56 protein-coding genes and 1 pseudogene (2 of these 57 cut by a window edge) are annotated in these 55909 nt (G+C 65.0%); 36 read left to right on the forward strand and 21 right to left on the reverse strand.

Annotated elements, in window-relative coordinates; all coding sequences use genetic code 11:
• The 7 genes from AAHS21_RS09360 to AAHS21_RS09390 all read left to right on the forward strand — a co-directional run.
• A protein-coding gene (locus tag AAHS21_RS09360) for a cytochrome P450 (RefSeq protein ID WP_342927391.1) crosses the window boundary here: on the forward strand, positions 1-1011 show its 3' portion. Its footprint begins 240 nt before the window's first position; the window shows 1011 of its 1251 coding nt (coding positions 241-1251); its start codon lies off the left edge, out of view; it ends in the stop codon at positions 1009-1011.
• Positions 1011-2024 carry an acyl-CoA dehydrogenase family protein gene (locus AAHS21_RS09365; protein WP_342927392.1) on the forward strand — a complete coding sequence of 338 codons (1014 nt, stop codon included), beginning with the start codon at positions 1011-1013 and terminating at the stop codon, positions 2022-2024. The genes AAHS21_RS09360 and AAHS21_RS09365 overlap by 1 nt, the downstream gene beginning before the upstream one ends.
• Positions 2015-3178 (forward strand): acyl-CoA dehydrogenase FadE29, encoded by a 1164-nt coding sequence (gene fadE29, locus AAHS21_RS09370; protein WP_342927393.1) that lies wholly within the window; start codon positions 2015-2017, stop codon positions 3176-3178. Before AAHS21_RS09365 ends, fadE29 begins: the two co-directional genes overlap by 10 nt.
• Positions 3175-4131: a bifunctional MaoC family dehydratase N-terminal/OB-fold nucleic acid binding domain-containing protein gene (locus AAHS21_RS09375; RefSeq protein WP_342927394.1), complete on the forward strand. Its 957-nt coding sequence runs from the start codon at positions 3175-3177 to the stop codon at positions 4129-4131. Before fadE29 ends, AAHS21_RS09375 begins: the two co-directional genes overlap by 4 nt.
• Positions 4128-4529: a MaoC family dehydratase gene (locus AAHS21_RS09380; RefSeq protein ID WP_342927395.1), complete on the forward strand. Its 402-nt coding sequence runs from the start codon at positions 4128-4130 to the stop codon at positions 4527-4529. The genes AAHS21_RS09375 and AAHS21_RS09380 overlap by 4 nt, the downstream gene beginning before the upstream one ends.
• Positions 4529-5698 (forward strand): lipid-transfer protein, encoded by a 1170-nt coding sequence (locus tag AAHS21_RS09385; protein WP_096290285.1) that lies wholly within the window; start codon positions 4529-4531, stop codon positions 5696-5698. The genes AAHS21_RS09380 and AAHS21_RS09385 overlap by 1 nt, the downstream gene beginning before the upstream one ends.
• 110 nt (positions 5699-5808) lie before the next feature.
• A complete protein-coding gene (locus AAHS21_RS09390) occupies positions 5809-6648 on the forward strand; it encodes a hypothetical protein (RefSeq protein ID WP_342927396.1) in 840 nt (279 codons plus the stop codon).
• A gap of 74 nt (positions 6649-6722) precedes the next feature.
• On the opposite strand, the gene AAHS21_RS09395 is transcribed toward AAHS21_RS09390, so the two are convergent.
• Positions 6723-7583: a MaoC/PaaZ C-terminal domain-containing protein gene (locus tag AAHS21_RS09395; RefSeq protein WP_342927397.1), complete on the reverse strand. Its 861-nt coding sequence runs from the start codon at positions 7581-7583 to the stop codon at positions 6723-6725.
• Position 7584: 1 nt separating this feature from the next.
• Positions 7585-9267, reverse strand: coding sequence for a 3-oxosteroid 1-dehydrogenase (gene kstD, locus AAHS21_RS09400; RefSeq protein ID WP_342927398.1), 1683 nt, complete (start codon positions 9265-9267; stop codon positions 7585-7587).
• A gap of 72 nt (positions 9268-9339) precedes the next feature.
• Between kstD and AAHS21_RS09405 the strand changes: the two genes are divergently transcribed.
• The 7 genes from AAHS21_RS09405 to AAHS21_RS09435 all read left to right on the forward strand — a co-directional run bounded on the left by AAHS21_RS09405 (position 9340) and on the right by AAHS21_RS09435 (position 15733).
• On the forward strand, positions 9340-10125 hold the full coding sequence (locus AAHS21_RS09405; RefSeq protein WP_342927399.1) for a 2-keto-4-pentenoate hydratase: 786 nt from the start codon (positions 9340-9342) through the stop codon (positions 10123-10125).
• 60 nt (positions 10126-10185) lie between these two features.
• Positions 10186-11100 carry an acetaldehyde dehydrogenase (acetylating) gene (locus AAHS21_RS09410; protein ID WP_342927400.1) on the forward strand — a complete coding sequence of 305 codons (915 nt, stop codon included), beginning with the start codon at positions 10186-10188 and terminating at the stop codon, positions 11098-11100.
• 51 nt (positions 11101-11151) lie between these two features.
• Complete coding sequence (gene dmpG, locus AAHS21_RS09415) at positions 11152-12207, forward strand: 4-hydroxy-2-oxovalerate aldolase (RefSeq protein WP_342927401.1); 1056 nt, start codon at positions 11152-11154, stop codon at positions 12205-12207.
• A gap of 67 nt (positions 12208-12274) precedes the next feature.
• Positions 12275-12574 (forward strand): hypothetical protein, encoded by a 300-nt coding sequence (locus AAHS21_RS09420; RefSeq protein ID WP_342927402.1) that lies wholly within the window; start codon positions 12275-12277, stop codon positions 12572-12574.
• 101 nt (positions 12575-12675) lie between these two features.
• Positions 12676-13803 carry a hypothetical protein gene (locus AAHS21_RS09425; protein ID WP_342927403.1) on the forward strand — a complete coding sequence of 376 codons (1128 nt, stop codon included), beginning with the start codon at positions 12676-12678 and terminating at the stop codon, positions 13801-13803.
• Positions 13804-13805: 2 nt separating this feature from the next.
• A complete protein-coding gene (locus tag AAHS21_RS09430; RefSeq protein WP_096290277.1) occupies positions 13806-14588 on the forward strand; it encodes an SDR family oxidoreductase in 783 nt (260 codons plus the stop codon).
• Positions 14588-15733 carry a sulfotransferase gene (locus tag AAHS21_RS09435; protein ID WP_342927404.1) on the forward strand — a complete coding sequence of 382 codons (1146 nt, stop codon included), beginning with the start codon at positions 14588-14590 and terminating at the stop codon, positions 15731-15733. The genes AAHS21_RS09430 and AAHS21_RS09435 overlap by 1 nt, the downstream gene beginning before the upstream one ends.
• Positions 15734-15795: 62 nt before the next feature.
• On the opposite strand, the gene AAHS21_RS09440 is transcribed toward AAHS21_RS09435, so the two are convergent.
• Together AAHS21_RS09440 and AAHS21_RS09445 are read right to left on the reverse strand one after the other, a co-directional pair.
• A complete protein-coding gene (locus AAHS21_RS09440; protein ID WP_342927405.1) occupies positions 15796-16242 on the reverse strand; it encodes a hypothetical protein in 447 nt (148 codons plus the stop codon).
• A gap of 4 nt (positions 16243-16246) precedes the next feature.
• Positions 16247-17419, reverse strand: coding sequence for a Rieske 2Fe-2S domain-containing protein (locus tag AAHS21_RS09445; RefSeq protein WP_342927406.1), 1173 nt, complete (start codon positions 17417-17419; stop codon positions 16247-16249).
• A gap of 126 nt (positions 17420-17545) precedes the next feature.
• Between AAHS21_RS09445 and AAHS21_RS09450 the strand changes: the two genes are divergently transcribed.
• Entirely contained in the window at positions 17546-18070 is a 525-nt protein-coding gene (locus AAHS21_RS09450) for a gamma carbonic anhydrase family protein (protein ID WP_096290274.1), read from the forward strand.
• 10 nt (positions 18071-18080) lie between these two features.
• On the opposite strand, the gene AAHS21_RS09455 is transcribed toward AAHS21_RS09450, so the two are convergent.
• The 6 genes from AAHS21_RS09455 to AAHS21_RS09480 all read right to left on the reverse strand — a co-directional run bounded on the left by AAHS21_RS09455 (position 18081) and on the right by AAHS21_RS09480 (position 23857).
• On the reverse strand, positions 18081-19055 hold the full coding sequence (locus tag AAHS21_RS09455; protein ID WP_342927407.1) for an NHL repeat-containing protein: 975 nt from the start codon (positions 19053-19055) through the stop codon (positions 18081-18083).
• Between the two features lie 107 nt (positions 19056-19162).
• A complete protein-coding gene (locus AAHS21_RS09460) occupies positions 19163-20116 on the reverse strand; it encodes an NHL repeat-containing protein (protein ID WP_342927408.1) in 954 nt (317 codons plus the stop codon).
• Between the two features lie 74 nt (positions 20117-20190).
• The gene (locus AAHS21_RS09465; RefSeq protein WP_342927409.1) at positions 20191-20598 is read right to left on the reverse strand and encodes a nuclear transport factor 2 family protein; all 408 of its coding nucleotides are present in this window, start codon (positions 20596-20598) and stop codon (positions 20191-20193) included.
• Positions 20595-21788 carry a thiolase domain-containing protein gene (locus tag AAHS21_RS09470; RefSeq protein WP_342927410.1) on the reverse strand — a complete coding sequence of 398 codons (1194 nt, stop codon included), beginning with the start codon at positions 21786-21788 and terminating at the stop codon, positions 20595-20597. Before AAHS21_RS09470 ends, AAHS21_RS09465 begins: the two co-directional genes overlap by 4 nt.
• Positions 21788-22852 (reverse strand): thiolase domain-containing protein, encoded by a 1065-nt coding sequence (locus tag AAHS21_RS09475; RefSeq protein WP_342927411.1) that lies wholly within the window; start codon positions 22850-22852, stop codon positions 21788-21790. The genes AAHS21_RS09470 and AAHS21_RS09475 overlap by 1 nt, the downstream gene beginning before the upstream one ends.
• A 15-nt stretch (positions 22853-22867) precedes the next feature.
• The gene (locus tag AAHS21_RS09480; protein ID WP_342927412.1) at positions 22868-23857 is read right to left on the reverse strand and encodes an OB-fold domain-containing protein; all 990 of its coding nucleotides are present in this window, start codon (positions 23855-23857) and stop codon (positions 22868-22870) included.
• Between the two features lie 70 nt (positions 23858-23927).
• On the opposite strand from AAHS21_RS09480, the gene AAHS21_RS09485 reads away from it, so the two are divergent.
• Genes AAHS21_RS09485 through AAHS21_RS09495 form a run of 3 tightly spaced genes read left to right on the forward strand, consistent with a single transcriptional unit; the run spans position 23928 to position 26927 of the window.
• A complete protein-coding gene (locus tag AAHS21_RS09485) occupies positions 23928-24959 on the forward strand; it encodes an LLM class F420-dependent oxidoreductase (RefSeq protein WP_342927413.1) in 1032 nt (343 codons plus the stop codon).
• A 43-nt stretch (positions 24960-25002) separates the two neighbouring features.
• Complete coding sequence (locus tag AAHS21_RS09490) at positions 25003-25719, forward strand: acetoacetate decarboxylase family protein (RefSeq protein WP_342927414.1); 717 nt, start codon at positions 25003-25005, stop codon at positions 25717-25719.
• A complete protein-coding gene (locus AAHS21_RS09495) occupies positions 25716-26927 on the forward strand; it encodes a cytochrome P450 (RefSeq protein ID WP_342927415.1) in 1212 nt (403 codons plus the stop codon). Before AAHS21_RS09490 ends, AAHS21_RS09495 begins: the two co-directional genes overlap by 4 nt.
• A gap of 58 nt (positions 26928-26985) precedes the next feature.
• Here the strand turns inward: AAHS21_RS09495 and AAHS21_RS09500 are convergent, their stop codons facing one another.
• Together AAHS21_RS09500 and AAHS21_RS09505 are read right to left on the reverse strand one after the other, a co-directional pair.
• The gene (locus AAHS21_RS09500) at positions 26986-27828 is read right to left on the reverse strand and encodes a hypothetical protein (RefSeq protein WP_342927416.1); all 843 of its coding nucleotides are present in this window, start codon (positions 27826-27828) and stop codon (positions 26986-26988) included.
• Between the two features lie 114 nt (positions 27829-27942).
• Positions 27943-28767 (reverse strand): crotonase/enoyl-CoA hydratase family protein, encoded by an 825-nt coding sequence (locus tag AAHS21_RS09505; RefSeq protein WP_342927417.1) that lies wholly within the window; start codon positions 28765-28767, stop codon positions 27943-27945.
• Positions 28768-28831: 64 nt separating this feature from the next.
• Here AAHS21_RS09505 and AAHS21_RS09510 point away from each other — a divergent pair, with 64 nt between their 5' ends.
• Together AAHS21_RS09510 and AAHS21_RS09515 are read left to right on the forward strand one after the other, a co-directional pair.
• Positions 28832-30475, forward strand: a complete 1644-nt coding sequence (locus AAHS21_RS09510; RefSeq protein ID WP_342927418.1) for an acyl-CoA synthetase — start codon at positions 28832-28834, stop codon at positions 30473-30475.
• Positions 30476-30479: 4 nt separating this feature from the next.
• Positions 30480-31247: a fructosamine kinase family protein gene (locus tag AAHS21_RS09515; RefSeq protein ID WP_342927513.1), complete on the forward strand. Its 768-nt coding sequence runs from the start codon at positions 30480-30482 to the stop codon at positions 31245-31247.
• An 11-nt stretch (positions 31248-31258) separates the two neighbouring features.
• On the opposite strand, the gene pstS is transcribed toward AAHS21_RS09515, so the two are convergent.
• Positions 31259-32389: a phosphate ABC transporter substrate-binding protein PstS gene (gene pstS, locus AAHS21_RS09520; protein WP_342927419.1), complete on the reverse strand. Its 1131-nt coding sequence runs from the start codon at positions 32387-32389 to the stop codon at positions 31259-31261.
• 158 nt (positions 32390-32547) lie between these two features.
• Between pstS and AAHS21_RS09525 the strand changes: the two genes are divergently transcribed.
• Both AAHS21_RS09525 and AAHS21_RS09530 read left to right on the forward strand, forming a co-directional pair.
• Positions 32548-33372, forward strand: a complete 825-nt coding sequence (locus tag AAHS21_RS09525; RefSeq protein ID WP_342927420.1) for an amidohydrolase family protein — start codon at positions 32548-32550, stop codon at positions 33370-33372.
• A complete protein-coding gene (locus tag AAHS21_RS09530; protein ID WP_342927421.1) occupies positions 33369-34919 on the forward strand; it encodes an acetolactate synthase large subunit in 1551 nt (516 codons plus the stop codon). The genes AAHS21_RS09525 and AAHS21_RS09530 overlap by 4 nt, the downstream gene beginning before the upstream one ends.
• Before the next feature lie 23 nt (positions 34920-34942).
• On the opposite strand, the gene AAHS21_RS09535 is transcribed toward AAHS21_RS09530, so the two are convergent.
• Genes AAHS21_RS09535 through AAHS21_RS09550 form a run of 4 tightly spaced genes read right to left on the reverse strand, consistent with a single transcriptional unit; the run spans position 34943 to position 39473 of the window.
• Positions 34943-35656, reverse strand: a complete 714-nt coding sequence (locus AAHS21_RS09535; protein WP_342927422.1) for a hypothetical protein — start codon at positions 35654-35656, stop codon at positions 34943-34945.
• A gap of 4 nt (positions 35657-35660) precedes the next feature.
• Positions 35661-37169 (reverse strand): long-chain-fatty-acid--CoA ligase FadD17, encoded by a 1509-nt coding sequence (fadD17, locus tag AAHS21_RS09540; protein WP_342927423.1) that lies wholly within the window; start codon positions 37167-37169, stop codon positions 35661-35663.
• Positions 37170-37173: 4 nt separating this feature from the next.
• Positions 37174-38271 carry an acyl-CoA dehydrogenase family protein gene (locus AAHS21_RS09545; protein WP_342927424.1) on the reverse strand — a complete coding sequence of 366 codons (1098 nt, stop codon included), beginning with the start codon at positions 38269-38271 and terminating at the stop codon, positions 37174-37176.
• A 23-nt stretch (positions 38272-38294) separates the two neighbouring features.
• Positions 38295-39473: an acyl-CoA dehydrogenase gene (locus AAHS21_RS09550; RefSeq protein WP_036471729.1), complete on the reverse strand. Its 1179-nt coding sequence runs from the start codon at positions 39471-39473 to the stop codon at positions 38295-38297.
• Positions 39474-39664: 191 nt separating this feature from the next.
• Between AAHS21_RS09550 and AAHS21_RS09555 the strand changes: the two genes are divergently transcribed.
• The 12 genes and pseudogenes from AAHS21_RS09555 (at position 39665) to AAHS21_RS09610 (ending at position 51474) form a co-directional block, all read left to right on the forward strand.
• Complete coding sequence (locus AAHS21_RS09555; protein ID WP_342927425.1) at positions 39665-39856, forward strand: ferredoxin; 192 nt, start codon at positions 39665-39667, stop codon at positions 39854-39856.
• 35 nt (positions 39857-39891) lie between these two features.
• A complete protein-coding gene (locus AAHS21_RS09560; protein ID WP_342927426.1) occupies positions 39892-40806 on the forward strand; it encodes a 3-oxoacyl-ACP reductase in 915 nt (304 codons plus the stop codon).
• Between the two features lie 237 nt (positions 40807-41043).
• Positions 41044-41808 (forward strand): ABC transporter permease, encoded by a 765-nt coding sequence (locus AAHS21_RS09565; RefSeq protein ID WP_036471724.1) that lies wholly within the window; start codon positions 41044-41046, stop codon positions 41806-41808.
• A 19-nt stretch (positions 41809-41827) separates the two neighbouring features.
• A complete protein-coding gene (locus AAHS21_RS09570; protein WP_096290256.1) occupies positions 41828-42670 on the forward strand; it encodes an ABC transporter permease in 843 nt (280 codons plus the stop codon).
• A gap of 17 nt (positions 42671-42687) precedes the next feature.
• Complete coding sequence (locus AAHS21_RS09575; RefSeq protein WP_342927427.1) at positions 42688-43890, forward strand: MCE family protein; 1203 nt, start codon at positions 42688-42690, stop codon at positions 43888-43890.
• Positions 43890-44945, forward strand: coding sequence for an MCE family protein (locus tag AAHS21_RS09580; protein WP_342927428.1), 1056 nt, complete (start codon positions 43890-43892; stop codon positions 44943-44945). Before AAHS21_RS09575 ends, AAHS21_RS09580 begins: the two co-directional genes overlap by 1 nt.
• Positions 44908-45989 (forward strand): annotated as a pseudogene (locus AAHS21_RS09585) (virulence factor Mce family protein). The gene AAHS21_RS09580 and the pseudogene AAHS21_RS09585 overlap by 38 nt, the downstream one beginning before the upstream one ends.
• The gene (locus tag AAHS21_RS09590; RefSeq protein ID WP_342927429.1) at positions 45986-47416 is read left to right on the forward strand and encodes a virulence factor Mce family protein; all 1431 of its coding nucleotides are present in this window, start codon (positions 45986-45988) and stop codon (positions 47414-47416) included. Before AAHS21_RS09585 ends, AAHS21_RS09590 begins: the two are co-directional and overlap by 4 nt.
• Entirely contained in the window at positions 47413-48570 is a 1158-nt protein-coding gene (locus AAHS21_RS09595) for a virulence factor Mce family protein (RefSeq protein WP_342927430.1), read from the forward strand. Before AAHS21_RS09590 ends, AAHS21_RS09595 begins: the two co-directional genes overlap by 4 nt.
• A 10-nt stretch (positions 48571-48580) precedes the next feature.
• Positions 48581-50269 (forward strand): virulence factor Mce family protein, encoded by a 1689-nt coding sequence (locus AAHS21_RS09600; RefSeq protein WP_342927431.1) that lies wholly within the window; start codon positions 48581-48583, stop codon positions 50267-50269.
• The gene (locus AAHS21_RS09605; RefSeq protein WP_342927432.1) at positions 50270-50983 is read left to right on the forward strand and encodes a mammalian cell entry protein; all 714 of its coding nucleotides are present in this window, start codon (positions 50270-50272) and stop codon (positions 50981-50983) included.
• The gene (locus AAHS21_RS09610) at positions 50983-51474 is read left to right on the forward strand and encodes a mammalian cell entry protein (protein WP_096290248.1); all 492 of its coding nucleotides are present in this window, start codon (positions 50983-50985) and stop codon (positions 51472-51474) included. The genes AAHS21_RS09605 and AAHS21_RS09610 overlap by 1 nt, the downstream gene beginning before the upstream one ends.
• 10 nt (positions 51475-51484) lie before the next feature.
• On the opposite strand, the gene AAHS21_RS09615 is transcribed toward AAHS21_RS09610, so the two are convergent.
• The 4 genes from AAHS21_RS09615 to AAHS21_RS09630 all read right to left on the reverse strand — a co-directional run bounded on the left by AAHS21_RS09615 (position 51485) and on the right by AAHS21_RS09630 (position 54993).
• Positions 51485-52063: a hypothetical protein gene (locus AAHS21_RS09615; RefSeq protein WP_342927433.1), complete on the reverse strand. Its 579-nt coding sequence runs from the start codon at positions 52061-52063 to the stop codon at positions 51485-51487.
• 78 nt (positions 52064-52141) lie between these two features.
• Positions 52142-53623 carry a trehalose-6-phosphate synthase gene (locus AAHS21_RS09620; protein WP_342927434.1) on the reverse strand — a complete coding sequence of 494 codons (1482 nt, stop codon included), beginning with the start codon at positions 53621-53623 and terminating at the stop codon, positions 52142-52144.
• Complete coding sequence (locus tag AAHS21_RS09625) at positions 53624-53788, reverse strand: hypothetical protein (RefSeq protein WP_090607062.1); 165 nt, start codon at positions 53786-53788, stop codon at positions 53624-53626.
• A 509-nt stretch (positions 53789-54297) separates the two neighbouring features.
• Positions 54298-54993, reverse strand: a complete 696-nt coding sequence (locus tag AAHS21_RS09630; RefSeq protein ID WP_342927435.1) for a hypothetical protein — start codon at positions 54991-54993, stop codon at positions 54298-54300.
• 3 nt (positions 54994-54996) lie between these two features.
• Between AAHS21_RS09630 and AAHS21_RS09635 the strand changes: the two genes are divergently transcribed.
• Positions 54997-55350 (forward strand): hypothetical protein, encoded by a 354-nt coding sequence (locus AAHS21_RS09635; RefSeq protein ID WP_342927436.1) that lies wholly within the window; start codon positions 54997-54999, stop codon positions 55348-55350.
• Positions 55351-55457: 107 nt separating this feature from the next.
• Positions 55458-55909, forward strand: partial view of an enoyl-CoA hydratase gene (locus tag AAHS21_RS09640; RefSeq protein WP_342927437.1) — the beginning only. Its footprint extends 484 nt past the window's final position; the window shows 452 of its 936 coding nt (coding positions 1-452); it begins with the start codon at positions 55458-55460; its stop codon lies off the right edge, out of view.

The following is a 55909-nucleotide window of genomic DNA, read 5'->3' on the forward strand; positions in this document are numbered from 1 at the left end:
CCGACGTGGCCGCCGGAGATGAAGCGTGAGCAGGTGGAGCTGCAGCGCAGCGTCATGCTGAACATGGACGCGCCGCACCACACCCGGCTGCGCAAGATCATTTCCCGCGGGTTCACCCCCCGGGCGATCGGACGGCTGGAAGCCGAGCTCGCCCAGCGCGCGGAGAACATCGCCAAGACCGCCGCCGCGGAGGGCAGCGGCGACTTCGTCGAACAGGTCTCGTGTGAGCTGCCGCTGCAGGCCATTGCAGGCCTGCTCGGCGTTCCGCAGGAGGACCGCGACAAGCTGTTCCGCTGGTCCAACGAGATGACCGGTGGAACGGATCCCGAGTACGCGACGGTCGACCCGGCGCAGTCCTCGATGGAACTGATCACGTACGCGATGGCGATGGCGGCCGAGCGCAACGAGAACCCCACCGACGACATCGTTACGACGCTGGTCCAGGCCGACATCGACGGCGAGAAGCTCTCCGACGACGAGTTCGGTTTCTTCGTGGTGATGCTCGCGGTGGCGGGCAATGAGACCACTCGTAACTCGATCACGCACGGCATGATCGCGATGGCCAACAACCCGGATCAGTGGGAGCTGTTCAAGAAGGAGCGCCCGTCGACCACCGCCGACGAGATCATCCGGTGGGCCACCCCGGTGTCGGCCTTCCAGCGCACCGCCAACGAGGACGTCGAGCTGGGTGGTGTGCTGATCAAGAAGGGGCAGCGAGCGGTGATGTCCTACCGCTCGGCCAACTTCGACGAAGACGTGTTCGACGACCCGCACTCGTTCAACATCCTGCGCGACCCGAATCCGCACGTCGGCTTTGGTGGCACCGGCGCGCACTACTGCATCGGCGCGAACCTGGCCCGGATGACCATCAACCTGATCTTCAACGCGGTCGCCGACCACATGCCGGACCTGAAGCCGCTTTCGGAACCCGAGCGGCTACGGTCGGGTTGGCTCAACGGCATCAAGCACTGGCAGGTCGACTACACCGGAAAGAGCGCGGTTGCCAACTGATGGACTTCGATCTCACTGCAACGCAGCAGGCTGTCGCCGACGTGGCTACGTCGGTCCTTCAAAAAGATTTGGGCTGGGACGCTTTGGTGCGCGGTGGTGTGACGGCGCTGCCGGTGCCGGAGCGGCTGGGCGGTGACGGCGTAGGTCTGGCCGAGGTCGCCACGGTGCTGACCGAGGTCGGCCGGCACGGCGCCATCACGCCGGCATTGGCCACGCTGGGCTTTGGCGTGGTGCCGCTGGTGGATCTGGCCTCCGAAGCACAGCAGGAACGGTTCCTGGCCGGTGTCGCCAGGGGAGCAGTGCTGACCGCGGCGCTCAACGAGCCGGGCTCGGCGCTGCCCGACCGGCCCGCCACCACATTCGCCGACGGGCGGTTGTCGGGCACCAAAGTCGCTGTGGCATATGCCCAACAAGCGGATTGGATTATCGTGACCGCCGACAGTGCGGTGGTCGTGGTGTCGCCGAAGGCCGACGGGGTGGAGCTGGTTCGTACCCCGACGTCAAATGGTTCCGACGAGTACACGGTGACCTTCGCCGCAGTCGCGATTCCCGACACCGACGTTCTCGACGGCGCCACCGCGCGCCGGATCAACGAGCTGGCGCTCGCGGCGATCGGCGCCTTCACCGACGGCCTGGTGGCCGGTGCACTGCGGCTGACCGCCGACTACGTGGCCGGGCGCAAGCAGTTCGGCAAGCCGCTGTCGACCTTCCAAACCGTGGCCGCGCAGTTGGCCCAGGTCTACATCGCTTCGCGCACCATTGGTTTGGCCGCGAAGTCGGTGGTGTGGCGGCTGTCCGAAGGCCGTGATGCCGACGACGATCTCGATGTGCTCGGGTACTGGATCGCGTCGCAGGCTCCGCCGGTGATGCAGACCTGCCATCATCTGCATGGGGGCATGGGGATGGACATCACTTATCCGATGCACCGGTACTACTCCACGATCAAAGACCTGACCCGCCTGCTGGGCGGGCCATCTCATCGCCTCGATCTGGTGGGAGCGCAATGTTCATAGACCTGACTCCCGAGCAGCGTGCGCTGCAAGCGGAGCTCCGCGAATACTTCTCGAATCTGATTACGCCCGAAGAGGCGAAGGCGATGGAGTCCGACCGGCACAACGAGGCCTATCGCGCGGTGATCCGGCGGATGGGCCAGGACGGCAAGCTCGGGGTCGGTTGGCCAAAAGAGTTCGGCGGCTTGGGCTTCGGCCCGATCGAGCAGTCGATCTTCGTCAACGAGGCGCATCGCGCCGACGTGCCGCTGCCCGCGGTGACGCTGCAGACGGTCGGCCCGACCCTGCAGCAGTACGGCAGCGAGTTGCAGAAGAAGAAGTTCCTGCCGGCGATCCTCGCCGGTGAGGTGCACTTCGCGATCGGCTACAGCGAACCGGAGGCGGGAACCGACCTGGCATCGCTGCGGACGTCGGCCGTGCGCCAGGGCGACGAGTACATCGTCAACGGCCAGAAGATGTGGACCACCGGTGGGCACGACGCCGATTACATCTGGCTGGCCTGCCGCACCGACCCGGAAGCCGTCAAGCACAAGGGTATTTCGATCCTGATCGTCGACACCAAGGATCCCGGCTTCTCCTGGACGCCGGTCATCCTCTCCGACGGCGCCCACCACACCAATGCGACGTACTACAACGACGTAAGGGTGCCGGCCGACATGCTCGTCGGCGAGGAGAACGGCGGCTGGCGGCTGATCACCACGCAGCTCAACAACGAACGGGTGATGCTGGGTCCGGCCGGACGCACCGCCGGCATCTACGACCGGCTGCATGCCTGGGCGTCCAAGCCGGGCGGCGACGGAGTCACACCGATCGACCACGACGACGTCAAGCGCGCGCTCGGCGAGATCTACTCGATGTGGCGGGTCAACGAGCTGCTCAACTGGCAGGTGGCCGCCGCCGGCGAGGACATCAACGTCGCGGACGCCGCGTCGACGAAAGTTTTTGGTACCGAGAGTATTCAGCGTATCGGTCGACTGGCCGAGGAGATCGTCGGGAAATACGGTAACCCGGCCGAGCCGGACACCGCCGAGCTGCTCGAATGGCTCGACTCGCAGACCAAGCGCAATTTGGTGATTACCTTCGGTGGAGGCGTGAACGAGGTGATGCGCGAGATGATCGCGGCGGCCGGCCTCAAAGTGCCGAGGGTGCCTCGATGATCGATATCAAGGAAGCGGTCGCGGAGATCACCGCCACCGTCGTGGCCGCGCCACGCGACGCCCGGGATCCGGTGAACCAGCCGATCATCAATAACTGGGTCGAGGCCCTCGGCGACGCGAACCCGATCTATGTCGACGAGGCCGCCGCCAAGGCGGCAGGTCATCCGGGAATCGTGGCTCCACCGGCCATGATTCAGGTGTGGACGATGTTCGGCCAGGGTGGGGAGCGCCCGACCGACGACCCCATGGGCCCGATCATGCAGCTGTTCGATGACGCCGGCTACATCGGCGTGGTTGCGACCAACTGCGAGCAGACCTATCACCGGTATCTACGTCCCGGTGAGCAGGTCACGATCCATTCCGAGATGCGTGATGTCGTCGGACCTAAGCAGACCGGGCTCGGTGAGGGCTGGTTCATCAACCAGCACATCACCTGGCGAGTGGGTGACGAAGACGTCGCCGAGATGGCTTGGCGCATACTAAAATTCAAACCTCGCGAGGATGCGGCTGCCGATGCCGCCTCCGTCCCTGCCGACCTGGACGCCGATGTCATGATGCGTCCGGCGATGTCGCGTGACACCGCCTTCTTCTGGGAGGGCGTCAAAGCCCACGAGTTGCGCATCCAGCGGCGGCCCGACGGTAGGCTGCAGCACCCGCCGGTGCCGGCCGTGTGGCAGGACAAAGCCGACCCCATCGACTTCGTGGTGGCCAGCGGTCGGGGCACGTTGTACAGCTACGTGGTGCACCACGCGCCGAAGGTGCCGGGTCGCACGCCGCCCTTCGTGATCGCGCTGGTCGAACTGGAAGAGGGCGTTCGTATGCTCGGCGAGCTGCGCGGGGTCGACCATGCCGCGATCAAGATCGGAATGCCGGTTCGCGCAACCTATATCGACTTCCCGGCCGGTGAGTCCGGCCCGGCCTGGAGCCTGTACGCCTGGGAGCCGGACGCATGAGCGCACCTGTTGTGGAAGTGGGCACCGTCCTGCCCGAACTCAAGCTCGAAGGCACCCCCACCTTCATCATCTCAACGGCGCTGGCCACCAGGGACTTTCAGGATGTGCACCATGACCGGGACCTGGCGCAGGCCAAAGGTTCCAAGGACATCTTCGTCAACATCCTGACCGACACGGGGCTGGTGCAGCGTTACGTCACCGACTGGGCGGGACCGACGGCGCTGATCAAATCGATCGGGCTGCGCCTTGGAGTGCCGTGGTATGCCTACGACACTGTTACCTTTTCCGGTGAGGTGACCGCCGTCGAAGACGGCCTGATCACGTTGAAGGTGTTCGGCCGCAACAGTCTTGGTGACCACGTCATCGCGACCGTGACGCTCACGATCGGGGGTGCCTGATGTTGTCGGGTAAGGCTGCGATCGTCGGCATAGGTGCCACCGACTTCTCCAAGGACTCCGGCCGCAGTGAGCTGAGGCTGGCGGCCGAGGCGGTTCTGGATGCGTTGGACGACGCGGGGCTGAGCCCGTCCGACGTCGACGGGTTGACCACCTTCACGATGGACACCAACAACGAGACCGCGGTGGCGCGCGCGACCGGCATCGGTGACCTGAAATTCTTCGCCCAGACCGGTTATGGCGGGGGCGCGGCGTGCGGGACCATCCTGCATGCGGCGATGGCCGTGGCGACCGGTGTGGCCGACGTCGTCGTCGCCTACCGCGCGTTCAACGAACGCTCTGGCATGCGATTCGGCCAGGTGCAGACCAGACTGGTGGGAAATGCTGGTGTGCAGGCTGATTCGACCGCTGCCGACAACTCGTTCTCGTATCCGCATGGGTTGTCGACGCCGGCGGCGCAGGTCGCGATGATCGCCCAGCGGTACATGCACTGGTCCGGGGCGACCAGCCGCGACTTCGGTGCGATCTCGGTGGCCGACCGCAAGCACGCCGCCAAGAACCCCAAGGCGTACTTTTACGAAAAGCCGATTACCATTGAGGATCACCAGAATTCGCGGTGGATCGCCGAACCGCTGCGGCTGCTGGACTGCTGCCAGGAGACCGACGGAGCCGTCGCAATTGTGGTGACGTCGCCGGAGCGGGCGAAGGACCTCAAGCAGCGACCGGCGATCATCGAGGCCGCGGCTCAGGGGTCCAGCCCCGACCAGTACACGATGGTCAGCTACTACCGCCCCGAATTGGGTCTCCCCGAGATGGGGTTGGTCGGTCAGCAGATGTGGCAGCAGTCCGGTCTCAAGCCGACCGACATCCAGACCGCGATCCTCTATGACCACTTCACGCCCTTCACGCTGATTCAGTTGGAGGAGTTGGGGTTTTGTGGTCGCGGCGAGGCCAAGGACTTCATCGCCAACGGGGCGGTCGAGATGGGTGGGCGATTGCCGATCAACACCCACGGCGGCCAACTCGGCGAGGCCTACATCCACGGCATGAACGGCATCGCGGAGGGTGTGCGGCAGCTGCGGGGCACATCGGTGAACCCGGTGCCCGACGTCGAGCACGTACTCGTCACCGCCGGAACAGGTGTGCCCACCTCCGGCCTGATCCTCGGCTAGCTCGCTGCTCCTGCTTGCGCCGAGCGTGAAGTTGCAGTCACGTTCGGCCTCGACTGTGACTGCAGCGTCACGTTCGAGTGCGTGTCGGCGACAGCTGGCACACTGCCGCCATGGGGGAACCATTCATCGGCAGCGAGGCAGTGGCCGCGGGCGCGGTGACACACAACGACTTGCGGCGTCACTTCACGCGCGTATTCCGCGACGTCTACGTCAGTCCAGGTACCGAGTTGACTCCCACGGTGCGCGCGCGGTCCGCCTGGCTGTGGTCGCGGCGTCGTGGAATCATCGCCGGCTTCTCCGCGGCAGCTTTGTATGGCAGCAAATGGGTGGATGCGAGCCGGCCCGTCGACATCATCCATGACAACCGGCACCCACAGCCTGGCCTGCGGATCTGGGGCGATCAGTTGGACGGTGACGAAGTCGACCTGATCGACGGGATACCGGCAACCACGCCTGCTCGCACCGCTCTCGACCTTGCCTGCTGGCATCCCACGAGTGCGGCAGTGGCGGCCATCGATGCGTTGGCGCGGGCAACTGACGTGAAGATGGCCGACGTGGAGTTGCTCGCGGCTCGATACCGGGGCCGTCGGGGTCTTGAGCGCGCTCGCGTCTCGCTCGACCTCGTTGATCCCGGCGCGCAGTCACCGAAGGAGACATGGCTGCGACTTGTTTTGGTAAAGGCCGGTTTACCCCGGCCGCAGACGCAAATTCCGGTCCGCGACGAATTCGGCAAAGCGATCGCCTATTTGGATATGGGCTGGGATGACGTCAAAGTCGCCGTCGAGTACGACGGTGATCACCATCGCAGCGATCGCTCCCAATTCGGCTGGGACATTAGGCGGCTAGAGAGATTGCAAAGTCGCGGTTGGACCGTGGTCCGGGTCGTAGCCGGCGACCGGCCGGCAGAAATAGTCCAGCGGGTCCGCGCGGCCCGCGCCCGTCGAACGTGACGGTGCAGTCACGCTGGGTCCCGAGAGTGACTGCAGCGTCACGCTCGGCGATCGAGGACAACGAAGCCCAGAAACTACGCCGGGAGGAGCTCGACGCCGGACAGCACGACGGCGTTGTCGCGGGCCGGCGCGACCACGCTGGCCACGAAACGGCCATCGTCTTTCCAGATGCCGACCTTGAGCGTCTCGCCCGGAAACGCGACACCGGCAAACCGTGCGCCGTACGCGGCCACTGCACCAGCATCGCCATCCAGCAATGCGTCGGTGATGGCCTTGCATGTCATGCCGTAGGTGCACAGGCCATGCAGGATCGGCTGGGGAAAGCCTGCGGCAGCAGCGAATTCGGGGTCAGAATGCAGCGGATTGCGGTCGCCGCACAGTCGGTACAGCAACGCCTGCTGCGGCAGGATCGGCAGGTCCACCTCGAGGTCCGGAGCCCGATCGGGCGCCCCGTCCGACGACGACGGCCCACGCTCGCCGCCGAATCCGCCCTCACCGCGGGCGAAGATCGACCGCCGCTGCGTCCACAGCACGGCGCCGTCGGGCGCGGTTGCCGTCGTCTCGCTCCAGATCACCGCGGCCTTGCCCTTGTCCCAGATATCGGTGAACCGGGTGACGGCCGTGGCCGAACCCGACGGCGGCAGCGGTCCGGGCACCTCGATGCGCTCGCTGGCGTGCAGCACCTTGCTCAGCTCGATGTCGATGCCGGGGAACTGCACCGTCGGCGGCTTGGTCATGTGGAACGATGCCGCGACATTGCCGAACGTCGGCAGGACCTGGGGGGTGTCGTCGACCAGGTAGCGCAGCTCGCGCGGATCCATCGGATCTTTACCCGCACCCAGCCCCAGGTGGTAGAGCTGGATATCGCTACTGGACCAAGAGAATTCGATGGGCTCCAGCTCGGCGGCCAGCGCGACCTCTACGTCGATCGGCATGTCAGTTCTCTCCTGCGATGTGCAGCGCGGCGAGGTACCCGAAGGTCATCGCCGGCCCGATGGTGCCGCCCGGACCCGGATAGGTGTGCCCCATGACCGGTGCGCTGACATTGCCCGCCGCGTAGAGGCCGTCGATGATGCTGCCGTCGTCGCGCAGCGCGCGGCCGTGGACATCGGTGCGGATGCCGCCCTTGGTGCCCAGATCGCCGGGGACCATCTTGGCGGCGTAATACGGCGCGTGGGTGAGCTCACCGAGGTTCGGGTTGGGTTTGTTGGTGGGGTCGCCGTAGTACTTGTCGTAGGCGCTCTCACCGCGGCGGAAGTCTTCGTCGACTCCGGAGCGGGCAAAGCCGTTGAACCGCGCCACGGTCGCGGTGAACTCGGCGACGGGTAAGCCCGCCTTCTCGGCCAGCTCTTCGAGTGTGTCGGCCTTGATGATGACGCCGGATTCCATCCACTTGGTCGGAATGCGTTGTCCGGGCTGCAGTCCCGCGAAGATGTAACGGTCCCGGTACTGCTGGTCGAACACCAGCCAGGCGGGAATGTTCTCGCCCGGCCCGGGGCCCTGGCCGAATTCTCCGCCGTACATGTGGTGGCAGGCCTCGACGTAGGGCATCGACTCGTTCATGAACCGCTTGCCGGACATGTTGACGATGATCGACCCCGGCGAGTTGCGCTCCGACAACGCGAACCACGGCGCGCCCACCAGCGGAACCGTCGGGCCCCACCAGGCGTCTTCCATGATATCCAGTGCAGCGCCGAGCTTTTCGCCCGCGATAATGCCGTCACCGGTGTTGGCTTTGGCGCCGACCGTCCACTCGGTGGTGATGGGTGCACGCTGGTACTTCACCCGCATCTGCTCGTTGTGCTCGAAGCCACCGCTGGCCAGAATCACGCCGCGCCGCGCCCGGATCAGCTGCGGATCAGCGGATTCCGCCGAACCCGTGGCGCGCACATACACTCCGCGCACCACGCCGTCCTCGACGTACAGATCGGTCAAAGCGGTGTTCAGCTGCACCGGGACCCCGGCCCGCTGCAACCCGATCCGCAAGGGCGCGATCAGGGCCCGGCCCATGCCGACCAGGTTCTTACCGGTCGACTTCGCCCACATGGTGCGCGCCCCGACCTTCAAGCTGCGCAGCACCCCCCGCGGGTGTCGCTTCAGCATGTTCAGCCGCACGTAATCCTGCTGCATCACAACCACATTGAGGGGCACCTTGCCATAAGCGGGCTCGAGCCCGGCTTCGTCTTCACCGAGCTTGCGCGCGTCGAACGGCTTGGGCTCGATCGAGCGCCCCTCCGCCCGGCCGCCGGGTGCCTCGGGGTAGTAGTCCGAGTACTTCGGCACCCAGCACATCTTCAGCGGCGTGTTCTTGAGCACGAACGACAGCATCTCGGGACCGCGCTGCAGGTAGGTGTCGATGCGCTCCGGCTCGACCACGTTGCCGACGATTCCGTGCAGGTAGGTGCGGGCAGCCTCGGGTGTGTCACGGACGCCGTCGCGCTTGAGGACCTCGTTGTTCGGGATCCAGACGCCGCCCCCCGAGCGTGCGGTGGAGCCGCCGAAATGCGGGGCCTTCTCGATGACTAATGTCGAAAGACCTCGGTGCGCGGCGGCGAGGGCAGCCACCATGCCGGCTCCGCCGCTTCCGACCACGACGACGTCGTACTCCTGCGCTGTCATGTAGAACACGTTATAGAATTGCCCGGGCTGGCCGCTACCGGCCCGGTCAAACGGACGAGGGGACTTCGGTAAATGCTCAGTGTTGCCACCCGCGACGAACTGGCAGCCGAGTTGGCGCAGGCCGAGCGCAGCCGGGTTCCGATTGCTCCGTTGACGTCTGCGCACCCCGACATCGACGTCGTCGACGCCTACGAGATCCAGCTGATCAACATCCGCCAGCGAGTCGCCGAGGGTGCGCGGGTGCTGGGTCACAAGGTCGGTTTGTCCAGCAAGGCGATGCAGCAGATGATGGGTGTCGACGAGCCGGATTATGGTCATCTGCTCGATGAGATGCAGGTGTTCGAGGACGTCCCGGTCAAGGCGGACCGCTTCCTCTATCCGCGGGTGGAGGTGGAAGTCGGTTTCATCCTGGCCGAGGACCTGCCGGGTGCCGGGTGTACCGAGGAGGATGTGTTGGCGGCCACCGAGGCCCTGGTGCCCTCGATCGAGTTGATCGATACCCGGATCACCGACTGGAAGATCGCGTTGTGCGACACGATTGCCGACAACGCCTCGTCGGCTGGTTACGTGCTGGGCAAGGCCCGGGTGTCGCCCGCTGACATCGACGTCAAGACGATCGACGCGGTGCTGACCCGCAACGGTGAGGTGATCGCCGAGGGCCGCAGCGATGCCGTGCTGGGCAATCCGGTGACGGCGGTGGCCTGGCTGGCCCGCAAGGTGGAAAGCTTTGGGGTACGGCTGCGTCAAGGTGACGTCGTGCTTCCGGGTTCCTGCACGAAGGCGATCGATGCCCGCCCCGGTGACGACTTCGTCGCCGAATTCACCGGTCTCGGCTCAGTCCATTTGTCGTTTGAATAGGCTCGGATTAGTTTTGAATCAGTTGATTTAACGCCTGAAAGAGCAGCGAAAGGCAGCATCATGCCGTCTAAGGCAAGCGTGGCAATTGTCGGGTCGGGAAATATCAGCACCGACTTGCTCTACAAGCTCCTGCGATCGGACTGGCTGGAGCCGCGCTGGATGGTGGGCATCGACCCGGCCAGTGAGGGTTTGGCGCGGGCCCGCACGTTGGGTTTGGAGACCACCCACGAGGGGGTGGACTGGCTGCTGGCCCAGTCCGAGAAACCCGACCTGGTGTTCGAGGCCACCAGCGCCTACGTGCACCGGGACGCGGCGCCCAAGTATGAGGCCGCCGGGATCCGGGCCATTGACCTGACGCCGGCCGCGGTGGGTCCGGCGGTGATTCCGCCGGCGAATCTGCGCGCGCATCTGGATGCGCCGAATGTCAACATGATCACCTGCGGCGGGCAGGCCACCATTCCGATCGTCTACGCGGTCTCGCGTGTGGTGACGGTGCCCTACGCCGAGATCGTGGCGTCGGTGTCCTCGGTGTCCGCAGGGCCGGGCACTCGGGCCAACATCGACGAGTTCACCAAGACCACCAGCAAGGGCGTCGAGACCATCGGCGGAGCCCAGCGTGGCAAGGCGATCATCATCTTGAACCCGGCCGATCCGCCGATGATCATGCGCGACACCATCTTCTGCGCGATCCCCGCCGACGCCGACCGCGACGCGATCGCCCAGTCCATCCACGACGTGGTCGCCGAGGTGCAGACCTACGTTCCCGGATACCGGCTGCTCAACGAGCCGCAGTTCGACGAGCCCTCGGTGGTCAACGGCGGCCACCACGTGGTCACGACCTTCGTCGAGGTCGAGGGTGCCGGCGACTACCTGCCGCCCTACGCCGGAAATCTCGACATCATGACCGCGGCGGCCACCAAAGTCGGCGAAGAGATCGCCAAGGAGACTCTCGCGGTCACAGGAGCACAAGCATGAGTACCCGCGCCGTCGACGATGCAGAGCGCAGCGATGCGAAGGAGTGGCGCCATGAGTGAAGTTTTCTTCAACCCGGTGTGGGACGTGCGGATGACCGACACCTCGCTGCGTGACGGCTCCCACCACAAACGTCACCAGTTCACCAAGGATGAAGTCCAGGCGATCGTGTCGGCCCTGGATGCGGCCGGGGTGCCGGTGATCGAGGTGACCCACGGCGACGGGCTGGGCGGCTCGTCGTTCAACTACGGCTTCTCCAAAACCCCCGAGCAAGAGCTGATCAAACTGGCCGCCGAGACGGCCACCGAAGCCAAGATCGCGTTCTTGATGCTGCCGGGGGTGGGCACCAAAGAGGACATCAAGGAGGCCCAGAACAACGGCGGGTCGATCTGTCGCATCGCCACCCACTGCACCGAGGCCGACGTGTCGATCCAGCACTTCGGGCTGGCCCGCGAACTCGGCCTGGAAACCGTCGGCTTCCTGATGATGGCCCACACCATCACCCCGGAGAAGCTGGCCGCCCAGGCCCGCATCATGGCCGATGCCGGCTGCCAATGCGTCTACGTCGTGGACTCCGCGGGCGCCCTGGTGCTCGACGGGGTGGCTGAGCGGGTGTCCGCGCTGGTCGCCGAGCTCGGCGACGACGCTCAGGTCGGCTTCCACGGCCACGAGAACCTCGGGCTCGGCGTGGCCAACTCGGTGGAAGCCGTACGCGCCGGCGCCAAACAGATCGACGGCAGCGTACGCCGCTTCGGCGCGGGCGCGGGCAACGCGCCCGTCGAGGCCCTGATCGGGGTGTTCGACAAGATCGGCGTCAAGACCGGCATCGACTTCTTCGACATCGCCGACGCCGCCGAAGACGTGGTCCGCCCGGCCATGCCCGCCGAATGCCTGCTCGACCGCAACGCACTGATCATGGGCTACTCCGGGGTCTACTCCAGCTTCCTCAAACACGCAGTCCGCCAAGGCGAGCGCTACGGCGTCCCGGCCCACGAACTGCTGCACCGGGCCGGCCAGCGCAAACTGATCGGCGGCCAAGAAGACCAACTCATCGACATCGCGCTGGAGATCAAGCGCGAGCAAGAAAGCGGGACCGCGGTGGCGCGCTGAGTCCGCTGCTTTCGCAACAAAGCTCGGGCACAGCCGGGGCACAGCTGGTGTAGGTAGCGTGGCGCGCATGAGCACATCCACCACACGCGGCCTGCGGCGCCGCGGACTGTACGGCCTGCTCGCCGGGGGGCTACTCACCGCAACCGCTGCCACCGTGATCGCGCTGCCGGTCGCAAGCGCGGATCCATGCAATCAGACCGTGGGCCAATCCATCGACGCGTACCTGTCGCGGCATCCCGACGTGAAGGCGACGCTGTCCGCCAAGTCTCAGGCCGAGGGCGGTGGCCCCAACGTGATCGACTACCTGAATCGGCATCCGGATGTCCGCCAGCGCCTGATCAACCTGTCCCAGCAGTGCACCTCGTAGCGCCCGCATCGGCTTAATCTGTCAAGTCGGCAAACCCCGGCGACGACGCGCGGGAATGTTCGCCATTGACGAAAAAGTAGAACACGTTCTAGCGTCTAGGCGTGTTCTCTGACTCTCTCAACGATGCGATCGCCGAAGCCGAGAAGCTGGTAGCCGCCGCACCCTTCATCGAGACCGAAGCCGACCTGCTTGAAGGCATGCAATACCTGGCCGGTTGCATATCGGCCTGTATACATCTGGCAGTCGACTACGACCGCGACCATCCGTTCCTGCAGTCGGGCACCGGGCCATTCACCAAGATGGGTCTGGACAATCCCGACACTCTGTATTTCGGCACCCGCGTGCACGCCAACCACGACTACGTGGTCACCGGCGTCCGCGGTACCACCACCGACTTGAGCTTCCAGCTGCTCGGCGGTGAGTACACCGACGACAACGTGCCCGCCAGCCAGGCCGCGTTCGATGACCGCGAACTGGAGATCGCCGCCGACGGCACCTTCGAGTGGCGAGTGCGACCCACCAGCAATGGGCAATTGGTGATGCGTGAGGTTTACGGCGACTGGTCTGCCCAGCGCGGCACTTTGGCTATCTCCCGGCTGGACACCGCCGGCACTGCCCCGCCGCCGCTGACCCGCGACCTCATCGAAAAGCGTTATGCCACAGCCGGAAAGCAGCTGGTGCAGCGGGTGAAGACCTGGCTGCAATTCCCGCAGTGGTTCTATGACAATCTCCCGGTCAACACCATGGTGGCGCCGCGGCTGACCCCGGGCGGACTGGCCACCCAGTATTCGTCGGTCGGGCACTGGGATTTGCGGCCCGACCAGGCGCTGATCATCACCATTCCGACCAGCGATGCGCCCTACCTCGGCTTCCAGCTCGGCAGCCTGTGGTACATCTCGCTGGACTACATCAACCACCAGACGTCGTTGAACAACACTCAGGCACAAGCAGATCCGGATGGCAAGGTCCGCATTGTCGTCGCCGACGGGAATCCGGGTGTGACCAACTGGGTCGAGACTCTGGGACACCGGCGCGGGTACCTGCAATTCCGCTGGCAGCGAGTGTCACGGGAGCTGACCGATGCCGACGGGCCGACCGTGGAACTGGTCGACCTGGACGCGGTGGCGAGCAAGCTGCCGTATTTCGACCACAACAAGATTTCCGAGGATGACTGGCGTGCACGAATTGCGCTGCGCCAGCAACAAATTCAAGCAAGAATGCTGGGGTGACGATGTCAGGGATGCTCAAGAAGAAAGTAGTCGTCATCAGCGGCGTCGGACCGGGTCTCGGTACCACGCTGGCGCATCGATGTGCGCGCGACGGGGCGGATCTGGTGCTGGCGGCACGCACCGCCGAGCGGCTCGAAGAGGTCGCCCAGCAACTCAAGGACGCCGGCCACCAGGCGCTGGCGGTGTCGACGGACATCACTGACGACGATCAGGTGAACAACCTGGTCGAGCAGACGATGGCGACCTACGGCAAGGTCGACGTGCTGATCAACAACGCGTTCCGGGTGCCTTCGATGAAGCCGTTGGCGGGCACCACATTTCAGCATATCCGTGACGCGATCGAGCTCAGCGCGCTCGGGGCGTTGCGGTTGATCCAGGCTTACACCCCGGCGCTGGAAGCCTCCAAGGGTTCGATCGTCAACGTCAACTCGATGGTGCTGCGGCACTCGCAGGCCAAGTACGGTGCGTACAAGATGGCCAAGTCCGCGCTGCTGTCCATGTCGCAATCGCTGGCCACCGAGCTCGGTGACAAGGGTATTCGCGTCAATTCCGTTGCGCCCGGTTACATCTGGGGCGACACGTTGCAGGCCTACTTCAACCACCAGGCCGGCAAGTATGGCACCACGGCCGAGGAGATCTACCAGGCCACTGCGGCGAACTCCGACTTGAAGCGACTGCCTACCGAGGACGAGGTCGCCTCGGCAATTCTGTTCATGGCCAGCGATCTGTCCAGCGGCATCACCGGGCAGACATTGGATGTCAACTGCGGGGAGTACCACACCTAATGGCAGAGCGTACCGACGTCGGCACCGTCGAGGACATGCACGCGTCGGCAACCAAGCTGGTCGGGCTTGACGACTTCGGCGTTGACGACGACAACTACCGCGAAGCCCTCGAGGTGCTGCTGGAGTCCTATCGACGTGACGCCGGCCTAACTCCGTTGGGCAGCAAGATGAATCGTTTCTTCTTGCGCGGCGCGTTGGTGTCCAGGCTGTTCTCCGAATCGGCCTGGAAGCAGTATCCGCAGCACGCCGACGTCGCCATCGAGCGGCCGATCTTCGTCACCGGCCTGCCGCGCACCGGCACCACGATCTTGCACCGCCTGCTCGGAGCCGATCCCGTGCATCAGGGACTGCACCTGTGGCTGGCCGAGTTCCCGCAACCGCGTCCGCCGCGCGACGAGTGGGATGCCAACCCGTGGTACAGCTCGCTGAACGCGCAGTTCGAGAAGGCTCACGCGGAGAATCCGGAATACACCGGTCTGCATTTCATGGCCGCCTACGAGCTCGAGGAGTGCTGGCAGCTGCTGCGGCAGTCGCTGCATTCGGTGTCCTACGAGACGCTGTCGCACCTACCCACCTACTCGCAGTGGCTCTCACAACAGGACTGGACGCCGTCATACCAGCGGCATCGCCGCAACCTTCAGCTGATCGGGCTGAATGACGCCGAAAAGCGTTGGGTGCTCAAGAATCCCAGTCATCTGTTTGCGCTGGACGCGTTGATGACGACCTATCCGGATGCCCTGGTGATCCAGACGCACCGGCCGGTCGAGACGATCATGGGGTCGATGTGCTCGTTGGCGCAGCACACCGCCGAGGGATGGTCGACGACCTTTTCGGGCGCCCAGATCGGTGCTGACGCAATGGAAACCTGGTCGCGCGGTCTGCAGTTGTTCAACACCGCACGCGCCAAATACGACCCCGCCCAGTTCTGCGACGTCGACTACCGCGACTTGATCGCCGATCCGCTCGGGACGGTCGCCACGGTGTACCGCCACTTCGGCCTGGACCTGACCGACGAGGCGCGAAAGGCCATGGAGGACAGCCACGCCGAGAGTCAGACCGGCGCGCGGGCCCCGAAGCACAAGTACTCACTGGCCGACTACGGGCTCACCGCCGACGAGGTCAAGGAGCGCTTCGCCGGGCTGTGATCGGCCTTCGCCCAGGCGGCACAGCGGTAATTTCTCCCGATGGGGGCAATCACCGCGGTGAATCAGTCTTCTTCTGGGCGCTCCAGGTAGCCCTCGGCGACCGCGTGTTCGATGCTGTCGGACAGGCGAGGGCAGGACCTGGTTCGTGCCGGATCACCGCCGGATTCCCGCACCTCGGTGAAGTAGGCACAACGCGCAGACGCATTGGTATTCCATTGCACCGCGGTATGTCCCGGTCCCATCCTGCGCACGGTCACCGTGACATGGCAGAAGCGGCAATCGACCGGCTGCAGACCTGACGTCAGGTAGCGCTGCCGATCGGCCAGGCTGGCCTCGCGGACCGCAGCCGCACGCTTCGGGTCGTTAGCGAAATCCCTTGACTTCGACCATGATCCAGACCCGCCGTGGTGGGCGGGTTTGTCCTCGTGGTCGTGGCCGTCGCCGTGCAGCAAAAGCATCGACCGGGCGAGCCGATCGACGTCGGGAACCGCCGGCTGATCGTCACCCATGTCGTCAGTGCTGTTCGGCTGGAACTTCTTCGGCCGCAGCAGCTTCGGCATCCCGTGCTTTGAGGTTCTCGGCGACCTCGACGTTCCAGTGTTCGATAGCGCGGCTGGTGTCGACCTCGATCTCGAAGCGCTCCACCATCTCCGGTTCGACGTCGGCGGCATCGACGTAGAACTGCTGATACCAGCGACGCAGCTGGTACACCGCGCCGTCTTCCTCAACCAGCAGCGGGTTGTCGATCCTTGTCTTGTGCTTCCAGATCTCGACGTCCTGCAAAAAGCCCTTGCTGACACCTTCGGTGAAGACCCTGGACAGCTTCTCGGTCATCTTCTCGTCCATGCCCTTAGGCTTTTCGACGATGACGCCCCACTGCAGCACGAACGAGTTCTGGGTCACCGGGTAGTGGCAGTTGATCAGGATCGATTCGGCCTTGTAACCGCCATAACTGTTGTGCAGCCAGTTGATCATGAACGACGGGCCGAAGTAGGAAGCCTCGGAATCCAGGTGCGCCTCGCCGTAGGAGGTACCCAGATCACTGACGTCCGGGCGGCCCACGTTGTGCAGGTACTGCGAGGCGATGTGGCCCTCGAAGACGTTCTTGAAGTACGTCGGCAACCCGAAGTGGATGTAGAAGAAGTGCGCCATGTCGGTGACGTTGTCAATGATGTCGCGGCAGTTGGACCCCTCGATGAGGATGCTGTTCCAGCGCCACTCGGTCCACTCGTCACTGTGGGACTCCGGGATATCCGGAATGCGCACAGCGGGGTCGGGCGGGTTGTTCTCGTGGTCGTGCCAGACGAACAGCAGACCGCCGCGCACGTCGGTCGTCCAGGAACGGGTGCGTGCCGTCTTGGGCGTGCGCTTCGCGTAAGGCACCAGCTTGCAGCGGCCATCGCCGCCCCAGCGCCAGTCGTGGAACGGGCACGCGACCTCGTCGCCCTTGACGGTGCCCTCGGACAGGTCCCCGCCCATGTGGCGGCAGTAGCCGTCGAGCACCTTGATGTCGCCGTGGGAGTCCGCGAAGACCACCAGCTTGGTGCCGAACGCCTGAATCGAGTGCGGCTTGCCGTCCTGGAAGTCCTTTGCGACGCCCAGGCAGTGCCAGCCGCGGGCGTACCGGGTCGGCAACGCGCCGGGATCGATTTCCCGGATGCCGACCGCTTTAGTGTCGGTACTCACCTGTCACCTCCAGCATTGTTGCCCTCTAACTAGAACACGTTACAGTTTTCTGCCATGGACGCGCAACGACAGCGGGCCTAGCTGCGTTGTCCGGGGGGCGCTTCACGCTTGGGGTATATCTAGACGATGCCACTGTTTGCTTTCGAGGGTCGGGCGCCCCGGATCGATCCGACAGCTTTCGTGGCGCCGACCGCGACCCTGATCGGCGACGTCACGGTCGAGGCCGGGGCGTCGGTCTGGTTCAACGCCGTACTGCGCGGCGATTATGGGCCGATCGTCGTGCGAGAAGGCGCCAATGTGCAGGACGGATCGGTGTTGCACGCGCCACCGGGCATCCCCGTCGACATCGGACCGGGCGCGACGGTGGCCCATATGTGTGTCATTCATGGCGTTCACGTGGGTTCTGAGGCAATGATCGCCAACCACGCCACTGTTCTGGACGGGGCGGTGATCGGTGCGCGCAGCTTGGTCGCAGCGCATTCTCTGGTGACCGCCGGCACGCAGATTCCGGCCGGCGTGCTGGTGGTCGGAGCGCCGGCTCAGATCAAGGGCCCGATCGCCGGAACGGGTGCCGAGATGTGGATCAACTTGAATCCGCAGGCCTATCGCGATCTCGCGCAGCGGCATCTCACCGGGCTGGAGCCGATCTAGACCATCGGGATCAATGCGAAAGTTCCGTCGGCTGATATCCGGCCGGCAACTTCAGCACGCGGTTGCGGAAGTCGACCACATACACGTCGTCCTGTGGCCCGACCGCGATCCCATAGGGCGCGAAGAGATCGCCGAAAGGCAACACCGCCACCGTGTTCGAGCCCGCCGTCAATCGCAGCACCCGATTGTTGTTCAAGTCGGTGACGTAGACGCTGTTGCTGCGGTCGATCGCGACGCTGTTCGGGAAGTTCAGGCCGGTGAATGGGAGAATCTCCGGGGTGGTCGAGCCCGCGGGCAGCTTCTGCACCCGGTTGTTGCCGGCGTCGGCGACGTAGATGCCGTCGCTGCTGTCCACCGCGAGATCGTAAGGCTGGTTGAGTCCGGTGAACGGAACCGGAACCTGAACCGTTGAGCCGACGGGCATTTCGAGCACCTGGTTGTTCTTGAAGTCGGCGACGTAGACATTGCCGACGCTGTCCGCCGTCACACCATGGGGCTCGGTCAGGCCGGTGAAGGGAAGTTCGATCTGGGTCTTGGAGCCGGCGGGAAGTTCTAGCACCCGCTTGTGGTATTGGTCGACGACATAAAGATCGCCGTGGTGGTTCGTGGCCAGACCGGCCGGACGGTCCAGGCCGGTGAACGGCAACTCGATTGGGGTGTTCGTGCCGGCCCGCAACTCGAGCACCCGGTTGCCGCCGGAGTCGGCGACATACACGTTGCCGGCGTTATCTACTTCCACCCCTTCGGGATCCGCGAGGGTGAACGGCAGCACGACCGCGCCAGACGTGGGCGGCGCAGCGCTTGGGGTCGTGGTCTGGGTGGACGATGCCTTGCCCGACGACGTTTGCCCGAAGGCGAGGTAGCCGGCCACGGCGATGACCGCAATGACCACGACGGCCGCGGCGACCATGATCGTCAGAGAGGGCCGTGACCGCCGTTGCGGTTTGACCTTTGCGGGTGTCTCGAACTCCCAATCGTCGTCCATGCGCCGGCTCCTCAACCACCACGGTGTTCGCGACACCAGGACACTACCGCGCGGCTTTCCCGGCGCATAGCAACTTCAGAAGAAAAGCGCTGACCAGAAATGCCGGTTCAACTTCCCAGTGGTACCGTCTCGTATCCCGCGGGCAATTTGAGCACCCTGTTGTGGAAATCGGCGACGTAGATATCGCCCTGCGGGCTCACCGCCACCTCAAATGGGGCGACCAAATTGCTGAACGGCAGTCTTGACACGGTATTCGAACCGGCCGTGAGCTTGAGGACCCGATTGTTGTTCAGGTCCGTCACGAACACGTTGCCGCTGTGGTCGATCGCCACACTGTTCGGGAAATTCAGACCGGTGAACGGCAGGTCGACCGGCGTGGACGTTCCCGCCGCCAGTTTCACCACCCGGTTGTTGCCCGCGTCGGCGGCATACACGGTGTCGGCCTCGTCCACCGCTAGGTCGTAGGGCTGGTTGAGGCCGGTGAATGGCAACTCGACCTGAGTATTCGAGCCTGACGGCAATCCCAGCACCCGATTGCCCTTGAAGTCGGCAACGAAGACATCCCCCCGGCTATTCACCGCGATTCCATGAGGCTCTTCGAGCCCGGTCATCGGCAATTCGACCGGTGCGCTCGCGCCGGCCGGTAATTTCAGTACCCGCTGGTTTTTCTGGTCGACCACATAGAGGGCATTGTGGCCGTCCACCGCTAGACCGCCCGGCTCTTTGAGTCCGGTGAAGGGGAGCACGATCGGCTTGTCAGAGCCGGCTTTCAGCTCCCACACCCGGTCGGTGCCCGAGTCGGAGACGTACACGTTGCCCGCACCGTCCGCCTCCAGCCCGTCGGTATCCACGAGCTCGAACGGCAGGGCGGACGTGGCGGATTTCGCCGCAGGCGTCGGACTGGGCTTGACGGAGGCCTGGGTTGCCGATGTCCGGCCGAACAGTAGGTAGACGGCGACGACCGCGAGGATCACCAGCGTTGCCGCGCCGGCGATGGACAGGATCCGCAGCCGCAGGTGCGACCGACTCGTTGCGGGGTTCTTCGACCTGATTTCGTCCATGGGAACCAGGAGAGTACCGCGCGACGCCGCACCCGCACAGGAAGATCCAGGTTAATTCCGGGTTTGCAGACGACCTAGATCTTGCGGGTATTGGCGGCGGCGCGGTCCATCTCCCAATAGGCCCGCAGGGCAACCAGTTTGCCTTCGTCGTTGGCCTTGTAAGTGAACACGCCTTCGGCCGTCGTCTGGTAATCGCCCGTCGTGATCAGGATGTGGCCGACGTTCGCTTCCTCGTTGCCGCACTGGTAGGTATCGCGGAAGAAGAACTCGATCTTGGTGGTAGGGGCGATGGCCTTGTCCCAGAACGCCGAGATCGCGTCGCGGCCGCGGTGTCCCTTACCTTCGGGGTCGAAAACCGACGGCCCGATGGGATCCTCGACGATGGCGTCGTCGGTGAAAACCTCAAGCCAGGCTTGTTTGTCCCTGGCGCCGACTGCCTCGCGCGAGCGACGGCCCGCCTCGTGGGCGGGATTTTCGCTCACGCGCTGACTTTCTCGGGCTTGTCGGCACCGACCACCCACATGGAGTAGTACTGTGAGCCACCGCCGTAGGCGTGTCCCAACGCTTTTCGGGCGTTAGGAACCTGGTGGTCGCCGCCCTTGCCCATCACCTGGATGGCCGCCTCGGCGAAGCGAATCAGGCCCGACGCGCCGATCGGGTTCGACGACAGCACCCCGCCGGACGGGTTCACCGGCAGCTTTCCGCCGATCTTGGTCTCGCCGGCCTCGGTGAGCTTCCAACCCTCACCCTCGGGGGCAAATCCGAGGCTTTCCAACCACATTGGCTCGAACCAGGAGAATGGCACGTAGATCTCGGCGGCGTCGATCTCGTCGATCGGGCTCTTGATGCCGGCCGCCTCCCACAGTGCGGCGGCCGCGTCACGGCTGGCCTGCGGGCTGACCTGGTCGCGGCCCGAGAATTGCAGGGGCTCGGTGCGCAGCGCGGTCGCATGGATCCACGCCACCGGCTCGCCTTGTGCCAAGCGGGCTTCGGCGATCTCCTCGTTACCGATCACGACCGCGGCGGCACCGTCGGACGACGGGCAGGTCTCGTCGTAGCGGATCGGGTCCCACAGCATGGGGGACTCCATCACTTTTTCCACCGTGATGTCGGGCTGATGCAAGTGCGCCAGCGGGTTGCGGGCCCCGTTGAGCCGGTCCTTGACCGCGACGATGGCACCGATGTTCAACGGTGCTCCCGAGCGGCGAATGTACGAGCGCACGTGCGGGGCGAAGTATCCACCCGCGCCGGCGCCGACCGGCTTGATGAATGGGATCGGAATCGACAACGCCCACATGGCATTTGATTCCGACTGCTTCTCCCATGCCATGGCCAGCACGCGCTTGTACTTGCCCGACTGCACCAGGCTGGCCGCCACCACCGCGGTGGATCCGCCGACCGATCCCGCGGTGTGCACCCGGATGAGCGGCTTACCGGTGGCGCCCATGGCATCGGCCATGAACAGCTCCGGCATCATGACGCCCTCGAAGAAGTCGGGCGCCTTGCCGACCACTACCGCGTCGATGTCGTCGAACGTGGAACCGGAGTCGGCCAGCGCCCGGTCGATGGCCTCACGCACCAGGCCGTTCATCGAGACGTCCTTGCGCTTGGCTACGTACTTCGTTTGCCCGGTACCCAGTACCGCGGCGAGGTGCGCTCCTGCACCGGCCATCAGTTCTTTCCTTCCATGACCGCGACCAGGTTCTGTTGCAGCGCAGGCCCGCTGGTGGCGTGCGCCAGCACCCTATTCGCAGAACCGTCCCAGATGTGTTGTGCGGCAAATCCGATGCGCTCGAGACCGGCAACGAACATGGGGTTGGCCGACAGCGCACCGCCGGACGGATTGACTTTCGTCTTACCCGGGATCCGAATGGCGTCCGTCAGGATCAGGTGCTGGTGGGTGAACGGTGCGTGGATCTCGGCGACGTCGAGGTTGGCGGTGGTGCCGCCGGTGGCCGCCTTGGTCGCGGCCCGCGTCGACGGAGAGTCGGTGAGGTCGCGTGCACCGAGCACCGGGGTTTCGATGCGATGCTCGATTCCGGTTATCCAGGCCGGGTTTTCGCGCAACTCGCGTGCGCGGTCGTCGGCGGCCAGCACGATCGCGGCGGCGCCGTCGGTGATCGGTGCGATGTCGTGCCGGCGCAGCGGGTCGGCGAAGTAGGGCCGGTCCAGCAGGCCTTCGACGTTGACCGCCGATTCCACCTTGTCGACCCGGCGGGCGTTGGCGAATGAATCGAATGCGACTCGGGCCATCTGCATTTCGCTCCACTTGCCGGAGTCGAGTCCCAGGCGGGCCTGCAGCCCGGCCATCGACACCGAGTCGGGCCACAGCGGCGCGACGGTGTAGGGGTCGGTCTGCCGGGACAGGATCTGGCGCAGGATGCCGGCCGAGGACTTGCCGAAGCCGTACACCAGCGCGGTGTCCACCTCGCCGGTCAGGATCTTGATGTAGGCCTCGTAGAGGGCCCAGGCCGCATCCATCTCGACGTGCGACTCGTTGATCGGCGGTACGGCACCGATCGAGTCGATCGCCGAGATGAACGAAAAGGCCCTTCCGGCAAGGTAATCGGACGACCCGGAGCACCAGAAGCCGATGTCGGTCCGGGCGATGCCCAGCTCCTCGTAGAGCTGGGCGAAACACGGAATCAACATCTCGACGCCGTTGGTGGTGCCGTCAGTGCGGCGGACATGCGGGGCGTGGGCAAAGCCGACGACCGCAACATTGCGTTCGCTCATGTGTTCCTAAGCCCTTTACAGGTGGTGCTTGTAGGTGTCGTACTCGGCGTCCGGTTCACCGGTGGGCCGGAAGTACTCGATGTTGTCGATGCCAAATCCCCATTCCTCCCGGGGCTTCCACACCGCTTCCACTCGCATGCCCATCCGGACCTCGTGCGCGTCGATGTCGGCGACCAGATGCAGGAACGGGATGTCGGCGCCGTCCAACAGCACATAAGCGGCCACATAGGGCGGCTTGATGCGCTGTCCCTGGAACGGGATGTTGATGATCGCGAACGTTGTCACGGTGCCCTTGTCCGGCAGCTCGACGAACTCGGTGGTGGGCTGGCCGGTGGCCGGGTCCGCACCGTGCGGCGGGAAGTAGACCTTGCCGTTCTTCCCCGTCTTGGCGCCCAGCAGCTTGCCTTCCGCGATGGCGCGCAGGTAAGCGCTTTCCTCGTGCGAGGCGCTGTGCTGAATGGTCAGCGAGACCGGTGTGACGATCATCGTGACCGGGTCCTGGTCGCTGGGGGGTCCCTCGGGTTCGGCGTCCTCGCCCAGCGCGAAGTAGGCGATGTCGGTAATGGAGCCCACGGTCTCGTCGGCCCAGTGCACATGCACCCGCGCGCCGGTCTCGATCTTGTCCGGTGCGCCGGCGTCGACGGCGTGGATCATCGCGGTGTCGGCGCCGTCCAGCTTGATCAGGGCCCAGGCGAACGGGCGGTCCAGCGGTTCGCCCCCCAGCGGCTCGGCCTGCCAGGTCCAGGAGACCACGGTGCCGACGGGTGAGACCGGTACCATCTCGCCCAGCGGTTCGTAGGTGACCGGGTCGTACTCCGGCGGTGGCACATGCACCCGGCCATCCGATCCGCGCACCCCGAGGACGCGGCGCCCACGCAGTGCGGTGAAGAAATTGCTAAGCGTGGTACCGACTGAACGGGTGTAGTCGAATGCCAGAGTTAACGGCGCTGAGAGGGGCGGCTCGGAGTGATCGATCGTGGTCGGGCCGCTCGAAGTGGCTGTCACGCCATCGAGTAGAACAGGTTCTAAGAACCGTTTCAATATCGGGTCCGGTTCGGCCAGGAAAGGCGGAGACATGAAGCTGGGTTTGCAGCTGGGATATTGGGGCGCTCAACCGCCGGAGAACCACGGCGAGCTCGTGGCCGAAGCGGAGGCCGCCGGATTCGACGCCGTGTTCACCGCCGAGGCATGGGGTTCGGACGCCTACACGCCGCTGGCGTGGTGGGGTTCGTCGACGCAACGGGTGCGGCTTGGCACTTCGGTCGTTCAGTTGTCCGCGCGCACCCCGACGGCATGCGCGATGGCCGCACTCACTCTCGATCACCTTTCCGGTGGCCGGCACATTCTCGGGCTCGGGGTGTCCGGGCCGCAGGTCGTGGAGGGCTGGTACGGCCAGTGGTTCCCCAAGCCGCTGGCCCGCACTCGTGAGTACATCGACATCATCCGCCAGGTGTGGGACCGCAAGGCGCCGGTGACCAGCGACGGCCCGCACTACCCGCTGCCGCGGACCGGCGAGGGCACCAGCGGCCTGGGCAAGCCGCTCAAGCCGATCACCCACCCGCTGCGCAGCGACATCCCGATCATGCTGGGCGCCGAGGGACCGAAGAACGTCGCGCTGGCCGCCGAGATCTGCGACGGCTGGCTGCCGATCTTCTACACGCCGCGGATGGCCGACACCTACAACGAGTGGCTGGACGAGGGCTTTGCCCGGCCGGGTGCCCGCCGCAGTCGTGCGGACTTCGAGATCTGCGCGACGGCCAACATCGTGATCACCGAGGACCGCAGCGCCGCGTTCGCGGCCATGAAGCCCTACATCGCGCTCTACATGGGTGGAATGGGCGCCGAAGACACCAACTTCCACGCCGACGTGTACCGCCGGATGGGCTACGCCGACGTGGTCGACGACGTCACCAAGCTGTTCCGCAGCAACCAGAAGGACAAGGCCGCCGAGATCATCCCCGACGAGGTCATCGATGATGCCGCGATCGTGGGCGACGTCGACTACGTCCGTAAGCAGATCAAGTCCTGGGAGGCGGCGGGCGTCACGATGATGGTCGTGTCCGGCCGCAGCGCGGAGCAGGTCCGGGAGCTCGCCACGCTCGTCTAGACAGTTCTTGCTACATGTCAAGAACACGTTCTAGATTGACCGGATGACTGTGTCGCAGCACACCATCGCGGGCACCGTCCTCACCATGCCGGTGAGGATCCGCGAGGCAAATCAGCACATGGCGATGTTCTCGGTGGACGCCGACGCCGCCCAGCACCTGATCGACTACAGCGGCCTGCGGGTCTGCCGCTACCTGCCCGGGCGTGCGGTCGTGGTGCTGATGCTGATGCACTACATCGACGGCGACCTTGGCCAGTACTACGAGTTCGGCACCAGCGTCATGGTCAACCCGCCGGGGTCGAACGCGAGCGGGCCAGCCGCGTTGGGTTCGGCCGGCGCGTTCATCCATCACCTGCCCGTCGACCAGGAGTTCACCCTGGAGGCGGGGACGAAAATCTGGGGCTACCCGAAAGTCATGGCGGACTTCACGATTCGCGAGGGTCGTACGTTCGGGTTCGACTGCACGGTCGATGGGCAACTGGTGATCGGCATGGACTTCCGTCCGGGCCTGCCGATTCGGTTGACCCCGCGTCAGCAGGCGCAGCGCAGCTACTCGCACCGCGACGGAATCACCCGCGAGACCGCCTTCGAGCACACCCTGGACGGGGTTCGGACGCGGCTCGGGGGCGTGAGCGTCCGGCTGGGCGATCACCCGTACGCGAAGGAGCTTGCGTCGCTTGGTCTTCCGAAGCGCGCGATGTTGTCCAGCTCTGCTGACCAGGTTCAAATGACATTCGGCGATGCCCAGGAGATCTCATGACCGCTGTTGGACTACCGACCAAACCCGACGTCGACTTGACCGACGGCGCTTTCTACGCTGGTGACTCCCGGCCCGTTTACAAGTGGATGCGCGAAAACGAGCCGGTCTTTCGGGACCGCAACGGGCTGGCCGCCGCCTCGACGTATCAGTCCGTCATCGAGGCCGAGCGCAACCCCGAGCTGTTCTCGAATGCCGGCGGCATCCGACCCGACCAGCCAGGCGTCGAGATGATGATCGAAATGGACGACCCGCAACATCTGTTGCGCCGCAAGCTCGTCAACTACGGGTTCACCCGCAAGCGGGTCAAAAACCTGGAGGCCTCGATCACCTCGTTGTGCGACACGCTGATCGACGCGGTGTGCGAACGCGGCGAATGTGACTTCGTCTGGGACCTGGCCGCGCCGCTGCCGATGGCGGTCATCGGCGACATGCTCGGGGTGCGTCCCGAGGAACGCGCGATGTTCCTCAAGTGGTCCGACGACCTGGTCAGTTCCTTGAGCAGCACCGCGGCCGAGGCCGACGTCCAGGTCACGATGGAGGCCTTCGCCACCTACAGCCAGTACATGATGGGCATGATCGAGGAACGCAAGAAGGAAGCGACCGACGACCTGGTCAGCGTGCTCGTGCACGCCGAGGTCGAAGGTGCGCGCCTCGAAGACCACCAGATCGTGACCGAGGTGCTGCTGCTGCTGATCGGCGGCGACGAGACCACCCGGCACACGCTGTCCGGCGGCACCCGTCAACTGCTGTTGCACCCCGATCAGCACAAGCGCCTGGCGGGGGATTTGAGCTTGCTGCCCAACGCAATTGAAGAGATGCTGCGCTGGACCGCGCCGGTGAAGAACATGGCACGCACGATCACCGCCGACACCGAGTTCCACGGGACTGCCCTGCACGCGGGCGAAAAGATGATCCTGCTGTTCGAGTCCGCGAACTTCGACGAGAAGGTCTTCGACGATCCGGAGAGCTTCAACATCGAGCGCTACCCGAACAACCACCTCGCGTTCGGCTTCGGCACGCACTTCTGTCTCGGCAACCAGCTCGCCCGGCTCGAGCTGTCGATCATGCAGACCCGCCTGCTGCAGCGCCTGCCCGACATGCGGCTGGCCTTAGGAGATGCGGCCGAGCTGCCGTTGCGTCCGGCGAACTTCGTGTCCGGCCTGGAGATGATGCCGGTCACCTTCACCCCGAGCGCGCCGCTGTCGTAGCCCATCAGCGCCGAACGTGAAGGTGTTGCGAAGAAACGACAAAAACGCCGCAGCAGTTTCACGTTCGGCGATTCCATGCCGCGGCCAGCCGCGCCAGGATGCCGCCTCGCGTGTGTTCGCCCATGACGCGGATGGTGATCCAGCCCATGGCATCTAGCGCTTCATAGCGCTCGATATCCCTGCGCAGTTGCCGACGATCGGTGCGATGGTGCTCGCCTTCATACTCGAGCGCGATCTTGACGTCTTCCCAACCCATGTCGACAACCGCGACCGGCTCGCCATACTGCCCGTAGACCGGAATCTGCGTCTCTGGCCGAGGGTATCCGGCCCCGATGGTCAGCAGCCGCAACCATGTCTCGCGCGGCGACTGCGCACCGGCATCGACAAGGTCCAGGGCGCGCCTGGCCCGCCGGATGTTCCGGTGGCCCTTATAGCGTTCGGCGATGAGTTCTGCATCGGCGACCTTCAACCGGGTTGCACGAGCCAGGGCGTCGATGGCGGCGACGGACCGGCTGATCGGGTAGCGGCAGGCCAGATCGAACGCCGTCCGCGCCGGAGTCGTCACTGGCAATTCCCGGACCGTCGTGATTTCGTCGTTCTCGATGCGATCGGCCCAGGTGCGGACATGTGTTGGCGCGTGGCGATTCTGGTAGATGAGTTCGGCCGGTGCCTGTCCATCGACCCATTTGGCGCCGTGCAGCGCCGCGGCCGACTGGCCGGCGATAACCCCGCGGCGCCGTGACCACAACCAGGCCGCCTCGGCGCGCACCATGGCGGTGATCTCGGTATCGCCGGCAACGTAGACGTCGCGGTGGATCGCGACAAACCTGCCGGTTCGCAACGCATATGGCGTCACACGACCGGACGTGACGGCCTTGCTACCAATAAATGGTTTTCCCATCCCGCGGAGTATGCCGAGGGGCACCGACGGGTCGCCCAGTGTGAAGCCATTGCGAAAATCCTGCCGCAGATTCGCAACAGCTTCACGCTCGACGAGGCGAGCGAACGAAAGGTGCTACTTGTTCTGGAAGTTGGGCTTGCGCTTTTCGGCGAACGCCCGCGGGCCTTCCTTGGCGTCGTCGGACAAGAACACCTTGATACCGATCTGGGTGTCGATCTTGAACGCGTCGTTCTCGTGCATGCCCTCGGTCTCGCGGATGGCCCGCAGGATGGCCTGCACGGCCAGCGGGCCGTTGTTCTCGATCAGCTCGGCGATCTCGAGCGCCTTGGTCAGCGCCTGGCCGTCCGGCACCAGGTGCCCGATCAAGCCGATCTCCTTGGCTTCGGCGGCGGTGATGTGCCGGCCGGTCAGCAGCAGATCACAAGCCACGGTGTAGGGGATCTGGCGCACCAACCGGACGGCCGAGCCGCCCATCGGGTACAGGCTCCACTTGGCCTCGGAGATGCCGAACTTGGCGCTCTCACCCGCGATTCGGATGTCGGTGCCCTGCAGGATCTCGGTGCCACCGGCGATCGCGGGGCCTTCGACGGCCGCGATCAGCGGTTTGGTCAGCCGACGACCCTTGAGCAGGGCGTCGATGCGTGACGGGTCGTAGCTGCCGTCTTTGAACGACTCGCCCGGCGGCTTTTTGGTTGCTGCCTTGAGATCCATGCCGGCGCAGAAGTAGCCACCGGCCCCGGTCAGGATGCAGCACCGGATGTCGTCGTCGTTGTCGACACGGTCCCAGGCCTGCACCATGATTTCCATCATTTCGGTGCTCAGCGCGTTGCGGGCGTGTGGTCGGTTCAGGGTGACGATGAGCGTGTGACCACGCTGCTCAACGATCGCGTCGGGTCCCGCTGGTTCGTTTGCTGGCGCTTGACCTGTATCCGGGGCCACGGCTACCGCCTTTCCCTCCACATCGAGTACGAACTTGTCAAGAAATGTAACACGTTCTAATTTGGTGGCCGTGGCCCTGAATATTGCCGATCTTGCCGAGCACGCCATCGACGCCGTGCCTGACCGTGTAGCCCTCATCTGCGGCGATGAGCAGCTGACCTACGCCGAGCTGGAGGAGAAGGCCAACCGCCTGGCGCACTACCTGATCGAGCAGGGTGTGCGCAAGGACGACAAGGTCGGGCTGTACTGCCGCAACCGCATCGAGATCGTCATCGCGATGCTCGGCATCATCAAGGCCGGCGCCATCCTGGTGAACGTCAACTACCGCTACGTCGAGGGCGAGCTTCGCTACCTGTTTGACAACTCCGACATGGTCGCGCTGGTCCACGAGCGCCAGTACTCCGACCGGGTGGCCAACGTGCTGCCCGAGACCCCGAACGTCAAGACGATCCTGGTCGTCGAGGACGGCAGCGACAACGACTTCGGCCGCTACGGCGGCGTCGAGTTCTACTCCGCGATCGCCAACAGCTCACCCGAGCGCGACTTCGGCGAACGCAGCGCCGACGACATCTACCTGCTCTACACCGGCGGCACCACCGGATTCCCGAAGGGTGTGATGTGGCGTCACGAGGACGTCTACCGGGTGCTGCTCGGTGGAACCGACTTCGCCACGGGCGAATTCGTCGAGGACGAGTACGACCTGGCCAAGGCTGCGGCCGCCAACCCGCCGATGATCAACTATCCGGTTCCACCGATGATCCACGGCGCCACCCAGTCGGCCACCTGGAGATCGATCTTCTCGGGTCAAACCACCGTGCTCGCACCGGAATTCAACGCCGACGAGGTCTGGCGCACGATCCACGATCACAAGGTGAACATGCTGTTCTTCACCGGTGACGCGATGGCCCGGCCGTTGCTCGACGCGCTCGACAGGCAAAACGACTACGACCTGTCGTCGCTGTTCATGCTGGGCAGCACCGCGGCCCTGTTCTCGCCGAGCATCAAGGAGCGCCTGCTCGAGCTGCTGCCCAACCGGATCATCACCGACTCGATTGGCTCCTCGGAGACCGGCTTTGGTGGCACCAGCATCGTGGCCAAAGACGCCCCGCACAGCGGTGGGCCTCGCGTCACGATCGACCACCGCACCGTCGTGCTCGACGAGGACGGCAACGAGGTGAAGCCCGGCTCGGGCGTGCGCGGCTTCATCGCCAAGAAGGGCAACATCCCGGTCGGCTACTACAAGGACGAGAAGAAGACCGCGGAGACGTTCAGAACCATCAACGGGGTCCGCTATGCGATTCCGGGCGACTGGGCGCTGGTCGAAGAGGACGGCACGGTCACGATGTTGGGCCGCGGTTCGGTGTCCATCAACAGCGGTGGCGAGAAGATCTACCCCGAAGAGGTCGAAGCCGCGCTCAAGGGACATCCCGACGTCTTCGACGCCCTGGTGGTCGGCGTGCCCGACCCCCGCTACGGGCAGCACGTCGCCGCCGTCGTGCAGGCGCGGCCGGGGACCCGTCCGGCGCTGTCCGAACTGGATAGCTTCGTGCGCTCCGAGATCGCGGGATACAAAGTGCCGCGCAGTCTTTGGCTCGTCGACGAGGTGAAGCGTTCACCGGCCGGCAAGCCGGACTACCGCTGGGCCAAGGAGCAGACCGAGGCGCGTCCGGCCGACGACGTGCACGCCGCCCACGCGACGACCCCCTGACGCCCTGACAGACTTCGTCAAACAGCACGCCGGCGCACCTTCGGGGTACTTCGCCTGGGAAGCCGCGGGACTGCGATGGCTTGCGGCTGTCGACGGCGGTGTGCCCTGTGCGCCGATCGTGTCTGTTGACGCGACGAGCCTGACCCTGCGGCGCCTGGAATCGGTGCGCCCCGATCCGGCGGCCGCGCATGCCTTCGGCAGCCGATTGGCCGTCACGCACGACGCGAGTGCTCCGGCGTTCGGCGCCGGTCCCGACGGCTGGGACGGGCCGGGCTTCTTCGGGCCGTTGTCGCAGCCATTGCCGATGTCGCTGCGCCGCCATCAAAGCTGGGGCGACTTCTACGCCGAAGAGCGGTTGGCTCCGATGCTCGAGCTCGCCGCACCAGGCCTCGATGCGTCGGCCCGGGCCGCGATCGAGGCCGTGATAAGGCGTTGCCGGGCAAACGATTTCGGCGACGACGACCGGCCTGCCCGCCTGCACGGCGATCTGTGGGGCGGCAACGTGATGTGGACTGCAGGGGGTGTGGTCCTGATCGACCCAGCCGCGCACGCCGGGCACCGCGAGAGTGACCTGGCGATGCTCGCGCTATTCGGCTGTCCGTACTACGACGCCGTGATCGCGGGGTATGAGCAGGTGCGACCGCTGCAACCGGGTTGGCGAGACCGCGCCGGCCTGCATCAGCTTTACCCGCTGCTGGCGCATGTCGTGTTGTTCGGGGGCGGGTACGCCCAGCGCACCCACGCTTGTGCCCGCGCCGCGCTACAAGTCTGAGAGGACTTCCGCTAGCCGGCGATCTTCGCGATCTGGGCCTCGGACAGTTTCTGGACCGAATCCGGCAGTGGCCGAAGGTATATGTGCACCGAGTCCAGGAAGTTGGGTTTGCTGCCGTCGGTGATTACCCAGTTCAGGAATGCCTGCATGGTCTGTGCCACCGCAGGGTCCTGCTGTTTGGCGTAGACGATCGCGTACTCGTAGTTGACGATCGGGTAACCGTCCGGGGCGGGCCCGTTGACCAGTGAGATCACCTGGTTTGCGGGCACTTGCGAGGCGGAACCGGTCGCTGCTGCCTGAATACTTTCAGGTGCCGGCGGCACGTAATTCCCCGAAGCGTTGGCCAGTTGGGCTTCACCCAGTCCCCTCTGACTGGCCTGCTCGTGGTAGCTGCTGGCGAGATAGGCAATACAGCCCGGATTTTCGGCGCAGCCGGTCACCATGCCCGCCATGCCGGGAGCACCGGTCTCACCGAGCGCGCCCGGGACCGCGGGAAAGTCGACGGTGGTGCCGAAACCGGTGGACTTGCCCCAGCCGTCGGGGTCTTGCTTGGACAGGTACTCGGTGAACAGGAAGGTGTCGCTGGTCCCCGGATCCGAACGGTGCAGTGGAACGACGCGAATCGCCGGCAAACTCACCCCCGGGTTCAGGGCCGCGATTTGCGGGTCATTCCAGGTTTTGATGGTGCCCTGGTACATGGCCGCCAGCACTTTGCCATTGAGTTTCAGGTGGTCGGTGACGCCGGGCAGGTTGTAGTGGACGTACACGGCGGAAACGGCCAGCGCAATGTTCATCAGCCCTGGGTGGGCCGCCATGTCGGCCTCGGACAGGTGGACGCCGGAGGCGCCGAGGTTGACCGCTCCGGCTGCAGCCTGCGAGATTCCGACTGCGGCCGGCGCGCGGCTGATATTTATCGTGACGTTGAGGTACTTGAAGTGATAAGCGGCCACCCACGCATCGAGCAGCGGGTAGAGGTCCTTGGACCCGGTCTCCGACAGCGTCACGTTTGATGTCGGTGGGGCGGTGGCGATGGTGACGGCGGCGCTGGAGGTCGACGACGCGCCCGGTGAGTGTGAACCGCAGGCAGCGGTGATCAGCAGCAGCGGAATGACCGCGCCTAGCGCGAGCAAACGAATGTTCATCAGCCCTCGTCGAGTTTCCGTCATCCCTGGCAGACACCGGGAAGTCTGCGAACACTATTGCAGTTCCACACATGTTCTACAGCGGTTCCATTCGCGGGTGCTCCCCTGACCATCCGCTTGCCCCGTGTGGCCGGTCCGGGCCGTACAGTCGAATCGCGATGACGATCGATGTGTGGATGCAGCACCCCACTGCGCGGTTCCTGCGCAGCGACATGCTGGCTTCCTTGCGTCGCTGGACGGGCGGCACGATGCCGGAGGCCGATATCCCGATCGATGTCACCGTCGCGGCGATGGACGCGGCCGACGTCGGCTTCGGGCTGCTCAGCGCGTGGTACGGTCCCAACGGTCAGGACCTGGTCTCCAACGACGAGGTTGCCGAGTGGGTTCGGTTGCACCCGAACCGGTTTGCCGGTCTGGCGGGCGTCGATCTCGATCGCCCGATGCCGGCGGTCCGTGAGCTACGCCGCAGGATCGCCGAAGGATTCGTCGGGCTGCGGGTGGTGCCCTGGCTGTGGAACGCGCCACCCACCGATCGCCGTTACTATCCGCTGTTCGCCGAGTGCGTCGAGGCCGGCGTTCCGTTCTGCACCCAGGTCGGTCACACCGGACCGCTGCGCCCCTCGGAGACCGGGCGCCCGATTCCCTACATCGACCAGGTTGCGCTGGACTTTCCTGAGCTGGTGATTGTGTGCGGACATGTCGGCTATCCATGGACCGAGGAGATGGTGGCGGTCGCGCGCAAGCACGAGAATGTCTACATCGATACGTCCGCGTACACCATTGAGCGGCTGCCGGAAGAACTGATCCGGTTCATGAAAACCGGTACCGGACAACGCAAAGTCCTGTTCGGCACCAACTACCCGATGATCACCCACACGCACGCCGTGGCCGGGATCGACGAACTCGGGCTTGCCGACGCGGCCCGCCACGACTTTCTGCACGGCAATGCCGAACGCGTATTCAAACTGGAGGCAATCAGGTGAACGGTGCACAGGCTCTGATCAACACCCTGGTCGACGGCGGTGTGGACGTGTGCTTCGCCAATCCCGGTACCTCGGAGATGCACTTCGTGGCCGCGCTGGACACCGTTCCCCAAATGCGAGGCGTGCTGGCCCTTTTCGAGGGCGTCGCGACGGGCGCGGCCGACGGCTATGCCCGCATCGCCGAGCGGCCGGCGGCAGTTCTGCTGCACCTGGGGCCCGGATTGGGCAATGGCCTGGCGAACCTGCACAATGCGCGCCGGGCGCATGTGCCGATGGTGGTCGTCGTCGGGGACCACGCCACCTATCACAAAAAATACGACGCCCCACTGGAATCCGATATCGACGCGCTCGCGGGCAGTGTCTCGGGATGGGTGCGCCGCACGGCTACCGCCGCCGACGTGGCGCCCGACGCCGCCGAGGCGATCGCGGCGAGCCGGTCCCGCGCGCAGATCTGCACGCTGATCCTGCCCGCCGACGCGTCCTGGTCGGATGGCGCCCAGCCCGCCGCAGCACCGCCCGCGCGGCCGGCAAGTGCGGACCCGCTGCTGGCGCCCGCGGTCGCACAGGTCCTGCGATCGGGGGAACCGGCGGTGATCATGGTGGGCGGTGACGCGACCCGCGGCCCCGGGCTGGCCGCCGCCGCGCGGATCGCGCAGGCAACCGGGGCTCGCTGGCTCTGCGAGACGTTTCCGACGCGCCTGGAACGCGGCGCCGGCGTTCCCGCCGTCGAGCGGTTGGCGTATTTCGCCGAGGCCGCCGCGGCCCAGCTGGACGGCGCCAAGCATCTGATCCTGGCCGGTGCCAAATCTCCGGTGTCGTTCTTCGCCTACCCGAACATGCCCAGCGACCTGGTACCGGCGGGTTGCGAGGTGCACGTGCTCGCCGACTACCTCGGTGCGGCCGACGCGCTGATCGAGCTGGCCGACGAGATCGCACCCGGCACGGTCGCGCCCCTGGCCGCCGTGTCGCGCCCGCAGCTGCCGACCGGCGCGTTGACCTCGGCGTCGGCGGCCGACGTGATCGGCGCGCTGCTGCCCGAACGGGCGATCGTCGTCGACGAGTCGAACACCTCGGGCTTGATGCTGGCGCAGGCCACTGCCGGGGCGCCGGCGCATGATTGGCTGACGCTGACCGGTGGGGCGATCGGCTACGGCATCCCCACCGCGGTCGGTGCCGCGGTGGCCGCCCCGGACCGGCCGGTGCTCTGCCTGGAATCCGACGGGTCGGCGATGTACACGATTGCCGGGCTGTGGACGCAGGCGCGCGAGAACCTCAACGTGACCACCGTGCTATACGACAACAGCGCCTACGACATCTTGCGGATTGAGCTGCAGCGCGTCGGTGCCGGTGCTGCCCCCGGTCCCAAGGCCCTTGATCTACTTGATTTATCGCGTCCGACAATGGATTTCGTCAAGATCTCCGAGGGTATGGGGGTACCGGCCCGCCGGGTGGACACCGCCGAAGAGTTCGCCGATGCGTTGCGCGAAGCCCTGGCCGAACCGGGGCCGCATCTGATCGACGCGGTGGTGCCTTCGATCACGGGTTGACGCCCCACGATCCGGCGCATCCGTCAGTAACGGGCCAGCACCGGTAGCCGGCTGACGAGCCAGTCCGTCAACGTGTTGACGACCTCGACTCCGGTTTCAAATCCGCCGTCGTGGACTTCGGCCGCCAAGGCCACGCCCCATTCCCCCGAAGGCGTGGGCAGGATCCCGAATTGCCGTACCAGGTACTCGCCATCGGTACCCGGGCCCCAACCACCTTTAGCCGCGGCACTATTGGCGGCCAGGCCCCATCGGTGCTCGGGCGTGAGGTCGGACATCAGCTCGATCACATCCGCCGCGCCCGGTACCGTCGGCAACTCCGCGGCGAATCGCGCCTGCCGCTGCAGCGTCCACTGCGTCTGGCCAAATGCGGTGTAGCCGCGTCGAAGTCGCCGCGATTCGACCACCGTCGCGGTGTCGCCGCCTTCGGCGACGACACCCTGTACCTTGCGGGCCGCGTCCACCGGTTCGCCCAGCAGCGCCCACAACTGTTCGGATGCGCGATTGTCGGATTCGGTGATGGCCTTGACCGCCAGCTCGCGGGCGTTGAGCCAATCGGTGCGCAATGCCGCGATTGCCAACGGCACTTTGATCGTCGACCAGGCGACGCCCGACCACCACCTGCCCAGTGAATAAGTCCGGTCCGGACGCGCGATCGCCACACCGATGTTGGCCGGTACCGCGTCGGAGAGCTGGTCAAAACTCGCTTCCAGCGCAAGCTCCAGGGGCCGGGACGTCATAGGGCTATCGAGGTATCGGCCATACCCGATCATGACAGTCGATACCTTCGGCCGCCAACTGGCGTTTGAGCACCTTGAAGGTCACCGTCCGCGGCAGCTCCGCGCTGATCCGGACGTACGACGGCCATTGTTTGGGCCCCAGGTCGGGCTGCTCGGCCAGGAATGCCCGGAATTTCTCGGCGTCGAACTCGCTGCCCGGTGCCATCACCAAAGCGGCCATCACCTGGTCGCCGACCACCGGGTCGGGGATCGCATAGACGGCGACCTCGGCCGCGTCGGGGTATCGCAGCAGCACCCGTTCGATCGGTGCCGAACCGAGGTTCTCGCCGTCAACCCGCATCCAATCACCAAGGCGCCCAGCGAAGTACGCGAACCCGTCCTCGTCGCGATAGGCGAGGTCACCACTGTGGTAGATGCCGCCGGCCATTCGCTCGGCCTCGGCGGCAGCGTCGTTGTAGTAACCCTCGAAACGGCCCGGCCCGCTGGTGTTCACCAGCTCGCCAACCACTCCGGCCGGGCAGGACTTGCCGGTCTCGGGGTCGACGATGTCCAACCCCTCGGTCAGCGGCCCCAATGCGCCCGGCGGGGTATCGGGTGTGCGGGCGATCGCGACGCCACCTTCGGTCGAGCCGAACCCGTCCTGCACCTTGCAGCCGAATCTGCGTGCGAACCGTTCGATGTCGCTGGGCACGCCCTCGTTGCCGTACACCGCCCGCAGCGGATTGTCCGCGTCGTCGGGTTGCTCCGGCTGGGCCAGCACATAGGACAGCGGCTTACCGACGTAGTTGGCGTAGGTCGCCCCGTAGCGGCGGACGTCGACCATAAAGTTCGATGCAGAGAACTTGCGCCGCAACGCCATTGAGCCCTGGCACGCCGCAGCCACCGCCCAGCCGACCAGAACCGCGTTGGAATGGAACAGCGGCATCGACACGTAGCAGACGTCGTCGCGGCCGAGGTCGAATCGTTGTGCCATTGTCGTTCCGGCGATCGCGACCTTGCCATGGCTGCACTTCACCGCCTTGGGCTCCCCGCTGGTGCCCGAGGTGAAGATCAGCATGAAGAGGTCTTCGGCCGACGCTGACTGGAAACTCAACTCGGCATCACGATGTGCGTCGACTTCGGCCACCCACTGCGCCGAATCGACGTTCAAGTGATCGATGTCATCCAGTGTCGCAGCCGATTTCGAGTCGGCGAGGACCAGCTGGCAGTCGGCCCGGGCGATATCGCGGGCCAGTGCCTCGCCGCGGCGCACCGAGTTGAGACCGACCGGCACGATCCCCGACATTCCCGCCGCGGTCAACATCGCCGAGAAGAACGGGGTGTTCTCCAGCAGTACGCCGACGTGCGGCGGCCGGTCGGGGTCGAGCCGCTCGCGCAGCGTCGCCGCGATCGCGGCACCGTGTCTCAGATGGTCGCGCCAGCTGGTGAACGACTCCTCGAAGTAGATCCCCCGGTCGTCGATCTCAGCCAGCGGCTCCAGCAGCTTGGTGACCGTCGGGTCGGCCGGAATCACGAAGCTAGGCAGGAGTTTCCGCCAGCTCACGTCCGATGCGGCGCAGCTGCCCGGTGGCACCGCCCAACGCGAACTCCGCCTCTTTGGCTGCCAGGAAGTAGCGGTGCGCGGGGTGATCGGTGTCGACACCCACTCCGCCGTGCACGTGCACGATGGTGTGCGCGACGCGGTGTCCGGCGTCGGCGGCCCAGAACGCGGCGCTGGCCACGTCGATCTCGGCGGGAATGTCCTCGGAGACCTTCCACGCCGCTTGGGTGAGCGTCAACCGCAGCCCCTTGACGTCGATGTAGCCGTCGGCCAGTCGTTGCGACACCGCCTGGAAACTGCCGATCGGACGGTCGAATTGCTCACGCTCGCGGGCGTATTCGGCCGTCATCTGCAAACCGCGATCGAGTACCCCGAGCTGATAGGCGCTGCGCCCCAGGGTCCCCAGCGTGCTGAGCCAGGCGACGACTTCGCTTCCGCCGACCTTCCGGGCCTCGTCCACCGCTACGCCGTCCAGCGCGAGATGCCCGACGCTGTTCTTCCCGGTGGTCGCCAGCGTGGTCACTTTGACGCCCTTGTCTTCGGCGCTCACCAGGAAAACGGCTGTGCCGGAATCGGTTTCGGCCGGAACAAGGAAGGCATCCGCAACGGGGCCGAAGAAGACCTGCGTGCGCGTCCCGGTCAGCTGGTAGCCGTCGCCCGCGCGGGTGGCCTGCACGGGGCCCTCACCCATCTCGCCGTCCAGGGCGAGCGTCAGGATCTTCTCTCCCTTGACGGCGGGTACTCCCCAGGTCTGCTGCAGGTCCTCGGAGCCGAAGCGTGCCAGCACCCCGGCGCCCAGCATCACCGATTCCAGGTACGGCACGGCGGCCAGCTGGCGGCCGAGCGCAACCAGAATCGCGACCTGTTCGAGCGCACCGAAACCGTCGCCGCCCAGCACTGACGCCGACGCACTGGTGAGGATGTCCGCCTCGATCAGCTTCTGCCACAGGCCGCGATCGAACCGTTGCTCGAGCCCGTCGAGCTCGCGCTGGTGCTCCGGTGTGCACACCGAGTCCACGATCGTGTCGACCAGGCCGCCGAGGTCAGTCGCCGCTTCGGTTGTCGTGAAATCCATTCCGATGCCGTCCTTGTCGATACTTAGCGGTTTCGAGGCAGGCCGAGGGCGACCATGCCGATGATGTCGCGCTGCACCTCGTTGGTGCCGCCGCCGAAGGTGAGGATCAGGCATGCACGGTGCATCCGCTCGACGCGGCCGCGCAACAGCGCACCCGGCGAATCCTGGCGCACGGTCGCCGCGGTGCCCAGCACCTCCATCAGCAGCCGGTAGGCCTCGGTGGCCAGCTCGGTGCCGTACACCTTCGCCGCCGACGCGTCCGCGGGGCCCAGGTCGTGGCCTTCCGCCGAGGCCAGTTCCCAGTTGATCAGCTTGAGAACCTCGGCCTTGGCGTGTACGCGCGCCAGGTTCAGCTGGACCCACTCGGAGTCGATCAGCCTGGCCCCGCCGTCGTCCTTGGTGTTTTGCGCCCATTCGCGAACCTCGCGCAGAGCCAGGAAGATCGGCTGCGGCGAGACCAGGGCGACTCGCTCGTGGTTGAGCTGGTTGGTCACCAGCTTCCAGCCGCCGTTCTCCTCGCCGATCAGGTTGGTCACCGGGACGCGCACGTCCGAGTAATAGGTGGCGCTGGTGTCCACCCCGGCCATCGTGTGCACGGGAGTCCACGAGAAGCCCTCGGCGGTCGTCGGCACCACCAGCATCGAAATGCCGCGGTGCTTCTTGGCCTCGGGGTTGGTGCGCACGGCCAGCCAGACCCAGTCGGCGTAGGCGATCAGGCTGGTCCACATCTTTTGGCCGTTGATGACGTAGTCATCACCGTCGCGGACTGCCGTGGTGCGCAGGTTCGCCAGGTCGGTGCCGGCGCCGGGCTCGGAGTAACCAATCGAGAAGTGCAATTCTCCGGCGGCGATCTTGGGCAGGAAGAATTTCTTCTGCTCTTCGGTGCCGAACGCCATGATCGTGGGCGCCACGCTGTTGATCGTCAGGAACGGCACCGGCACGCCGGCGATCGCGGCCTCGTCGGTGAAGATCAGCGAGTCCATCGGAGACCGGTCCTGGCCGCCGTACTCCTTGGGCCAGTTCAGGGTGAGCCACCCATCCTTGCCCATCTGCGCAACGGTGTCGCGATACGCGTTGCCCGTTCCGACCTCGCCCTGGGTTGAGTGCAGCGCCTCGCGGCGTTCCGGCGTCATGAGCGCGGTGAAGTACGACCGCAGCTCGCGACGCAGCTCCTCCTGTTCAGGGGTGTAACTGATGCGCATTCCAGCCGTCCTTTTGGTTGAACGTGACAAGCGGCTATTCGACCAACGGCGACCCGTTCGTCTTCCCGGTTGTAACACGTTCTAGTCTGGGAATCCAGCGACCGTTTCCTCAGACGCACGTGGGCCCTATGGTGGAGCTACATTCTGATGGGACATAGGACGAGATCCGGGCCAGCTTCAAGGAGGATGCCGTGCGGGTGATCGTGGATCGTGACCGGTGCGAGGGCAACGCGGTGTGCTTGGGAATCGCACCAGATATCTTCGACCTCGACGATGAGGATTACGCCGTCGTAAAGCTCGATCCGATTCCGTCCGACCGAGAAAATCTCGCCGAGCAGGCGATCGCCGAGTGCCCGCGCGCGGCGTTGCTGCGCGAAGACTAGCGGCGAGGGCCCCCGAAACTAGAGGTATTCATAAATTGACTAGCAGCACGAACGCGACCGATCTATCCGGGAAGGTCGCGGTGGTGACCGGTGCGGCCGCAGGACTTGGGCGCGCCGAAGCGCTTGGTCTGGCCCGCCTCGGCGCCACCGTCGTCGTCAACGACATCGCCGCCGCCCTGGATGCCTCGGACGTGATCGACGAGATTGGCGCCGCCGGCTCCAAGGCCGTCGCGGTGACCGGTGACATCAGCCAGCGCTCGACGGCCGACGAGCTGGTGTCGTGCGCCGACGGCCTGGGCGGACTCGACATCGTGGTCAACAATGCCGGCATCACCCGCGACCGGATGCTGTTCAACATGTCCGACGAGGAATGGGACCAGGTCATCGCGGTGCACCTGCGTGGGCACTTCCTGCTCACCCGCAACGCCGCGACCTACTGGCGCAGTCGGGCCAAGGACGCCGGCGGATCGATCTTCGGCCGGATCGTCAACACCGCCTCCGAGGCCGGACTGGTGGGTCCGGTCGGACAGGCCAACTACGGTGCCGCCAAGGCAGGCATCATCTCGCTCACCCTGACCGCTGCCCGGGCGCTGGGCCGCTACGGGGTGTGTGCCAACGCGATCTGCCCGCGTGCGCGCACCGCGATGACGGCGGACGTGTTCGGCAGCGCTCCGGATATAGAGGAGGGCGGCGTCGACCCGCTGTCGCCCGATCACGTGGTGAACCTGGTGCAGTTCCTATCGTCTCCCGCGGCCGCCGAGGTCAACGGCCAGGTGTTCATCGTCTACGGACCACAAGTGACATTGGTCTCAGCTCCGACGGCGGAGCACCGCTTCATCGCGGACGGCGCCGCGTGGGACTCGGACGACCTCAGCAGCACTTTGCGCGACTACTTTGCTGGTCGGGATCCAGAACGTAACTTTTCCGCGACCGCGTTAATGGAACAATAGCGACGGGTAGCTGTTTCTTCGGGCGAAATCGGCTAGTAGAACGTGTGTCAGATTGGCAATCACTTAAGGCCTCTGACCTGGACAAATTAACGGTTTAGACGGAGATAACCTGTTCATTGACACCGTGAACTTTCTCTGAGTTAATATGATCCGGCTCACACGGAGCCGGCTGCGAGTAAAGACAACGCAAAGGCGAAGCACACGCTTCGCCATGAGCAGCAAAGGGGGGCTACCGGGTTGATCGAACAGCTTGCGGTTCCCGCCCGTGCTGTCGGCGGGTTTTTCGAGATGATGATCGATACGGCCCGTGCCTCTTTCCGACGACCGTTTCAAGGCCGCGAGTTTCTGGATCAGACGTGGATGATCGCGCGGGTGTCGTTGGTCCCGACCCTGTTGGTGTCGATCCCGTTCACAGTCCTGGTCGCATTCACCCTCAATATCTTGCTCCGCGAGATCGGCGCGGCCGATTTGTCCGGCGCCGGAACGGCGTTCGGCACCATCACCCAGCTGGGCCCGGTGGTGACCGTGCTCGTCGTCGCCGGGGCGGGCGCCACCGCGATCTGTGCCGACCTCGGTGCCCGCACCATCCGCGAAGAAATCGACGCGATGCGGGTGCTCGGCATCGACCCGATCCACCGGCTGGTGGTGCCCCGCGTTCTGGCGTCCACCGTTGTCGCACTGTTGCTCAACGGTTTGGTGTGCGCGATCGGCTTGTCCGGTGGGTACGTTTTCTCCGTGTTTCTCCAGGGGGTGAATCCGGGCGCGTTCATCAACGGGTTGACCGTGTTGACCGGACTGCGCGAGTTGGTTCTGGCCGAAGTCAAGGCGCTGTTGTTCGGTGTGATGGCCGGTCTTGTCGGCTGCTACCGCGGCCTCACCGTCAAGGGCGGGCCGAAGGGCGTCGGCAACGCGGTCAACGAAACCGTCGTCTACGCGTTCATCTGTCTGTTCGTGATCAACGTCGTGATGACGGCCATCGGCGTGCGGTTCTCGACCAAATGACGAGGCGAGTGATCACGCGATGAGTTACGACGTCACTTACCGGTTCCGCCGCGTGTTTTCCCGGCTGCAGGGGCCGGTCGACGACTTCGGCGAGCAGGCGCTGTTCTATGGCCAGACCGTGCGCTACGTCCCCAACGCGCTGACCCGGTACCGCAAGGAGACGATCCGGCTGGTCGCGGAGATGACCCTGGGGGCCGGCGCGCTGGTGATGATCGGCGGCACGGTCGGCGTCGCGGCGTTCCTGACGCTGGCCTCCGGTGGGGTCATCGCCGTCCAGGGTTACTCGTCGCTGGGCAACATCGGTATCGAGGCATTGACCGGCTTTCTCTCGGCGTTCCTGAACGTCCGCGTGGTCGCACCGGTCATTGCCGGCATCGCGTTGGCCGCCACGATTGGTGCCGGTGCCACCGCCCAACTAGGCGCCATGCGGGTCTCAGAGGAGATCGACGCCGTCGAATGCATGGCGGTGCACTCGGTGTCCTACCTGGTGTCGACGCGGCTGATCGCCGGCTTGGTTGCGATCGTGCCGCTTTATTCGCTCTCGGTGCTCGCCGCGTTTTTCGCCGCCCGGTTCACCACGGTTTTCATCAATGGGCAGTCGGCCGGTCTCTACGACCACTACTTCAATACGTTCCTCATCCCCTCGGACCTCCTTTGGTCGTTCCTGCAGGCCATCGTGATGTCCATTGCGGTGATGCTGGTCCATACCTATTACGGCTACAACGCCAGTGGCGGGCCGGTGGGAGTGGGCATCGCGGTCGGTCAGGCGGTGCGGACCTCGCTGATCGTCGTTGTCGTCATTACTTTGTTCATCTCGCTGGCTGTTTACGGCGCTTCCGGTAACTTCAACCTCTCGGGGTAAGGGGACCGCTTAAACACATGTCGGATACCGGATCGCGACGCACACATGTTCGGCTGGCAGCGGCGCTGCTGGCCAGTTTGTTGGTGGCGTTTTCGGTGCTGACGTACCTCTCGTACACAGCGGCTTTCGCATCCGTCGACACGGTCACCGTCGCGGCGCCACGGGCCGGGCTGGTGATGGACAAGGGCGCCAAGGTCAAGTACCGCGGCATCCAGATCGGCAAGGTCACCGACATCAGCTACGGGGGTGACCAGGCACGCCTGACGCTGGCGATCAACAGCGACGACCTGCATTTCATCCCCTCCAACGCGCCGGTGCATATCGCGGGAAATACGATCTTCGGCGCCAAGTCGGTGGAATTCGTGCCGCCCCAGGCTCCTTCGCCGACATCGCTGCGTCCCAATGCACACGTCGAGGCCTCCGCGGTGCAACTGGAAGTCAACACGCTGTTTCAGTCGCTGATGGATCTGCTGCATAAGGTCGACCCGGTGGAATTGAACGGGACGCTCAGCGCCTTCGCCGAAGGTTTGCGCGGTCATGGTGACGACTTCGGTGCGCTGCTGTCGGGCCTGAATACCCTGGCGCAGCAAACGAATCCGAAGTTGCCCGCGCTACAGGAGGACTTCCGCAAGGCCGCGATCGTCACAGGTGTGTACGCTGACGCGGCCCCGGACCTGAACACGATCTTCGACAATTTGCCCACCATCAACAGGACCGTGGTCGACCAGCAGAAGAATCTCAACGACACCCTGCTGGCCACGATCGGCCTGTCCAACAATGCCTACGAGACGTTGCAGCCGGCCGAGAAGGACCTGATCGACACGATCAACAGGCTGCGGGCCCCACTCAAGGTGGCTTCGGACTACTCGCCCGAATTCGGTTGCCTGTTCGCGGGTATCGACCGGGGGCTCAAGGAGTTCGGCCCAATTCTGGGTGTCCGCAAGGCGGGCTTGTTCACCTCGTCGAGCTTCGTCCTGGGCGCGCCGTCGTACACGTACCCGGAGTCCTTGCCGATCGTCAACGCCTCCGGCGGACCCAATTGCCGTGGGCTGCCCGACATTCCGAACAAGCAGAACGGCGGATCGTGGTATCGGGCGCCGTTCCTGGTCACCGATAACGCCAACATCCCGTACGAGCCGTTCACCGAACTGCAGTTCGACGCACCCTCGACGCTGCAGTTCTTGTTCCACGGGTCTTTCGCGGAACGGGACGACTTCTGATGGCGGGTTCGGAAATGCCGTCGCACCGGTCGATGGTGATCAAGGTCAGCATCTTCGCGGTGGCGATGCTGCTGGTCGCCGCGGGCTTGGTGGTGGTCTTCGGAGACTTCCGGTTCGGAAACGAAAGCGCCTATCACGCAACGTTTATCGACGCGTCTCGACTCAAGGCCGGCCAAAAGGTCCGCATTTCCGGTGTACCCGTCGGTTCGGTGAACGGCGTCAAACTCAACCCGGACAACACCGTCGACGTGGCATTCGGCCTCGACAGCCGCTACACGCTGTACTCGTCCACGCGCGCGGTGATCCGCTACGAAAACCTGGTCGGTGACCGTTTCCTGGAAATCACGTCGGGTCCGGGGGAGCTGCGCAAGCTGGCGCCGGGTGGCACGATCAACGCCCAACACACCCAGCCCGCACTGGATTTGGATGCGCTGCTGGGTGGACTGCGGCCGCTGCTCAAGGGTTTGGACGCCGACAAGGTCAACACGATCAGCGGCGCCGTCATCGAGTTGCTGCAGGGCCAGGGCGGAGCGTTGTCGAACGTGCTGGCCGACACCAGTGCTTTCTCGACAGCGCTGGGCCAGCGCGACCAACTCATCGGCGACACGATCACCAACCTGAACCAGGTGCTGGGCACTATCGATCAAAAGAGCGCGCAATTCTCGACCAGCGTCGACCAGCTGCAGCAATTGATCAGTGGGCTGGCCAAGAACAAGGACTCGATCGCCGGAGCCATTCCGCCGCTCGCGTCGACCACGACGGATCTCACTGAGCTGCTGAAGAATTCACGTCGGCCGCTGCAAGGCGTCCTGGAAAACACCCGACCCTTGGCCACCGAGATCGACAATCGCAAGGCCGAGGTTGACAACGACGTCGAGCAATTGGGCGAGGACTATCTGCGCCTGGCCGCACTCGGTGCCTACGGCTCGTTCTTCAACATTTACTTCTGCTCCGTGACGATCAAGATCAACGGACCGGCCGGCAGCGACATCCGTCTGCCCTTGGGTGGCCAGGTGGATCCCAGTCAAGGGAGGTGCGCTTTTGTCAAGCAATGACAAGCGTGAACGTGATCCGTTGCGCACCGGGGTCTTCGGCGTGGTGCTGGTCCTGTGCGTGGTGTTGCTCGCATTCGGTTACTCCAACTTGCCATTCTGGCCGCAGGGCCGGGTGTATGACGCCTATTTCAGTGACGCCGGCGGCATCTCTCCCGGCAACTCCGTGTACGTGTCCGGCTTCAAGGTGGGCAAGGTGCAAGCGGTCGGTCTGGCCGGCGACAGTGCGAAGGTGACGTTCTCCGTCGATCGCCACGTCGCGGTCGGTGACCAGTCACTGGCCGCCATCCGCACCGACACCATCCTGGGTGAGCGCTCCATTGCGGTGACTCCCGCCGGGCATGGCAAGGCCACCACGATTCCGCTCAGCCGCACGACGACGCCGTACACGCTGGCCGGTGCCCTCGAGGATCTGGGTCAAAATGCCAACAACCTGAACAAGCCGCAGTTCGAACAGGCGTTGAACGTTCTCACCGACACGCTGCACGGCGCCACCCCGGAACTGCGCGGCGCGCTGGACGGGGTGACCTCGTTGTCCCGCACCCTGAATCGCCGCGACGAAGCGCTGCAAGGTCTGCTGGCACATGCGAAGTCGGTGACAGCGGTGTTGTCCGACCGGGCCAATCAGGTCAACAAATTGGTCGACGACGGCAACGAGTTGTTCGCCGCGCTCGATGAGCGTCGCGCCGCCCTGGGGCAATTGATCTCGGGCATCAACGACGTCTCGACCCAGATTTCCGGTTTCGTCGCCGACAACCGCAAGGAGTTCGGCCCCGCCCTGAGCAAGCTCAACGACGTGCTGAGCAACCTCAACGAGCGCCGTGACTACATCACCGAGGCCATCAAGCGGTTGCCCGTCTACGCCACCGAGCTCGGCGAGGTGGTCGGGTCCGGGCCCGGGTTCAACGTCAACGTCTACGGCCGGCACCGCTGCTCGCCACGATGTTCGACTTCTTCTACCAGCCGGGCAAGCTGCCGGCCAGCCTTTCGGACTACCTGCGCGGATTGATCCAGGAACGCTGGACTATCCGTCCGAAGTCGCCATGATCCAGCGGATCGCCGGCAGCCGCGGGCTGCGCTACACCACGATCATCGCGCTGGTCGCGGTGCTGGTGGGTGGCGTGTATGTGCTTACTGCGAAAGCGAATAAACGCACCATTACCGGATACTTCACGTCCGCGGTCGGGTTGTATCCAGGAGATCAGGTGCGGGTGCTCGGTGTGCCGATCGGCACGATCGACTCCATCGAGCCGCGGCCGTCGGACGTCAAGATCACGATGTCGGTGCCCAAGGACGTGAAGATCCCCAAGGACGCCAAGGCCGTCATCATGTCGCCGAATCTGGTGGCGGCGAGGTTCATTCAGCTCGCCCCGGCCTATACCGGTGGGGCGGTGTTACCCGATGGCGCCAGCATCGATCTGTCCCACACCGCGGTTCCGGTGGAATGGGACGAGGTCAAGGAAGCGCTGACCCAACTGGCGGTCTCGTTGGGACCGACCGCCGGGTCGATGCAGGGGCCGCTGGGAGCGGCGATCAACCAGGCCGCGGACACGTTCGACGGCAAGGGGCAATCGTTCCACAGTGCGCTGCAGGAGCTTTCGCAAGTGGCTGGGCGACTGGGGGATTCGCGCAGTGACATCTTCGGCACGATCAAGAACCTGCAGGTGCTGGTCAACGCATTGTCGGCGAGTAACGACCAGATCGTGCAGTTCGCCGGAAACGTCGCGTCGGTATCGCAGGTGCTCGCCGACAGCTCGCGCCATCTGGACAACACGCTGGGTAACCTCAACCAGGCACTCACGGATATCCGCGGGTTCCTGCACCAGAACAACTCGACGCTGATCGATACGGTCAACCAGCTCAACGACTTCAGCAAGACGTTGAGCGATCAGAGCGACAACATCGAACAGGTGCTGCACGTCGCCGGCCCCGGTATCGCCAACTTTTACAACATCTATGACCCGGCCCAGGGCACGCTGAACGGCCTGTTGTCGATCCCCGAGTTCGCCAACCCGGTGCAGTTCATCTGCGGTGGTTCCTTCGAGACGGCCGCCGGCCCGCGCGCACCCGACTACTACCGGCGTGCCGAGCTGTGCCGCGAACGGCTGGGACCGGTGCTGCGCCGGCTGGCGGTCAATTACCCGCCGGTCATGTTCCACCCGCTCAACACGATCACCGCGTACAAGGGTCAGATCATCTACGACACCCCGGCCACCGAAGCCAAGGCGCAGACCCCGATTCCGCAGCTGACCTGGGTACCGGCTCAAGGTGTTCCGCCGCCGGCCGTCCAGAATCCGGCCGACTTGCAGGCCCTGCTGGTGCCGACGGCCCCGCAGGCCGGACCGGCGCCGGGTCCGGCCGGCGCGCCCGCTCCTGCTCCCGGTCCCGGCCCGGGATCCGCGTTCGGCCCGCTGCCGGGTCCTGCGCCGGGCCCCGCCGCCGGACTGCAAAACGCTCCGGGCGGCGGCGGATGAGACGAACCATGTTGCGCGGCACCGCAGTGGCGGCGGGCAGCGTATTGCTCGCCGGCTGCCAGTTCGGCGGGCTGAACTCGCTGTCGATGCCAGGTACCGCCGGTCACGGCAGCGGCGCATTCTCGATCACTGTCGAAATGCCCGACGTCGCGACATTGCCGCAGAACTCACCGGTCATGGTCGACGATGTCACGGTCGGCAGTGTGGCCGGTATCGCTGCCGAGCAGCGCTCCGACGGATCCTTCTATGCCGCAGTAAAATTGGCACTGGACAAGAATGTCGTGTTGCCGGCGAACTCCACCGCGACCGTCGCACAGACCTCGTTGCTGGGTTCGCTGCACATCGATCTGGCGGCGCCCAAGGGCAAGCCGGCGACCGGTCGTCTGGTCAACGGGTCCAAGATCTCGGAGTCCAATACCGGCCGGTTCCCCACCACCGAAGAAGTTTTCTCGGCCCTTGGCGTCGTGGTCAACAAGGGCAATCTCGGTGCGCTGGAAGAGATCACCGACGAGACCTACCAGGCGGTGGCGGGACGGCAAAACCAGTTCGTCGACCTGGTGCCCAGGCTGGCTGAATTGACATCGGGACTCAACCGGCAGGTCGGCGACATCATCGATGCGGTCGACGGTTTGAACCGGTTCTCCGCAACGCTCGCGCGCGACAAGGACAATCTGGCCCGGGCGCTGGATACCCTGCCCGAGGCGCTGAAGGTGCTCAACAAGAATCGCGAACACATTATCGACGCGTTCGCTTCGCTGAAGAAGCTGGCGACGGTCACCTCGCACGTGTTGTCGAAGACGAAGACCGACTTCGCCGAAGATCTCAAAGACCTTTATTCGGTCGTCAAGGCGCTCAACGACAACCGGAAGAATCTCGTCACGTCGCTGCAGATCTTGCTGACGTTCCCCTTCCCCAACTACGGCATCAAGCAAGCCGTCCGTGGCGATTACCTCAACGTGTTCACCACGTTCGACCTGACTTTGCGCCGGCTCGGTGAAACGTTCTTCACCACCTCGTATGCGCTTGACCCGAACATGATGCACATGAGCGAGATCCTCAACCCGCCCGACTTCTTGACCGGCGAACTGGCAAACCTGTCCGGACAGGCGGCCGACCCGTTCAAGATTCCGCCCGGCACGGCTTCGGGACAGTAAGGGCGGCACAATGATTGACAAACTCACCAGGATTCAGCTCTGGGTATTCGCGGTGATCACCGCGGTCACGCTGACCATCATGGCGATCTTCTACCTGCGCTTGCCCGCGACGTTCGGCATCGGGACCTATGTGGCCAATGCCGACTTCGTTGCCGGCGGCGGTCTGTACAAGAATGCCAACGTCACCTATCGCGGCGTCGCCGTCGGCAGGGTGGACTCGGTGGTACTGAACCCAAGCGGCGTGACCGCCGAGATGCGGCTGAACAGCGGCACTCCCATTCCGTCGAATGTCATTGCCACGGTGAAGAGCGTGTCCGCCGTCGGTGAGCAGTACATCGACCTGGTGCCACCGAAGGATCCGGCATCGAGCAAGTTGCACAACGGTTCTCGCATCGATCGGGCGAACACCCGGATCGGCCAGGACGTCGCCGATCTGTTGAAGCGGGCCGAGACGCTGGTCAACAGCCTGAGTGACACCCGGCTAAAAGAGCTGCTGCACGAGACGTTCCAGGCAGCCAACGGTTCGGGTCCAGAGCTGGCCCGGTTGCTTGAATCGGCCCGGTTGCTGGTGGACGAGGCCAACGCCGACTATCCGCAAGTCTCACAGCTGATCGATCAGGCGGGTCCGTTCCTGCAATCCCAGATCCGCGCCGGCGCCGACATCAAGTCGCTGGCAGATGGGTTGGCGCGGTTCACTTCCGAGGTGCAACGGGCCGATCCTGCGCTTCGTTCGACGTTGGCCACCGCGCCGGGCGCCGCCGACGAGGCGAGCACCGCATTCTCCGGCATCCGCCCCAGTTTCCCGGCGCTGGCCGCCAGCCTCGCGAACCTGGGACGGGTCGGCGTGATCTATCACAAGTCGATCGAGCAGCTGTTGGTGGTGCTGCCGGCGCTGTTCGCCGCGATCATCACGATGGCGGGCGGCCCACCCCTCGACGAGGGTGGCAAGCTGGACTTCAAGCTCGACCTCAACGACCCGCCGCCGTGCGCTGTCGGGTTCTTGCCGCCGCCGATGATGCGCACGCCTGCCGACGAGACGGTGCGCGAACTCCCAAGGGATATGTACTGCAAGGTCGCTCAGAACGACCCCAGCACCGTGCGTGGCGCGCGCAACTATCCCTGCCAGGAGTTCCCCGGCAAGCGCGCCCCGACGATCCAGCTGTGTCGCGACCCGAAGGGCTACGTGCCGGTTGGGCGTAACCCGTGGCGTGGTCCGCCGGTGCCGTACAACACGCCGCAGACAAATGGGCTGAACACGTTGCCGCCCAACAAGTTCCCTTACATTCCGCCGGAAGCGGAGCCCGACCCGGGTACTCCCATCGTCGGTCCACCCCCGCCGGGTGTGGTGCCGGGGCCGGGGCCGCTGCCCAACCACCAGCCCGCTTTCGATCCCCCGCCGCCTAACGACAGGCCGCCGCCGCCGGGCAACCCGTCGTGGATGCCGCCCGGCGTCCCCCCGGTGCCGCCGCTGCTCCCGTATCCGAAGTGGCTGCCGCCTCCAGCACCCCCGCAGGCTATGGGTCCGCCGGTTGCGCCGAGTCTGCCGTCGCAGGCCGGCGGCCCCGCGTACACCACCTATGACGAGTCCACCGGCGCGTTCAGGGACCCGGCAGGGGGCACTGGTATCTTCGCGGCCGGCGCGAACACGTCCAGCGCCGAGAATTGGGTGGACCTCATGCTTGATCCAAGGCCGATGTAAGTGGCCTCTGCAACCAGTGGCGAACAATCCACGGCGCCAACGCGTACTCGTCGCCGGGCATCGCGCGCGGCTGGTCCGGCGAAGAGCGAGTCGAGCACCGCGACCGAGGTTGCGCTCGAGGCTCCCGCCGCACCGAAAAAGCAACCGGTTAAACGCGCCAAGACCCTCAAGACGCTCAAGCCGCCACCGCGGCGGCGGCCGAATGGTCGCATGGTTGGCTGGATTTCGTTCGCGGCCGCATTGTTGGCGCTTGGCGGGCTGGCCGCAGGCCTGACCGCCCTGGTTATTTCGCAGCGTCACGCCGAAGCCGCGCAGGCCCGTGATCAGCGTTTCGTCGACACCGCCACGCAGACGGTGCAAAACATGTTCAGTTACAAGCAGGACAACATCGACGACAGCGTGAACCGTTTCTACAACGGCACCAGCGGACCGCTGCGCGGCATGCTGGGCGCCAACAACAACATCGAAAACCTCAAGGCGCTTTTCCGTTCCACCAACGCGACGTCGGAGGCAGTGATCAACGGCGCGGCTCTGGAAGGTATTGACACAGTTACAGATAACGCCTCGGTGCTGGTGTCGGTCCGGGTTACGGTGGCCGACATCGACGGCGTGCACAAGCCATCCATGCCCTACCGACTGCGAGTCGTCGTGCACGAGGACGAGCAGGGGCACATGACGGGTTACGACCTGAAGTACCCCGACGGGGGCAACTGATGCGTTGGCGGCGTTGGCTGATCGCCACCGCGGGATACCTCGCGGTAGTGGGCGTGGTCGGGTTGTCCGCCGCGGCCGGCTGGTTCTACTGGGAACGGGTGGAGATCCGTGGCGAGCAGGCGGCGCGAGCGGTGTTACCGCAGCTGGCCGCCAAAGAGGTGCCCGCAGTCTTCGCTTATGACTACCAGACCGTCGAACGCAGTCTCGCCGAGGCGTATCCGATGCTGACGCCCGACTATCGCCAGGAATTCCAGAAGAGTGCCAACGCGCAGATCATTCCCGAGGCCAAGAAGCGCGAGGTGGTCGTCCAAGCCAATGTTGTTGGCGTTGGCGTCATGTCGGCGAAGCGCGATTCGGCTTCAGTGATGGTGTATATGAACCGCACCGTGACCGACAAGACACGGCAGCCGCTTTACGACGGCAGCCGGCTGCGGGTGGACTTCAAGAGGATCGGCAATAAATGGCTGATCAACTACATCACGCCGATCTAAGCCGATCCGCTCAGAAGCACATGGCAAATTCGTTGCAGTGCATGGGGTAACGCTGGATTGGGCTGGGCGGCGGCCCGGTCATCTGCAGCGAGAACGGTGTCTTTTTCATCGACGGTTCCATACCGCAGACGGCACCGTGCATCGTGGTATGGGTGCCGCTCATCGATTCGTCGCTGAAGGCCCAGGTTTCGGTGGAGGGCGCGGTGCCGCCGCCCGGACAGGACACCCCGTCTGCCTTGTCGACGCCGAATGTCCACAGCATGCTGGACATCCGGGCCCGGCCGCTGAAGTTCTGCAGTTTGTCGGCAGCGCTGATCTTCTCGTCAGTGGCGCTCACTACGTTCAGCGCGCATTGCATCGCGAAAATGATCGGGTCGGAATAGTCGTTCATATTCCGGGTTCCGGAGGGCTGATCGCAGATGGCCGTGATGGTCCAGGTAACCCCCGATACGCCGGCCTCGTTGTAGCTGTACTTGCCGTCCGCCGGTGGGCCGAGCGCGTGTGCCGGGTTACCGGATTCCAGCGCGATTCCGACTGCCACTGCTGAGAAGACGCCGGCTCCTGCGGCCAGCGCGCGACGCATCTTCACAGTGCCCTCCCTTCCGGCTTTCCCAATACGCTGCATCGAGTAAAACAGCGTTTCGGCGCCAACACCATGGGTCCGGCGCTATTTCGTATTCGGGGGATGCGCCTCGGCGAGCGCATCGAGAAATGATCGTGCCCAACGGTCCACGTCATGAGCGAGCACCTGGCGCCGCAACGATCGCATCCGCCGGCGGCCCTCGTCGGCCGGCTGGTTCAGCGCCGCCTCGATCACGTCCTTGACGCCCTCGAGGTCGTGTGGGTTGACCAGATAAGCCTGTCGCAATTCAGCTGCAGCGCCGGTGAATTCGGACAGAACCAGCGCACCGCCGAGGTCACTGCGGCAGGCGACGTACTCCTTGGCGACCAGGTTCATGCCGTCTCGCAGCGGAGTGACCAGCATGACGTCGCTGGCCACGAAGAACGCGATGAGCTCGTCACGGGGAACCGAGCGATGGATGTAATGCACCACCGGATGCCCGACTTCGGCGTATTCGCCGTTGATGTGGCCGACTTGGCGTTCGATGTCGTTGCGCAGAATCTGGTAGCTCTCCACGCGTTCGCGACTCGGTGTGGCCAGCTGGACCAGCACCGTGTCGTCACGCTTGATACGTCCCTCGGCGAGCAACTCGGAAAAGGCCTTCAGCCGGACGTCGATGCCCTTGGTGTAGTCGAGCCGGTCGACCCCGAGCAGGATCTTGCGCGGGTTGCCCAACTCCGCGCGAATCTCCTTGGCGTGGCGCCGGATATCGCGGTGCCGGGCTACCTGGTCAAGAGCGCCGGAGTCGATGGAGATGGGGAAGGCGCCCACTCGGACGATCCGGGATTCCAGCTGCACCTCGCCGAACCGGGACCGCACCCCGACGGCACCGCGCGAGGTGTTGGCACCGACCAGTTGCCGGGACAGGAACAGGAAATTCTGTGCGCCACCGACCAGATGAAATCCGACCAGGTCGGCACCCAGCAAGCCCTCGATGATCTCGGTGCGCCACGGCATCTGCATGAACAGCTCGACCGGCGGGAACGGGATGTGCAGGAAGAAGCCGATGGTCAGATCCGGGCGCAGGGTGCGCAGCATCTTGGGGACCAGCTGCAATTGGTAGTCCTGAACCCACACCGTCGCCCCCTTTGCGGCGGCGCGGGAGGTGGCTTCGGCGAAGCGCTCGTTGACCTCGACATAGCGGTCCCACCATTCGCGGTGGTAGATCGGCTTGACGATGACGTCGTGGTACAGCGGCCACAGCGTCGCGTTGGAGAACCCCTCGTAGTACTGTGCGACGTCGTCAGAAGAGAGACGTACTGGGTGCAGCTGTAGCTCGTCTTGCGCTACCGGCTCGTCATCGACGTCGACTTCGTCGTCGACGACTCCGGGCCAACCGACCCACGCCCCGCTGCGCTTGCGCAGCAGCGGCTCCAAGGCCGTGACTAGGCCGCCGGGGCTGCGTTTCCAACTTGTGGTGCCGTCAGGAAGCCGTTCCAAATCGACCGGCAGCCGATTAGCGACGACCACAAAGTCGGAATTCCCGAACTGTGCAGTCGTCGCGCGCTGGCTTGGCCGGGGAGCCATTTATGCGTCGAGTTTCGCCGGTCCAATACCGAGCATGGACAAGAAAACGCGGCACTCGTCAGCGTCGTTCGCGTACGCGGCGACCACCCGCCTGGCCTGGTTAGCGGTGCTGTCGGCCAGCGGCTCGACATCGCCGATTTCGCCAGGGTCAGATTTCGTAGGCATAGGACAACTCTATGCGACGCCGAGATCGGCCCGCAGGAGTCCGGGGCGGTGAGGGAACCGGGTCGCCCGCGGGACCGTATTTGCTCGAACTGCGCACCAGGCGGAAACCCGTACGCGGCCATTTGTTCATGCAAAGAACTGGAATCGTTAACAAATGCCGAATCTTCGTCGGGGTGAGATGCGGTCACGCGCCGCGCCGGAGGGCAAGGCAAAGTGCTGGAGTTAAATCCGAAGATCGCATTCGGCGGGTTGCGGGTGACGATTCCGCGGCGCGTCCTGGCGAACGTTCGCTGCGGCTCACGCACCGGGTATCCGGTGGGATCCACGCTGGTCCCAATCGACGGTCGGGTAACGCCTCGAGGTGGGCTGGCGCCAGCACGATCACGGTCGCGACGTGGAAAGACGCGACCCGCGGGTAGTGCCGGGCGCTCGATTCGCGGTAGCGTGCGCAGGGCCGCACCTGTCTGTCTACTGACTGATGTCCAGTTGTTCAAAGGCAAACCAGGATGTCATCGCGACAAAGGCATTATCCTAAGCCGCAGTGCGCCGAATTTTGGCGTTGCGTTGACATCTAAGACTTCGGGAGAAGAACAATGGCTCTCACGCCGGCCGATGTTCACAATGTCGCGTTCTCCAGGGCGCGTATTGGGAAACGAGGCTACAGCGAGCAAGAAGTCGACCTGTTCATCGACCTGGTTGAGCAAGAGCTGATCCGTCACATCGAAGAGGACGCCGAGCTTCGTCACCGCAACGCCGAGCTGCGCAACCGCGATGGGGGGCTCAAGAAGCGGGAAGCCGAGCTGGCCCAGCGGGAAGCCATGCTGCACGAGCACGAATCCGAAATCCGCCGGAAAGAAGTCGAAATCCGCAAGCACGGAGAACAAGTTCGCCACCAGGAGGCCCAGCTCGCCCACCGGGCCACGCCGCTTCCCCAGCAGGTTGCCCAGCTTCGCTATCGGGAAGCCCAGGTCGCGCAGCGCGAGGCGCAATTCGCCCAGCACGAGGCCGAAGTCGCGCAGCATGAGGCGCAGCTCGCCCAGCGGGAGTCTGAGCTTCGCCGCCGGGAAGCCGAGCTCAACCAGTGGGAGTCCGAGCTTCGCCAGCAGGAGGTCGAGTTCGAGCAGCACGAAGCGCGGCTCGCCGAACGGGAATCGCAGATCGAACAGCACGAAGCCGAGCTGCACCAGCTGTTGGAGCAGCCCCATGCGGTGGCCTCGGGAGCAGAGCCTGGCGCCGGACAGATGGCGCGGCAGCAATTGCGAGCGGTGCCGCCGCCGGTTGCGGTCAACGGGGCCGGGCGCCTCGAGGAGACGCGTGCGGTCGCGGCGGTGCACGGGCGCCATGACATGGAGCGGATGGCGATCCGGGCGGTCACCGACACGCTCGGCAACACGCTGACCGAGACGGTGCACGAGCGGACCCGCCGCAGCGAGGGCACCGTGGCCACCGACGAGGCCACCGAACTAGATCAACTGAAGGAAGAGAATGCTGAGCTGGCCCGGTCGCTGGGCTTGCTCAAGTCCGCCGCCGCCCTTTTGGCGGCCGCACTCGATCGACCGTAGCTCGGCTGGCCGCAGCTCGACCGGTGCCGACCAACCCGACGCGGAGTTGCTTACACACTCGCCGTAATGTGTAAACAAGCGCATTCAACGACGAACGAGGTGGCGCAATGACAGTCTCCGAGCAAGCCGACGCCGCTGCGGCCAACTCCGGCGCGGACGAGCTGGTGGCCTACGAGACCCTCGACGAGGGCCGCATCGCGCGGATCTGGCTTAACCGGCCCGAGGCCCACAACGCGCAGAGTCGCGGCCTGTTGGTCCAGCTCGACGAGGCCTTCGGCCGCGCGGAGGCCGATGACACCGTGCGCGTGGTGATTCTGGCGGCGCGCGGCAGAAACTTCTCCGCCGGCCACGACTTGGGTTCCGAGCAGGCGCTGGCCGAGCGTGCACCCGGGCCCGGGCAGCACCCCAGCTTCCGGTCACGCGGGGCCACCCTCGAGCCGATCATGGAGAAGCTGTACCACCAGGAATGGCACTATTTCTTCGAAAACACTTGCCGCTGGCGCGATTTGCGCAAGATCACCATCGCCCAGGTGCAGGGCAACGCGATCTCGGCGGGCCT

This window comes from Mycobacterium sp. 050272 (assembly GCF_039023525.1).
Lineage (GTDB): Bacteria > Actinomycetota > Actinomycetes > Mycobacteriales > Mycobacteriaceae > Mycobacterium.

What these genes read in the sequence shown, in the direction of transcription:
- AAHS21_RS09365 (WP_342927392.1), top strand. Translation starts at nt 1,011, where the DNA reads ATGGACTTCGATCTCACTGCAACGCAGCAGGCTGTCGCCGACGTGGCT.
- fadE29 (WP_342927393.1), top strand. Translation starts at nt 2,015, where the DNA reads ATGTTCATAGACCTGACTCCCGAGCAGCGTGCGCTGCAAGCGGAGCTC.
- AAHS21_RS09375 (WP_342927394.1), top strand. Translation starts at nt 3,175, where the DNA reads ATGATCGATATCAAGGAAGCGGTCGCGGAGATCACCGCCACCGTCGTG.
- AAHS21_RS09380 (WP_342927395.1), top strand. Translation starts at nt 4,128, where the DNA reads ATGAGCGCACCTGTTGTGGAAGTGGGCACCGTCCTGCCCGAACTCAAG.
- AAHS21_RS09385 (WP_096290285.1), top strand. Translation starts at nt 4,529, where the DNA reads ATGTTGTCGGGTAAGGCTGCGATCGTCGGCATAGGTGCCACCGACTTC.
- AAHS21_RS09390 (WP_342927396.1), top strand. Translation starts at nt 5,809, where the DNA reads ATGGGGGAACCATTCATCGGCAGCGAGGCAGTGGCCGCGGGCGCGGTG.
- AAHS21_RS09395 (WP_342927397.1), bottom strand. Translation starts at nt 7,583, where the DNA reads ATGCCGATCGACGTAGAGGTCGCGCTGGCCGCCGAGCTGGAGCCCATC.
- kstD (WP_342927398.1), bottom strand. Translation starts at nt 9,267, where the DNA reads ATGACAGCGCAGGAGTACGACGTCGTCGTGGTCGGAAGCGGCGGAGCC.
- AAHS21_RS09405 (WP_342927399.1), top strand. Translation starts at nt 9,340, where the DNA reads ATGCTCAGTGTTGCCACCCGCGACGAACTGGCAGCCGAGTTGGCGCAG.
- AAHS21_RS09410 (WP_342927400.1), top strand. Translation starts at nt 10,186, where the DNA reads ATGCCGTCTAAGGCAAGCGTGGCAATTGTCGGGTCGGGAAATATCAGC.
- dmpG (WP_342927401.1), top strand. Translation starts at nt 11,152, where the DNA reads ATGAGTGAAGTTTTCTTCAACCCGGTGTGGGACGTGCGGATGACCGAC.
- AAHS21_RS09420 (WP_342927402.1), top strand. Translation starts at nt 12,275, where the DNA reads ATGAGCACATCCACCACACGCGGCCTGCGGCGCCGCGGACTGTACGGC.
- AAHS21_RS09430 (WP_096290277.1), top strand. Translation starts at nt 13,806, where the DNA reads ATGTCAGGGATGCTCAAGAAGAAAGTAGTCGTCATCAGCGGCGTCGGA.
- AAHS21_RS09435 (WP_342927404.1), top strand. Translation starts at nt 14,588, where the DNA reads ATGGCAGAGCGTACCGACGTCGGCACCGTCGAGGACATGCACGCGTCG.
- AAHS21_RS09440 (WP_342927405.1), bottom strand. Translation starts at nt 16,242, where the DNA reads ATGGGTGACGATCAGCCGGCGGTTCCCGACGTCGATCGGCTCGCCCGG.
- AAHS21_RS09450 (WP_096290274.1), top strand. Translation starts at nt 17,546, where the DNA reads ATGCCACTGTTTGCTTTCGAGGGTCGGGCGCCCCGGATCGATCCGACA.
- AAHS21_RS09455 (WP_342927407.1), bottom strand. Translation starts at nt 19,055, where the DNA reads ATGGACGACGATTGGGAGTTCGAGACACCCGCAAAGGTCAAACCGCAA.
- AAHS21_RS09460 (WP_342927408.1), bottom strand. Translation starts at nt 20,116, where the DNA reads ATGGACGAAATCAGGTCGAAGAACCCCGCAACGAGTCGGTCGCACCTG.
- AAHS21_RS09470 (WP_342927410.1), bottom strand. Translation starts at nt 21,788, where the DNA reads ATGGCCGGTGCAGGAGCGCACCTCGCCGCGGTACTGGGTACCGGGCAA.
- AAHS21_RS09475 (WP_342927411.1), bottom strand. Translation starts at nt 22,852, where the DNA reads ATGAGCGAACGCAATGTTGCGGTCGTCGGCTTTGCCCACGCCCCGCAT.
- AAHS21_RS09485 (WP_342927413.1), top strand. Translation starts at nt 23,928, where the DNA reads ATGAAGCTGGGTTTGCAGCTGGGATATTGGGGCGCTCAACCGCCGGAG.
- AAHS21_RS09490 (WP_342927414.1), top strand. Translation starts at nt 25,003, where the DNA reads ATGACTGTGTCGCAGCACACCATCGCGGGCACCGTCCTCACCATGCCG.
- AAHS21_RS09495 (WP_342927415.1), top strand. Translation starts at nt 25,716, where the DNA reads ATGACCGCTGTTGGACTACCGACCAAACCCGACGTCGACTTGACCGAC.
- AAHS21_RS09500 (WP_342927416.1), bottom strand. Translation starts at nt 27,828, where the DNA reads ATGGGAAAACCATTTATTGGTAGCAAGGCCGTCACGTCCGGTCGTGTG.
- pstS (WP_342927419.1), bottom strand. Translation starts at nt 32,389, where the DNA reads ATGAACATTCGTTTGCTCGCGCTAGGCGCGGTCATTCCGCTGCTGCTG.
- AAHS21_RS09525 (WP_342927420.1), top strand. Translation starts at nt 32,548, where the DNA reads ATGACGATCGATGTGTGGATGCAGCACCCCACTGCGCGGTTCCTGCGC.
- AAHS21_RS09535 (WP_342927422.1), bottom strand. Translation starts at nt 35,656, where the DNA reads ATGACGTCCCGGCCCCTGGAGCTTGCGCTGGAAGCGAGTTTTGACCAG.
- AAHS21_RS09545 (WP_342927424.1), bottom strand. Translation starts at nt 38,271, where the DNA reads ATGGATTTCACGACAACCGAAGCGGCGACTGACCTCGGCGGCCTGGTC.
- AAHS21_RS09550 (WP_036471729.1), bottom strand. Translation starts at nt 39,473, where the DNA reads ATGCGCATCAGTTACACCCCTGAACAGGAGGAGCTGCGTCGCGAGCTG.
- AAHS21_RS09570 (WP_096290256.1), top strand. Translation starts at nt 41,828, where the DNA reads ATGAGTTACGACGTCACTTACCGGTTCCGCCGCGTGTTTTCCCGGCTG.
- AAHS21_RS09575 (WP_342927427.1), top strand. Translation starts at nt 42,688, where the DNA reads ATGTCGGATACCGGATCGCGACGCACACATGTTCGGCTGGCAGCGGCG.
- AAHS21_RS09580 (WP_342927428.1), top strand. Translation starts at nt 43,890, where the DNA reads ATGGCGGGTTCGGAAATGCCGTCGCACCGGTCGATGGTGATCAAGGTC.
- AAHS21_RS09590 (WP_342927429.1), top strand. Translation starts at nt 45,986, where the DNA reads ATGATCCAGCGGATCGCCGGCAGCCGCGGGCTGCGCTACACCACGATC.
- AAHS21_RS09595 (WP_342927430.1), top strand. Translation starts at nt 47,413, where the DNA reads ATGAGACGAACCATGTTGCGCGGCACCGCAGTGGCGGCGGGCAGCGTA.
- AAHS21_RS09600 (WP_342927431.1), top strand. Translation starts at nt 48,581, where the DNA reads ATGATTGACAAACTCACCAGGATTCAGCTCTGGGTATTCGCGGTGATC.
- AAHS21_RS09610 (WP_096290248.1), top strand. Translation starts at nt 50,983, where the DNA reads ATGCGTTGGCGGCGTTGGCTGATCGCCACCGCGGGATACCTCGCGGTA.
- AAHS21_RS09620 (WP_342927434.1), bottom strand. Translation starts at nt 53,623, where the DNA reads ATGGCTCCCCGGCCAAGCCAGCGCGCGACGACTGCACAGTTCGGGAAT.
- AAHS21_RS09625 (WP_090607062.1), bottom strand. Translation starts at nt 53,788, where the DNA reads ATGCCTACGAAATCTGACCCTGGCGAAATCGGCGATGTCGAGCCGCTG.
- AAHS21_RS09630 (WP_342927435.1), bottom strand. Translation starts at nt 54,993, where the DNA reads ATGGGGCTGCTCCAACAGCTGGTGCAGCTCGGCTTCGTGCTGTTCGAT.